Genomic DNA, 57,671 nt, shown 5'->3' on the forward strand with positions numbered 1-57,671 from the left:
AAAATATCCAAAAGAAGTTGGCGATATTGAAAAGACAGTTACAAGAACAATCAAATATAAATATGGTAAAGACACAGTCAAAGCTGATCAACAAGCAGCTGACCCAGTGACACAACCAGTTAAATTTGACAGAACAGTAACAGTTGATAAAGTAACCGGCAAAGTTACGGAAACAACACCATGGAAAATCGCTAAAGGATCAATGGATAAAGTAACTTCACCAGCGATCGCTGGTTACACACCAGATCAAGCTGAAGTTGCCAAAGAAACACCAAAAGAAACAGATAAAGATCAAACAATTGAAGTTATCTACCATGCCGATGATCAAAAAGCGACAGTCACATATGTTGATGACACAACTGGTGAAACAATTAGTGTTGAAAACTTAACTGGTAAAACAGGTACAACAAGTGATTACCGGACAAAAGCAACTATTGAAGCGCTTGAAAAGAAAGGTTATAAATTAATTTCTGATGATTATCCAGCAAATGGTGTAGTCTTTGATAGTGATACAAACAAAGATCAACAATTTACTGTTCATTTGGAACACTTAACTAAAGTGGTCACACCAGATGATCCAGGTAACCCAGATGAACCAATTAATCCTGAAGATCCAAATGGTCCAAAATATCCAAAAGAAACAACTAAGGATCATTTAGTCCAAGAAATTAAACGGACAATTCGTTACCAATACGAAGACGGATCACAAGCTCAACCAGATGTTGTTCAAACAGCCACATACCATCGAACAATGACAATTGATCGTGTAACAGGTAAAGTAATTGCAACATCAGCTTGGGTCTTAAAACAAGGTGATAATAATATCTTTAAAGCTGTTATCACACCTGAAATTGCAGGATACACACCAGATCGTAAACAAGTCGAACTTCTAGAAATTTCAGCAACAACAAAATCACAAGTTATTGTTGTCACATATAAGAAGAATGCAGCACCTAAGAAAGTCTTACCAAAAACAGGTGATGCAGCTCATATGCAAGCTAAAGCCTTAGGTGGGATTTTAGTAGGTATGAGTTCATTAATGGGCTTAATGGGATTCTTAGAAAAACGACGTAAAACAGAATAATCAATTCTAAAATAAGATGTAATTGATAATTGCCAGAGAGCTGACTGATAAAGCCAACTCTCTGGTTTTTTATTAATGTAAAAAGTTTTTAAATTGGCGTAAGAATGATATAATAAAGTGATTTTCTTTATTTTATAAAAAGTGTTAAAATGATAACTAAAAGATTAAATTAAAGAATTTAATAGATAAGTAATAGGAAGGAATTTATGATATGGCAAATTTCCTTAAACAATGGGTAGAGAGTGATAAACGTGAATTAAAACGTTTAGGACATATTGCAGATCGTGTTGAAGCACGTGCCGATGAAATGGCAGCTTTAACAGATGATGAATTAAAAGCTAAAACAACAGAATTTAAAGAACGTTACAAACAAGGTGAAACATTAGATCAATTATTACCAGAAGCTTTTGCGGTTTCGCGTGAAGCAGCTAAACGGATTTTAGGTTTATATCCATACCGTGTGCAAATTATCGGTGGGATTGTATTACATGAAGGTAACATCGCAGAAATGAGAACTGGTGAAGGTAAAACTTTAACAGCTACAATGCCTGTATATTTGAATGCTATTTCAGGTGAAGGGGTACACGTTGTTACAGTTAATGAATATCTTTCTGAACGTGATGCAACTGAAATGGGTGAACTTTATAATTGGTTAGGCTTAACAGTTGGGTTGAACGTTTCTAACAAAACACCAGAAGAAAAGCGTGAAGCTTATAACTCTGATATTACGTATTCCACTAATAGTGAGTTAGGGTTTGATTATTTACGTGATAATATGGTTGTGTACCGTGAAGATATGGTACAAAGACCATTGAATTTTGTTATTGTCGATGAAGTTGACTCCATCTTAATTGATGAAGCGCGGACACCGTTGATTATTTCTGGTCAAGCAACAGGAACAACAACTTTATATACAAGAACAGACCGATTTGCGAAAACTTTAGTTGAAGAAGATGATTATAAAGTTGATCTTGAATCAAAAACTATTTCTTTAACAGAAGAAGGTATTCGTAAAGGTGAAAAATATTTTGGATTAACAAACTTATATGATCCAGATAATATGGCATTAAACCACCACTTAGACAATGCTTTACGTGCTAACTATATTATGTTGCGTGATAAAGACTATGTGGTTAAAGAAGGCGAAGTATTAATCGTTGACCAATTTACTGGTCGTATTATGGATGGTCGTCGTTATTCCGATGGTTTACACCAAGCAATCGAAGCCAAAGAACATGTTGATATTGAAGAAGAAACAAAAACAATGGCCAATATCACATACCAAAACTTCTTCCGGATGTATAAGAAATTATCAGGTATGACAGGTACAGCCAAAACAGAAAAAGAAGAATTCCGTGAAATTTATAATATGGAAGTTATTTCCATTCCAACTAACCGTCCAATTTTACGTGATGATCGCTCTGATGTTTTATATCCTACATTAGCAAGTAAATTTAATGCGGTTGTTGCTGATATTAAGCAACGTCATGAAAATGGACAACCAGTCTTAGTCGGTACAGTAGCGGTTGAAACTTCTGAATTATTATCAGAATTATTAGATCAAGCTGGCGTACCACATGCTGTTTTAAATGCGAAAAACCATGCTCTTGAAGCTGAAATTATTATGAATGCTGGTCAACGTGGTGCTGTAACTATCGCAACAAATATGGCTGGTCGTGGTACTGATATTAAATTAGGACCTGGTGTGAAAGATTTAGGCGGTTTAGCTGTTATTGGTACAGAACGTCATGAATCTCGTCGTATTGATAATCAGTTACGTGGACGTGCTGGTCGTCAAGGTGATCCAGGTTTAACACAATTTTATCTTTCTTTAGAAGATGATTTGATGTTACGTTTTGGTTCCGAACGAATTAAAGACTTCTTAGAAAAAATGAAAGTAGCTGCTGATGATGCAGTTATTCAATCTAACTTGATTACAAAACAAGTTGAATCAGCACAAAAACGTGTTGAAGGTAATAACTACGATACTCGTAAACAAGTTTTACAATATGATGATGTTATGCGTGAACAACGTGAAATTATTTATGCACAACGTCAACAAGTTATTATGGAAGAAAACTCCTTGAAGCCAGTTATTATGCCGATTATTGAACGTACAGTAGGTTATGTTGTGAAAACACATACTCAAGGCGAACAAGCCAACTGGGATTTACAAGGTATCTTAGATTATGCGATTGCTAATATGGTGAATGAAGATAGTATTTCTTTAAGTGATTTAACTGGTAAATCAGCATCTGAAATTACTGATTACTTAATGGAACGTGCGCAAGCTAACTATGCCATGAAAGAAAAACAACTCTATGATGCAAGTCAAATGTTAGAATTTGAAAAAGTAGTTATCTTACGTGTTGTTGATAATCTTTGGACAGAACATATCGATGAAATGGATCAATTACGTCAATCGATTGGTTTACGTGGATATGGTCAGTTGAATCCACTCGTTGAATATCAAGCAGATGGTTTTAGAATGTTTAAACAAATGGTCGGAACAATCGAATCTGACATTACACGTTTATTCTTAAAAGCTGAAATTAGACAAAATATTAAACGCTAATAAAATTGATAAGAGCTGCGGCATAAAGATGCTCCAGCTCTTATTTTTTGGAGGAATATAAATGGAAATTAGTGATTATCGCCGCGAATTAGCGGAAATGGAAACAAAAATAAATGATTTTAGGGGGTCTCTTTGACTTAGATCAACTTCAAGAACAAATTGCTGAATATGAAGAAATGATGGCTGAACCTGAATTTTGGAATAATCAAGAAAAAGCAAAAAGTATTATTGCTGATAATAATTTGTTAAAAGAAAAATACGATACATTTCATGAATTAGATGAAGCTGTAGCTGAACTAGAAATGTTATTAGAGTTGTTAAGTGAGGATCCTGAAGATTTAGAAACTCAAAGTGAAATTGCCGATAAATATTTGGCTACCAAAGAACAACTGCAAGAATATCAATTGAATTTATTGTTAAATGGTGAATATGACCATAATAACGCCTTAATTGAAATTCATCCTGGTGCAGGTGGGACAGAATCCCAAGATTGGGGAGCAATGCTGTTTCGGATGTACACGCGGTGGGCAGAGCAACATAATTTCACGGTGGAAATTCTTGATTATCAAGCTGGTGATGAAGCTGGAGTTAAAAGTGTTTATTTCTTAGTCAAAGGACACAATGCTTTTGGGTATTTACAAGGCGAAAAAGGCGTGCATCGTTTAGTTCGGATTTCACCTTTTGATTCAGCAGGACGAAGACATACGTCATTTACATCTATTAATGTAATGCCAGAATTAGACGATTCAGTTGAGATTGAATTGAATCAAGATGATATTCAAATGGAAGTCTTCCGTGCTAGTGGTGCTGGTGGACAACATATTAATAAAACATCATCAGCTGTTCGCTTAACACACGTTCCGACCGGGATTGTGGTGTCTAGTCAGTCACAACGATCACAATTCCAAAATAGAGCAACTGCTGAAAGTATGTTACGTTCTAAATTGTATCAATTGGAAATGGAAGCTCAACAAAAAGAAAAAGAAAAAATTCAAGGTGAGCAATTAGATATTGGTTGGGGTTCACAAATTCGTTCATATGTTTTCCATCCTTATTCATTAGTGAAAGATCATCGGACTAATTGGGAAACCGGAAACGCTCAAGCTGTGATGGACGGTGCTTTGGATGATTTTATTAATGCTTACTTACAATGGAATTTACAAAATAAGTCATAAAAGCTTGAATTGCAATTAAAATGTAATATTTAACACGAAAAACGAACATAAAATGATGATATAATTAGAAATAGTCATAAAAAACTAAAAGGAGGCACCGAATCTTGATTGAATTTAAAAATGTTGTCAAACGTTATTCAGATGATGTTTGTGGTGCAAACCAATTAACCGTCAAAATTGAACAAGGTGAATTTGTATATATCGTTGGCCAAAGTGGTGCAGGTAAATCAACTTTTATCGAGTTGATGTATCGTGAAGAAAAAGCAACTTCAGGTCATATTAAAATTAATAACTATGTTTTAGAAAATATTGCTGATAAAGATGTTCCTTATCTACGTCGTGAATTAGGAATTATTTTCCAAGATTATAAATTATTACCACGTTTAACTGTTTTTGAAAATATTGCCTATGCAATGTATGTTATTGAAACAGAACCAGAAGAAGTTGAAAAACGTGTGACCGAACTCTTGGATATGGTTGGTTTAGCAGATAAACGTGATAACTTCCCAGATGAATTATCAGGTGGGGAACAACAACGTGTGTCAATTGCGCGTGCGATTGCTAACAAACCTAAAATTGTTATTGCCGATGAACCGACAGGTAACTTGGATCCAGCAACTTCTGATGATATTATGAATATTTTAGAAGAAATTAATGCTGAAGGAACAACAATTGTGATGGCAACACATAATAATCAAATTGTTGATGAATATAAGCATCGTGTTTTAGAAATTGCGGGCGGTAAAATAGTTCGTGATGAAGAAGGAGGAATCTATACTAATGAACAAGCAGACCTTTAAACGTCATCTTGTAGATAGTTTAACAAGTTTAAGACGTAATACATGGATGTCGGTTGCTGCGGTTGGTGCGGTTACGGTTACTTTGTTATTAGTTGGATTTTTACTATCTGTTTTAATGAATGTTAACAAAGTTGCTAGTGATATTGAAAATAATGTCCAAGTTCGCGTTATTATTGATCGTGGAACAAAAGAAAAAGGCATCAAACAAATTAAAAAATCACTGGAAAAAATTGATGGTGTTGAAAGTATCAAGTTTTCTAGTCGTAAACAAGAATTACACAATGTTGTAGGTGTTTACGGAAGTGAGTTCAAATTAATTAGTGGTGATCAAAACCCACTTTACGATGTGTATGTTGTGGATGCAAAAAATCCTGATAAAACCATCGAAGTGGCTAAGAAAGCTAAGAAAATCAAAAACGTTTATGATGCTAAATATGGTGGAACTTCAGCTAAGAAGCTCTTTAAGTTAGCTTCAAGTATTCAACATTGGGGAATCTTTATTAGTGTCTTACTCTTGTTCGTGGCAGTCTTCTTAATTGAAAATACGATTAAGATTACGATTATGTCACGGCAAAATGAAATTGAAATTATGCGTCTGGTAGGGGCAACAAATAGTTATATTCGTTGGCCATTTATCTTGGAAGGTGCTTGGACAGGTTTATTAGGAACAATTATTCCAATTTTCTTAACTGATTTTGGTTATAATATTGTTTACCGCGTAATGTCTAATTCCTTAAAAGGATCCGGTTATCAATTAGTTGCACCACATGTTCTTTTATTCCAAATTGATTTATTATTAATCGTAATTGGAATCGGGATTGGTGCTTTAGGTGCTGGTGTTTCCATGCGTCGTTTCTTAAAAATTTAAATTTCAAGCTAGTATTAAACAAGTGAGTTTAATGCTAGCTTTTTTGTTTGCTTTAAAAGATTTAAGGAAAGCTTTTTTTATGCGAATATTTTTGTAAAGGTTTCTATAAATTGATATACTGAAAATAAGACTTAAGGGAAGGGTTTTTAGATGATGATAGGGCTTACGATATTAGAATTTGGATTAGGTTTAATCATGCTTTTTGGCGTTTATCAGCGTCGTTTAAAAGCAGAACGGAAATTTTTTAAATTTGCAGTGAATAATGATTTTTATGAAAGTCGTTATTTTATAAAAATTGCATTATTAGGCTGTTTAATTGGATCAGTGATTACGGGATTGCTCGGCTTAGGAGTTTATCCAGAGTGGATATTTTTATATGAAGTTTTAAGTATAGTGGCATTACTATTTATTTCAGTCAGTGAGTGGAGCTTGTGGGCATTAGTATTGGCTAGTTTATTAACATTAATCACACATTGGTTTGATTTAAGTTGGTTACCATATAGTTATCAATATTTAGTGCCAATCTTTAGCGGTCATTTTGTGACGGGGCTATTAGGGTTAACATTTTTGTATTATGTAGTGAAAAGTTTACTTTTGAAAAAAACTAACTTATTGAATTTAAGTCCACGCATTACTAAAGGGAAACGTGGTCGCCGTGTTGCATATTATCGTTGGCAAGAATTTACGGTAGTTCCGTTGTTAGTATTTGTACCTGGAGATTTAATTAATCACTTTACAAATTGGTGGCCTATCTTGAAATTACCCGGGACTGATTTAGGGATTTTTATTTTGCCTTTATTTGTAGGTGGGTTATTAAAAATCAAAAAAGAATTTCCACAAGTGTTGTTGCATAAATATTATCAACATCAAACCAGAATGGCTTTACTAATGTTGATCGCAACTATTGTGAGTTATTTTATTCCACAAAAAATGCTGTTTGCTAGTTGTGTCTTTGGTGGTGTATTATTGTTAGAAATTTATGCATATATCAAGAATCAACGTCAAGATCAAAAAGCAGCACGCTGGTTTGTAGAAACAAAACAAGGTGTACGTGTGATTGCGGTTAAGGCCGAGACACCAGCTGCGAAAATGGGCTTACAACCCGGTGATACAATTATGACATGTAATAAAATTCCGGTTAATTCGGAAAATGAATTGTATGCAGCTTTACAAACTGATCCAGTGTATTGTCATTTAAAAGTCAGAACATATGCCGGTGATGATAAGATTACGGAGAGTGCTATTTTTGCCGATTCACCGCATGAAATTGGTTTATTATTATTCCGTGATGAAATGTAAAATATTAAATTAGAGGTGATTAAATGGCTCAGAAGAAAAAACTTATTCGACCTATTAAAGGAAGAATGTTATTAGGTGTCTGTGCTGGATTAGGACGTTATTTTAAAATAGATCCTAAAATCATTCGGGTTGCTTGGTTAGTGTTATTATTACTTGGTTTCATTAGTCGACGCTTTTTCTTAATTCCAGTTTTGGCATATTGTGTATTATTTGTGTTAATGCCAGCTGAAAAAATTAATTTACAAGATTATATGAAGTCATCATTTAGTGATTATCAAGAACAAGCAACACCAGAACATGATGAGAGAACACGGAAAACATTAACCGATGTTCAAGAACGAGATTTAAAATAAAAAGGAGTTTGATTTTAATGGGATTTTTACAACGTGTAGTTTTAAATAGTATTGTTTTTCTTGCGATGTCAGGATTTTTCCCGAATACATTATATGTAAATAGTTTCGCACTTGCTGTTTTGGCAGCTTTTGTTTTAGGGCTTTTGAATATGTTTGTGAAGCCGATTTTAGTAATTTTATCATTACCAATTACAATATTAACTTTGGGTGTGTTTTATCTCTTTATTAATGCCTTTATGTTGGAATTAACAGCGAAATTGATGGGCAATGCCTTTCAATTGAATGGATTTAGTTCTGCATTGCTAGTGGCAGTTATCTTAAGTATCGTCAATACAATCATTACAAGTTATGTTGAAAAATAATTAAAAACAGTCATTTGAGAGGGAGATTGTCATGAATCAAGTAAGTGTCGCAAAGTTAATTCAAGAGAATAATTTAACTGTTTACACGGGCGAAGAATATATTAAAGAACGCTATATTACTACAAGTGATATTTCACGGCCAGGGTTAGAATTAACTGGTTATTTTGACTATTATCCAGCTGAACGTGTTCAATTGTTAGGTATGACAGAAATTAGTTATATGGAGCAAATGGATCAAGCTAAGTTAACCGAATATGCAGATGTTTTATGTGGAACGATCACACCTTGTTTTGTGGTGGCGCGTGCTTTAGAAATTCCCGAACAATTAAAAGATGCGGCTATGCGCCATCATATTCCGATTTTACGTTCGAAATTACCAACAACACGACTATTGGCTAAGATGACTGATTTTTTAGAATCGAGTTTAGCAGAACGAAAATCGATGCATGGTGTTTTAGTTGATATTTATGGTTTAGGTGTATTAATTACTGGTAATTCAGGAATTGGTAAATCTGAAATTGGTTTAGATTTGATTAAACGGGGACACCGCTTAATCGCAGATGATCGTGTAGAAGTTTATCAACAAGATGAACAAACAATTATGGGTGAAGCGCCTGCTATTTTACGTCACTTATTAGAAATTCGTGGTATTGGGATTATTAATGTGATGGATTTATTTGGTGTTAGTGCTGTTTTACAAAATACAACAATTGATTTAATTGTTAATTTAGAAGCTTGGGATAAGGATAAACAGTTTGATCGTTTAGGTACCGGAGAACAACTTGTCCAAATCTTTGATGTTGATTTACCAAAAATTGATATCCCAGTTAAAATTGGTCGGAATTTATCAATTATTATTGAAGTTGCTGCGATGAATTATCGGGCAAAAACAATGGGCTATGATGCAACAAAAGCCTTTGAACAAAATCTTTACAAGTTAATCGAACAAAATTCGAAACATTAAAAAATAGAGGAGCGGTTTTTAAATGGAAGGAATTATCGCCAAAATTAATCCGATTGCCTTTGTTTTAGGACCTTTTGAAGTCCATTGGTACGGAATTATTATTGCTTGCGGAATGTTATTAGCGGTGATTTTGTCCGTTCGTGAAGGTAATCGACACGGAATCGCTGAAGATGATATTTATGATTTGTTATTATGGGGTCTCCCAGTCGCTTTGATCTGCGCACGCGCTTATTATGTGATTTTTCAGTGGTCGTATTATAGTCAACATTTGAATCAAGTTTATCGTATCTGGGATGGTGGGATTGCGATTTATGGTGGTTTAATTGGTGCGGCAATTGTTTTATTAGTGTTATGTTACCGCAAAATACAATCACCTTGGTTAATGTTAGATGTGATTGCACCAAATGTGATTTTAGCACAAGGGATTGGCCGTTGGGGTAATTTTGTGAATCAAGAAGCCCACGGGAAAGCAACAACATTATCATTTTTACAAGATTTACACTTACCACAATTTATTATTAATCAAATGCAAATTAATGGTATTTATTACCAACCAACATTCTTGTATGAGTCTGTATGGGATATCTTAGGTTTTCTTGTTCTCATTAGTTTGCGTCGTTGTAATCATTGTTTGAAACAAGGAGAAGTCTTTTTAGGCTATTTAATCTGGTATTCATTTGGACGCTTTTTCATTGAAGGAATGCGGACAGATAGTTTAATGTTAGGTCAATTACGTGTTTCACAATGGTTATCATTAATTTTATTCTTTGGTGCATTAATTGTTATTATCATTCGCCGTAAAAAAGATCCGCAAAATCCCTGGTACACACAAGCTCATTATTAATGAAATTTTAAAACATAAAGCTAGCTTACTTACTAAAAGTGAGTTATAATCTTGTTATAAATAAAATATGAAAAACGATCGAGGAAGTGGATTAAAAATGACAAAACAATATGATGTAATCGTAATTGGTGCCGGTCCTGGTGGGATGACAGCAGCGTTATATGCTTCTCGTGCTAACTTATCTGTTTTGATGTTAGAACGTGGTAGCTACGGTGGCCAAATGAACAACACAGCTGAAGTAGAAAATTATACAGGATTTAAAACAATTTTAGGACCAGAATTATCTGAAGAAATGTATCAAAGTGCTACACAATTTGGTGCAGAATACGCTTATGGTATGGTTGAAAGTGTAACAGTTCAAGAAGATGGTACAAAAATCGTTAAAACAGATTCTGCAGAATTCGAAACAAAAGCATTAGTTATTGCGACAGGTTCTGAATATCGTAAATTAGGTATTCCAGGTGAAGCAGAATATAGTGGACGTGGTGTTTCTTATTGCGCAATCTGTGATGGTGCCTTCTTTAGAAATAAAAAACTTGCAGTCATTGGTGGTGGAGATTCCGCTGTTGAAGAAGGTGCTTACCTTACACAATTAGCTGAAAGTGTTACAATTATTCACCGTCGTGATGAATTACGTGCCCAAAAGATTTTACAAGATCGTGCATTTGCTAATGATAAGATTGAGTTTATGTGGGATACAGTTGCAACTGAAATTGTTGGCGATGGTCAAAAAGTTATTGGTTTGAAACTATATAACAAGAAAACAGAAGTTACAACTGAATTACCATTTGATGGTGTCTTCATCTATGTTGGTTCTGTTCCATTGTCAAAACCATTCCTTGATTTAGGAATTACTGATGAAAATGGTTGGGTGCTTACAAACGATAAGATGGAAACAAACATTCCAGGTGTTTATGCAATTGGTGATGTTCGTTTGAAAGACTTACGTCAAATTACGACAGCTGTTGGTGATGGTGCCATTGCTGGACAAGAAGCATACAAGTATTTAGAAAGCTTAAAATAATTTCATTGAGCTATCAACAGGAAACTGTTGATAGCTTTTTTTAATACTTTGAACGGAATAGAAAATATTTTATGAAAGCGTTTCAGTGTAGTATAATTAATTTGAGTAAGAAGAAAAAGGAGTGTTAGGTATGGAATGGAAACAAACGTATGAAATTTGGAAAAACAATCCAACATTAGCTGAAAATTTAAAAATTGAATTAGATCAATTAATCGATGATGAAAACGCCTTAGAAGATGCTTTTTATGCTCCCTTAGAATTTGGGACAGCCGGAATGCGTGGCTTGTTAGGTGCGGGGATTAACCGGATGAACATCTATACAGTACGTCAAGCTACAGAAGGTGTGGCATTATGGATGGATACTTTAACACCAGAACAAAAAGAACGTGGTGTGGCAATCAGTTATGATTCCCGTCATTTTTCACAAGAGTTTGCTTTTGAAGCCGGACGTGTTTTAGGGGCTCATGGGATTCCAGCGTATGTTTTTGAAAGTTTACGACCAACACCAGAATTATCCTATGCTGTACGTCACTTGCATACTTATGCCGGTATTATGATTACAGCTAGTCATAACCCAAGCGCTTATAATGGTTATAAAATTTACGGTGAAGATGGCGCACAAATGCCACCAAAAGAATCTGATTTGATTACTAAATATATTCGTGAAGTCAAAGATGTTTTTGCGATTGAAGTGGCTGATCAAGCAGAATTAATTGAGCAAGGAACATTAAAGATTATTGGTGATGATGTTGATCAAGCTTATTTAGCAGAAGTTAAGAAAGTGACAATTGATCATGAATTAGTGGCAACTGAAGGAAAAACACTTAAAATGATCTATACTCCATTGCACGGAACAGGCGCAATGTTAGGTGAACGTGCTTTATTACAAGCCGGATTTGAAAACTTTACAATGGTTAAAGAACAAGCTATCCCAGATGGTGATTTTCCAACTGTAGCCAAACCTAACCCTGAAGATGAAGCAGCCTTTGATATGGCGATTCAATTAGGTAAAGAACAAGCAGCTGATTTATTAGTAGCTGTGGATCCAGATGCTGATCGATTAGGTGCAGCAGTCCGCCAACCTGATGGAGAATATCAATTATTAACTGGGAATCAAATTGCTGCTTTGATGTTAGACTATATTTTAACAGCTCATCAAAAATTAGGTACCTTACCTGAAAATGGAGCAGTTGTAAAATCAATCGTGTCTAGTGAATTTGCGACAGCCATTGCGAAAAGTTATAACGTGGAAATGGTTAATGTTTTAACTGGGTTTAAATTTATTGCGGAACAAATTAAAAATTACGAAACAACTCATGAACATACATTCTTATTAGGTTTTGAAGAAAGTTTCGGATATTTAATTCGACCTTTTGTTCGGGATAAAGATGCTATTCAATCGTTGGTAATGTTAGCTGAAGTGGCAGCTTACTATAAACAAGCTGGTAAAAATTTATATGATGGTTTACAAGAATTGTTTGAAAAATATGGCTACTTTGCAGAAAAGACAATTTCATTAACTTTTGATGGGATTGAAGGTGCGCAAAAAATTAAAGATTTAATGATTAAATTTAGAGCAACAACACCAACTGCTTTTGGTTCTGAAAAAGTAGTTGTTGTGGAAGATTTTGCCACATCTATTCGCAAAGTAGATTTAGCTGAAACAACAATTGAATTACCAAAAGCCAATGTTTTAAAATATATTTTAAGTGATGGTAGTTGGATTGCAATTCGTCCATCAGGAACAGAACCTAAAATTAAATTCTATATTGGTGCTATGGCTGATAGTGAAGCAGCTGTGTTGGCGAAACGGGCTGAATTTGAAGCAAGTATTATGGCTTTGATTGACTAAAATTAATTCATAAATAAAACGTTTATTTGATTTTTGGGATCAAATAAACGTTTTTTTGTTTGGAGTCATAGTCTAATTTAAATACGCAAAATTATGCTAAAATAGTAAGTAGAATTTAAACGGAATAGAGAGGTTGTGAATGGCAGTGATACCGACAAAAACAGTTAACAAATTTGATTTACAAGCTAAATATCAACCAACTGGAGATCAACCAAAAGCAATTGCTGAATTAACTGCCGGTTTGCAAGCAGGTGAAAAATCGCAAATTTTATTAGGTGCGACCGGTACTGGGAAAACTTTTACGATTGCTAATGTGATTAAGAATGCTGGCAAACCAACTTTAGTTTTAGCACATAATAAAACTTTAGCAGGACAGTTGTATAGTGAATTAAAAGAATTTTTCCCTAATAATGCAGTTGAATATTTTGTGAGTTACTATGATTATTATCAACCAGAAGCATATGTACCTTCGAGTGATACTTATATTGAAAAAGATGCGAGTGTTAATGATGAAATTGATCAATTACGCCACTCAGCCACAAGTTCACTCTTAGAAAGAAATGATGTAATTGTTGTTGCGTCAGTATCTTCAATTTTTGGTTTAGGTGATCCACGTGAATATTCAGAACATGCTTTTACATTGCAAGTTGGACAAGAAATTAGTCGTGAAGCAGTATTAGAACAGTTAGTTGATATGCAATTTGATCGTAATGATCTTGATTTTCAACGGGGACGCTTTCGTGTACGAGGCGATATTATTGAAATTTTCCCCGCTTCACATGATGAACGCGCTTTGCGGGTAGAATTTTTTGGCGATGAAATTGATCGGATTCGTGAAATTGATCCGTTGACTGGGAATAGTTTAGTTGAACGTGATAATATTTTGATTTTTCCAGCAACTCACTTTATTGCGAGTGATGCTACGATGGAAAGTGCAATTGCCGGGATTGAAGCTGAGTTAAAAGAACATTTAGTAACTTTAGAACAACAAGGCAAGTTGCTCGAAGCACAACGGATTAAACAAAGAACGGAATATGATATCGAGATGTTGCGTGAGATGGGATATTGTAATGGGATTGAAAATTATTCACGACAAATGGAAGGCCGTAATGAAGGCGAGCCACCATACACGTTATTGGATTTCTTTCCGAAAGATTTTTTAATCGTGGTGGATGAAGCGCATGTGACAATGCCACAAGTTCGTGGCATGTATAAAGGTGATGCAGCGCGTAAAAATATGTTAATTGATTATGGTTTTCGTTTGCCAAGTGCTTTAGATAATCGTCCGTTACGCTTAGAAGAATTTGAAGAACATGTGAATCAAATTATATACATGTCAGCTACACCGGGTGAATATGAAAAAGGCCAAACTGACCATGTGGTCCAACAAATTATTCGGCCGACAGGATTACTTGATCCAACAATTGATGTTCGAGAAAGTATGGGCCAAATGGATGATTTATTGGCTGAAATTCAAACACGTGTCGAACGCCAAGAACGAGTTTTTGTGACAACATTAACTAAAAAAATGGCGGAAGATTTGACGGATTATTTTAAAGAAATGGGCATTAAAGTTAAATATTTACACTCGGATATTAAAACGCTTGAACGTACAGAAATTGTCCGTGATTTACGTTTAGGTAAATTTGATGTGTTAGTAGGGATTAATTTGTTGCGGGAAGGAATCGATGTCCCAGAAGTTTCATTAGTAGCTATTTTAGATGCAGATAAAGAAGGGTTTTTAAGAAATGAACGATCTTTAATTCAAACAATTGGTCGAGCTGCCCGGAATGAGCACGGTCATGTAATTATGTATGCAGATAAAATAACGGCCTCAATGCAAGCTGCCATTGAAGAAACAAAAAGACGGCGGAGTATGCAAGAACAATATAATCAAGAACATGGAATTACGCCAACAACAATTAAAAAACCAGTGCGTGATAAAATCTCTTTAGCGACCGCTAAAAATCAAGCAAAACCAGCTAATGAAATTGATTTTACGAAATTAAGTAAAGCTGAACAACAAGAATTGTTGCATAATTTAGAAGTGCAAATGAAACAAGCTGCGAAAGATTTAGATTTCGAAGGTGCAACTGAATTACGTGATACAATTATTGAATTAAAGAGTCAAGCTAAGTAAAAGGAGCGAAAGTTATGGCACAAAATGAAATTGAAATTCGGGGTGCACGCGCTCATAATTTAAAAAATATTAATGTTAAAATTCCTAAAAATGAAATTGTAGTTATTACTGGTTTGTCAGGATCGGGTAAAAGTTCTTTAGCATTTGATACATTATATGCTGAAGGACAAAGACGCTATGTTGAAAGTTTATCAGCTTATGCGCGACAATTTTTAGGGCAAATGGATAAACCTGATGTTGATGCGATTGATGGTTTGTCACCAGCTATTTCCATAGATCAAAAAACGACTTCCAAAAATCCACGGTCGACAGTGGGAACAGTGACGGAAATTAGTGATTATTTACGCTTGTTATGGGCGCGTGTGGGAACACCGGTTTGTCCGAATGATCATCAAGTGATTGCACGTCATTCACCAGAACAAATGGTTGAACAAATTTTAAAATATCCAGCAAGAACTAGAATTCAAATTTTAGCTCCAATAGCACGACAAGAAACAGGAACATTAGAACATTTATTGGCGAAAGTGAAACAAGAAGGTTTTGTTCGTATTGTTTTAGATGGGACATTATATGATATTGAAGATGAAATCGAAATTGATGAAAAGCAAGCACACGATTTAGCTGTTATTGTCGATCGCATTGTTTTAAAAGAAGGTATCAGAAGTCGGTTGTTTGAATCTTTAGAAGCAGCTCTTCAAATTGGTAAAGGTTATGTTAATGTTGATTTGAATCAAGGTGAAGAGGTTTTACAATTTTCAGAACATTTTGCATGTCCTTATTGTGGATTTACTTTATCTGAGTTAGAACCTCGATTATTTTCTTTTAATGCACCATATGGAGCTTGTCCAGAATGTGATGGTTTAGGCGAGAAAATTGAAGTCGATTTAGATTTAGTTGTACCAGATCCCAGCAAAACTATTCAAGAAGGTGTTTTTGCACCATGGGAACCAGTTCGTTCACAATATTATCCGGTGTTATTAGAACAAGCTTGTGAATTTTTTAAGATACCAACTGATAAACCATTTAATAAGTTAACTCCTAAACAACAAAAGTTATTATTATATGGTAACCAAGAAAAGAAATTCCATTTTGTTTTTAATTCGGATAAAGGTCCTTCTCGTGATAGTGAAATGTATTTTGAAGGTGTCATTCCGAATGTCGATCGCCGTTATCATAATTCTCCAAGTAATTATACGCGTGAACAAATGGGCCGTTATATGCAACGGTTAACTTGCCAGGCTTGTCATGGTTATCGTTTAAACGAAGAAGCTTTGTCGGTGCAAGTGGATGGGAAAAATATTGGTCAAGTTAGTGAATTAGCCATTCAAGATGCGTTAACATTTTTTAGTAATTTGGAATTTTCTGAAGAAAAAACAATGATTGCAGAACCGATTTTAAAAGAAATTCAAGCTAGATTAACCTTTTTACAAAATGTTGGTTTAGATTATTTAACATTAAGTCGTTCGGCGCGGACTTTATCTGGTGGTGAAGCCCAACGGATTCGTTTAGCAACGCAAATTGGCTCGAATTTATCTGGGGTGATGTATGTTTTAGATGAACCATCAATTGGATTACATCAACGAGATAACGATCGTTTGTTAGCTTCATTACAAAAGATGCGCGATTTAGGTAATACATTAATTGTAGTTGAACACGATGAAGATACCATGTTGGCGGCTGATTATTTGATTGATATGGGTCCAGGAGCTGGTCAAGATGGGGGACAAATTGTTGCTCAAGGAACACCACAAGCAGTTATGAAGAATCAAGCTTCGTTAACTGGGCAATATTTATCTGGTAAAAAGAAAATTCCGGTTCCTAAAACACGGCGTTTAGGTAACGGAAAGAAAATTACTGTTGTGGGTGCCGCTGAAAATAATTTACAAGATTTGACAGTTGATTTCCCGTTAGGAACTTTAACGGCTGTTACGGGAGTATCAGGATCAGGAAAATCCACTTTGATTAATCAAATTTTAAAACGAGCAATTGCGCAAAAACTGTATCACAATTTACAAAAACCGGGGAAATATAAACAAATTCAAGGGTTAGATCATATTGAAAAAATGATTAATATTGATCAAAGTCCAATTGGTCGCACCCCACGAAGTAATCCGGCGACATATACAGGCGTATTTGACGATATTAGAACATTATTTGCTGAAACAAATCAAGCTAAATTGCGTGGATATAGTAAAGGGAGATTTAGTTTTAATGTGAAAGGCGGCCGTTGTGAAGTTTGTCGTGGTGATGGTATTAAGAAAATTGAAATGAATTTCTTGCCAGATGTTTATGTACCATGTGAAGTTTGTCATGGCACGCGATATAATTCTGAAACTTTAGAAGTTGAGTATAAAGGGAAAAATATTGCGGATGTTTTAAATATGACTGTGGCACAAGCTTTAGAGTTTTTTGCGCCTATTCCTAAAATTAAACGTAAGTTAACAACTTTAGCTGATGTGGGTTTGAGTTATGTGAGTTTAGGTCAATCAGCAACGACTTTATCTGGTGGGGAAGCTCAACGGATGAAATTAGCTGCAGAATTATATAAGAAATCTACGGGTGATACATTATATATTTTGGATGAGCCGACAACAGGATTACATGTAGCTGATATTAGTCGCTTATTAAAAGTGTTAGAACGTTTAGTTGAAAAAGGTAATACTGTGATTGTGATTGAACATAATTTGGATGTTATTAAAACTGCAGATTATGTCATTGATTTAGGTCCAGAAGGTGGAGCGAATGGTGGCCAGGTGGTCGCTACCGGAACTCCCGAAGAAATTATTCAAGTACCAAAGAGTTATACAGGGCAATATTTACGTAAATATTTAGAATAACTAAAATTTGTCGTTAACCATTGCAAACAGATATGAAAATGATAAAGTAAAAGAGTAAATATTATAGAGTAGGAAGTGCTAAAAATGGCAGAAGTTGAAAGTTTTACATTAGATCATACAGCAGTCAAGGCACCATATGTGCGTTTAATTTCCGTAGAAGAAGGACCAAAAGGCGATAAAATTTCTAATTTTGATCTTCGTTTAGTTCAACCAAATGAAAATGCAATTCCAACAGCAGGTTTGCATACGATTGAACATATGTTAGCTGGATATTTACGTGACCATTTAGAAGGAGTTATTGATTGTTCTCCATTTGGTTGTCGGACAGGTTTTCATTTAATCGTTTGGGGTGAACCAACAGCGAAAGAAGTAGCCTTAGCATTGAAAGCTTCTTTAGAATCAATCGTTAAAGCAACTTGGGAAGATGTTCAAGGAACTGATATTAAGAGTTGTGGTAATTATCGTGATCATTCTTTATTCTCAGCGCAAGAATGGTGTGAAAAAATCTTAGCTGAAGGTATTTCAAGTGAACCATTTGAAAGAAATGTTATTTAAAATAAAAGCGTCCATGAAGATCGTCAGATAAATTAATCTGACGATCTTTTTTCCTATAATATTTGATTGAACTCCGTCTCAGATACAGTTAAAATAAAGCTAGCAGTTTAAATTGAAAAAGGTAGGTAAAACAAGCAACCATGGGTGGAAAATATAGAAGTGTTTTTGATATTATCGGACCTGCGATGATCGGACCATCTAGTTCACATACAGCTGGAGCCGTAGCGATTGGACGGAAAGCACGACAAATTTTTGCGGATGAGATTAAATCAGTACGAGTAGATCATTATGAATCATTTGCGATGACACATAAGGGTCATGGTACTGATTATGCTTTAGCAGCTGGTGTATTAGGCATGGAACCAGATGATTCACGGGTACCACAAGCAGTTGAAGTTGCCCGAGACCAAGGTATTCAGATTGATTTTATTGAACATACAGAACCAAGTCCAATTCATCATCCGAATACAGCAATTTTAACAATTAAAAATGAACACAAAGAAGTAGTGGTTGCTGGTTGTTCAGTTGGTGGAGGCACAATTGAATTACGGGAAATCCAAATCGATGGTGTTACTATTCGACCAACAGGTCCTTTACCAATGTTGTTAACATGGATTCAAGTAGAACAGATGTTTACGATTGAAAACATGATTACCGCAGGTGGTTCGAGTGTTTTAAAAATAATAACCCAGGAAATAAATCAAGAAACAGTATTAGTGATTTATGAATTAGATAAAAGACCAAACGTAAAAGTTTTAGCTGACTTACAAGACGCCTGTCAGCAAGTCGTTTGTTTATAGGAGGAAGAGTTAATGTATAAAACTGTTGCTGAAATTGTAACAGCAGCCGAAGAACGAGAACTTCCAATTTGGCGCTTAATCTTAGAACAAGAAATGGATTATACGCAAGAATCACAAACGGTTGTTTGGCGAAAAATGCGTAATCAGTTAAATGTTATGAAAGAAGCAGTTGAACGCGGTACAAAAGGAGAAGGTGTTTTTTCTCCGACTGGTTTAACAGGTGGCGAAGCAGTTAAAATGAAAAAATATCGAGAAGCTGGTAAAGGATTATCAGGTGATTTGATGTTATGGGCAATGGAAAATGCGATTGCGACTAATGAAGTCAATGCTTCGATGGGGGTAATTTGTGCCACACCAACAGCGGGGTCTTCTGGTACGTTACCGGGTGTCTTATTTGCGATTGATAAAAAATTGAATTTAACTGAAGAACAAATGATTGAATTTTTATTTACAGCGAGTGCCTTTGGGATGGTTACAGCGAATAATGCAATGATTGCTGGGGCGACTGGCGGGTGTCAAGCTGAAGTCGGGAGTGCTTCTGCTATGGCGGCTGCGGCTGCGGTTGAATTGAATGGCGGAACACCAACGCAAGCAGCGGAAGCTTTTGCGATGGCCATGAGTAATTTATTAGGTTTAGTTTGTGATCCGGTTGCCGGTTTAGTTGAGTTACCATGTGTTAAAAGAAATGTTGTTGGTGCAGTTAATGCGTTAGCTGCAGCGGATATGGCTTTAGCTGGTTTAGAAAATAAAATTCCGGCAGATGAAGTTATTCAAGCAATGAAAGAAATTGGACAAGGTATGCCAGCATCACTCAGAGAAACAGGTCAAGGTGGTTTGGCCGCAACACCAACCGGGATTCGCATGCGGATGAAAATTTTTGGAGAGTCAATTAATTTAAATCAAAATGAAGATTAAAGAAAAGCGTTGTTGGTGATAACAACGCTTTTTGCATGAAAGACAAAGCAAGCGTGTGCTATAATTTTCAAAGGACTGAAATAAGGAGGAGCTTAAAATGTTAGACAAGCTAGAATTAGTTATTATTACTGGGATGAGTGGAGCTGGTAAAACAGTTGCGATTCAGAGTTTTGAAGACTTAGGCTATTTTTGTGTGGATAATATGCCTCCGACTTTATTACCGAAATTTTGGGAGTTAATTACCGAATCTGATAAATTAAATAAAGTAGCTTTAGTTATTGATTTGCGTTCCAAGGCTTTTTATGAAGAAACATTAGCGATTTTAAAGAAATTGTCAGAAGAGCAAGCTGAAAATATTCGGGTCTTATTTTTAGATGCGTCCAATGAAGAGTTAGTAATTCGTTATAAAGAAACACGAAGAAAGCATCCTTTAAATGTTGATGGTGGTGTCTTACAAGGGATTGAATTAGAACGTGAAATGTTAGAACCGATTAAAGTTCAATCTCAATTAGTGATTGATACAAGTGATAAAACACCACGGAAATTACGAGAAGAAATTTTTAAACGGTTTAGTCAGCAAGAAAAAAAGGCCTTTCATATTGAAGTGATGTCATTTGGCTTTAAATATGGGATTCCTATTGATGCTGATATTGTTATGGATGTCCGTTTCTTACCAAATCCATATTATATTCCGGAATTGCGTAATCAAACAGGTTGTCAAAAAGATGTTGCGGATTATGTGATGAAATTTGCGGAAACAAAAGAATTTATTACTAAATTTGAAGAATTGTTACAAGTAGCTTTAGCTGGCTATCAAAAAGAAGGTCGAGCTGGAGTAACGATTGCTATCGGCTGTACTGGTGGACAACATCGGTCGGTTGCGATTACAAATCAAATTGGTGAATATTTAAAAGAAAAATACCAAGTTAATATTGCGCATCGTGATATTAACAAGAGAAAGGAAACGGTTAATCGTTCATGAAAAAAGTAAGTACGTATCGTAAAAAACCAAAGATTGTTGTCATGGGCGGAGGAACCGGTCTTCCTGTTATATTAAAAAGTTTAAGAAAACAAAATGCTGATATTACCGCAATTGTGACTGTAGCTGACAATGGTGGATCATCGGGGATTATCCGAGATTATATTAATGTGGTGCCACCAGGCGATATTCGGAATGTTTTGATTGCTTTATCAGATTTACCAGAGTTAGTTAAAGATATTTTTCAATATCGATTCTCTTCTAAAGATCAGTTTTTCTCTGGACACGCGATTGGGAATTTAGTGATTGCAGCTTTGTCAGAAATGAATGATGATAATATTTTCCAAGCTATTCAAGAATTAGCAGCTTTAATGAACGTTGAAGGACATGTCTATCCTGCTGCTAATATGCCATTAACGTTGAATGCTGAATTTATGGATGGAGAAATCTTGGCGGGGGAAACAGAGATTGCTGGTGCCGGGAAAACTATTAAAAAAGTTTGGTTAACAACTAATGATGAGCAAGTACCAGCTGCTATGCCAGAAGTTATTGAAGCAATTCAAAACGCTGATCAAATTGTTTTAGGCCCCGGGAGTTTGTTTACAAGTATTTTACCGAATTTAATGATTGAAAATGTTGGCGAAGCTTTACGTACCACCCAAGCTGAAGTTATTTATATTTGTAATATTATGACTCAAAAGGGTGAAACGGAACATTTTACCGATGCAGAACATGTCCGGATTTTAAATCAACATGTGGGGCAAAAGTTTATTGATACAGTTTTGGTTAATACGCAAGCTATTCCAAAAATTCAAGAAAAACAACCGAAAAGTGATGAGTATTTAACACAAGTTACACATGATTTTGCGGGCTTACGTGAACAAGAATGTCGCGTTATTTCAGATAATTTCTTAACTTTAAAAGAAGGCGGAGTTTACCATAATGGCGATCGTGTTGTGCAAGAATTAATGCAATTAACGGGACGACCATTATCATGGAAACAAAATGAAAGTAATTAAACGAGAGGAGGGCTGACCTTGTCATATGCGAGTGATGTCAAAAAAGAATTAACGACTTTAGAAGTGAATTATGCCGGTAATGCGAAGGCTGAGCTAATGGCATTGATTCGTATGAATGGTTCGTTAAGTATTGTCGATCATCAATTTGTGTTGAATGTTCAGACGGAAAATCCTGCAATTGCACGTCGGATTTATAAGTTATTGAAACAGTTTTATGATGTTGAAAGTGAACTACTTGTTCGCCGTAAAATGAAATTAAAAAAGAATAATTTATATATTGTACGTTTGAAAACCGGAAGCGATTATGTTTTAAAAGATTTAGATATTTTAGATGGGTTTCAAATTAAAGCAACCGTTCCGCTTGATTTTTTAGATGATGATGGCAAAGTTCGCTCATATTTACGTGGAGCATTTTTAGCTTCAGGATCAGTCAATAATCCCGAAACAAGTCGCTACCATTTAGAAATCTATTCTTTGTATGAAGAACACAATGCGACAATTTGTCAGATGATTAATCGTTATAACTTACATGCACGTCAAACAGAGCGCCGGAGTGGTTATATTACGTATTTAAAAGAAGGCGAAAAGATTGCTGATTTCTTATCTTTAATTGGTGCGACAAGTTCAATGTTACAGTTTGAAGATATTCGGATTGTACGTGATATGCGTAATTCCGTGAATCGGATCGTCAATTGTGAAACAGCTAATATGAATAAGATTGCTGATGCAGCTAATCGACAAATTGAAAATATCAAATATATTGATGAAGAAGTTGGAATTCAAACTTTACCAGTTAAGTTGCAAGAAGTGGCAACGATTCGTTTGGAATATCCAGAAGTTAGTTTAAAAGAATTAGCAACATTAGTTCCGAGTGGACCGATTTCTAAATCAGGGATTAATCATAGGTTACGTAAAATTAACCAATACGCTGATCAATTACGTGGCGAATATCATTAAAAAAACGTCTTGATGACGATTAACAATTAAGTTAATTATCATCAAGACGTTTTTTGTGTGCTAAGAGAGAGTAAGTGTTTAATCTAATTGAACAACTGTAATACCTAGATCTTCAATTTCTTTAATTAAAGTTGGATCTGAAAAATTATCAGTAATAATAATATCAATTTGAGATAAGTTTGCTATTTTAAAGTTAGAAGACTTACCTAATTTGGAATAATCAGTTACCAAAATAACTTGATTAGCATTTTCGATAATTTTTTGGTTAATTCGCGCTTCATAAATTTTTGAAGTTGATAACCCTTTGTCTAAGCTAATACCTGAACAACCGATAATAGCTATGTCGGCTTGAATGTTGTTAAAGGAATCATAAGCCAAATCACCAGTCATAATATTACGTTCAAAACTGATTTCACCACCACTTAAAAGATAAGTAGATTTTGGATTGCGTTTGAAATCAATGGCTGAAATATTATTCGTTAGTAAAGTGAATTGTTTATCCGATAAATAATTCAAGCTATGAATCGCCACAGAACTAGAATTGATAAACAACATTTGTTCATCTTTTACGTAATTAGCAGCTGTACGGGAAATCTTGTTATTCATGATGTTTTGTTGATGGTGGTCAGTATCATTACTTTTATCAATGTAATAAAGCTTGTTTTGATGTTGAGTAATGATGTTCATGTTCTTTAGAATCTGACAATCGCGCCGAATTGTCATTTCTGAAACGTTAAACCTCTCACTTAATTCGCTAATTGTTGAGTATTCTTGAGTAGACAAAAATACAATTAGCTCATCTCTTCTTTTTTTGATATTCTCTTTTGAATTTTTCATAAAATGAGCTCCTTTAAACAAAAAAACAAGTTTGTACATTCAATTTAACATAAAACGTGTGAAATTAACATAAAAAGTTATTGAAAACGGTTTTTTGGTGGTATATACTTAGCTTGTAACATAAATAGCAACAAAAAGCTTAAGAGTAATGGAGGAGTTTTTTATGGTAAAGAAACCAACAACACTTAATGAAGTCTCACGGGAAAAATGGATTTTATCTACATTCCCAGAATGGGGAACATATCTTAACGAAGAAATCGCTGCTGAAAAAGTAGCTAAAGGCACATTCGCAATGTGGTGGTTAGGATGTACAGGTATTTGGTTGAAGACACATGAAGATACAAATATTTTATGTGACTTATGGTCAGGTACAGGTAAACAAAGCCATGGTGATGGTACAATGCGTCAAGGTCACCAAATGATGCGTATGTCTGGTGTTGAAGCAATGCAACCAAACTTACGTAACAAACCATTCGTTATCGATCCATTCGCAATTAAAGATGTCGACGCTTTATGTGTAACACACATTCACTCAGATCACTTAGATATTGTTACAGCTGCAGCAGTTAACAACAACTGTCCAAAAGCTAAATTTATTGGTCCTAAAGAAGTTGTGGAAACATGGAGAAAATGGGGCGTTCCTGAAGAAAAACTTATTACAGTTAAACCTGGCGATGAAGTTCAAGTTGGTGCTGTAACAGTTAAGGCAATGCAAGCATTTGACCGTACAGCTTTAGTTACAGAAGATGATTTAGATACAACATTGAAAGGCAAAATGCCTAAAGATATGGACGTTATGGCTGTTAACTACTTATTCGAAACAAGTGGTGGTAACCTTTACCATGCAGCTGATTCACATTACTCAAACTTGTTTGCTAAACAAGGTAACGAAAACCAAATCGACGTTGCTTTAGGAGCATACGGCGAAAACCCTCGTGGTATTACAGATAAGGTAACATCTGTTGATATTTTACGTATGGCTGAATCATTAAATACAAAAGTTATTATCCCAGTTCACTATGATATTTGGACAAACTTTATGGCTGATCCAAAAGAAATCACAGAACTTTGGAAGATGAAAAAAGATCGTCTTCAATATGAATTTAAACCATTTATTTGGGAAGTTGGGGGCAAATTCACATATCCAAACGATAAAGATCGTATGGAATTCATGTTTGACCGCGGTTTCCATGATGCATTTAAGAATGACAACGACACACCGTTTCCATCATTCTTATAAAATTTAGGGGGAATTAACAAATGTTACGTTATTTTCATGACAATGGACTTGTAAAAATCGAAGAACGTGTCCCAGAAAACTGGGAAGAAGCAATTCGTTTTAGTGCAGAAGTGCTAAAAGACAAATCATTGATTACTGATGAATATGTAAATCAAGTAGTCAACGATGTTAAAGAATACGGACCATATATTGTAATTATTCCAGGTGTCGCAATGCCTCACTCAAGTGCTGAAAACCAAGGTGTTTTAGGTACAGGGATTGGCTTTACAATTATGCCAGAAACAGTTTCTTTTGAAGAAAACAATCCTGAAAAAGATGCTAAATTATTCTTTATGTTAGCGGCTAAAGATTCAGAACAACATATGCAAAATATTGCAAACTTATCAGAATTGTTAATGCAAGATGGTATGGTTGAAGATTTAATGCAGATCAAAACTTTAGAAGATTTTGAATCTGTAATGAACAAACACAATATGTAAAAAGGAGCGACAAAACAAATGGTTGTATTTGACGTATTAATGACAGTTTGGGATTATTTCGTAGCGAATATCCTAACTAAACCTGCATTCTTAATCGGGTTTATTGTTCTCTTAGGTTATATCCTATTGAAAAAACCTTGGTACGAATGTATTTCAGGTTTCTTAAAAGCTACAGTAGGTTACTTCATCTTAACAGTAGGTTCTGGTGGATTAGTTAAAAGTTTCCGACCAATTATCGTTGGTTTGAAAGAACGTTTCAATTTAAGCGCGGTAGTTATTGATCCTTATTTCGGACAAGAAGCTATCAACCACGGTATTAAAGAAGTCTTTGGACGTTCTTTTGCTGACACAATGTTATTATTATTAATTGCTTTTGTCTTTAATATCGTAGCTGTACGTTTGAAAAAATATACAAAAATGCGTGCTGTTTTCACAACAGGTAACGTTCAAGTTCAACAAGCTGCAACAGCTTTCTGGTTATTATTATTCTGCTTCCCTGAAATGGGTCGTATCCCAGTGTTAATCACAATGGGTGTTATGTTAGGTCTTTACTGGGCAGTTGGTTCCAACTTAACAGTAGGTATTACACAAGATTTAACAGAAGGTGCTAGCTTCTCTATCGCTCACCAACAAATGTTTGGTATTTATATCTTTGCTCGTTTAGCTGAAAAATTCCGTAAAAAAGGCGAAAATGCTTCAAAACGTTTAGAAGATATCGAATTACCAGGTTTCTTATCAATGTTTAACGATAACATGGTAGCAACATCTATCTTGATGTTATTCTTCTTCGGAATTATCTTAATCGTTTTAGGACCAACATACTTAATTAAAGGTGGCTTCATGCAACCTGGACAAAGTTTCGTGTTCTATATCTTACAAACAGCTTTAATGTTTGCGGTTTACTTAGCTATCTTGCAATTAGGGGTACGTACCTTCGTTGCTGAATTAACAGAATCATTCCAAGGTATTTCTAACAAATTATTACCTGGTGCTGTACCAGGGATCGACGTTGCTGCAACATTCGCATTCGGTTCACCAAATGCTGTTACAGTAGGTTTCATGTTCGGTGCTTTAGGACAATTCTTAATGATCTTATTATTATTAGTCTTCAAATCACCAACAATTATCGTAGCTGGATTTATCCCATTGTTCTTTGATAATGCTGCAATCGCTGTATTCGCAAATAACCGTGGTGGTTTGAAAGCTGCTATGATCTTCCCATTCATCTCAGGTATCCTTCAAGTTGCTGGTTCAGCTCTTATCGCTACATGGGTTGGCCTTGCACCATACGGTGGTTACTTAGGTATGTTTGACTGGGCAACAATTTGGCCAGGATTCACAGTTCTTATGAAATTCTTAGGATACTTCGGTATCGCAATTGTCGTAATTATCTTAATTGCAATTCCACAATTCCAATACAGAGCTGATAAAGAAGGTTACTTCTTAAAAGCAGAAGATTACGATGCATGGTTAGAATTACAAGAAAAATAAAATTAGGTTATTAAATTTTAAAAACAAAAAATAAAAATAAGAGGTGCTTATAATGCGAGTTTTAGTTTCATGTGCAAATGGTTCAGGTACAAGTTTAATGATGATGAGAACAGCTGAAAAAGCTTTAAAAGAGTTAGGATTCAAGATTACAAATATTAATCACTGCTCAATTTCAGAAGGTAAAAACTCAGCTAAAAACTATGATGTTGTATTCACACCAACAACATTCGTAAATATGTTTGAAAATGCTGCTAAAAAAGGCGTTCGTGTTATCGGTATTAAGAACCCTATGTCAGTTAAAGAAATTCAAGAAAAAGTTGAAGAATCAGATTTAGCTGAAGTATTTAAAAAATAAGACTGAAATAACGAGAAGGATGATGAATTGATATGAGACCAAAATTACAAATTGCTTGTGATCATAATGATTTAGCAGCAGCTTTAGAAGATATTAAAAACGTGGGGGACGTAGTTGATATTATCGAAGCCGGAACAATTTTAATGTTGCAAGAAGGACGTCAAGTTGTGGAATGTTTCCGCGCTTTATATCCAGAAAAAATTATTGTAGCTGATACAAAATGTGCTGATGCTGGGACAACAGTTGCTCGCAACTGTGCCACAGCAGGTGCTGACTACATGACATGTATTTGTTCAGCAACAATTCCAACAATGAAAGCAGCTAATGCTGAAATTGATGAAATTCAAGTTGAATTATACGGTGATTGGACATATGAACAAGCACAACAATGGTTAGATGCTGGTATTTCTCAAGCCATTTATCATCAAAGTCGTGATGCTTTATTAGCAGGCGAAACTTGGGGCGAAAAAGACTTAACAAAAGTTAAAAAGTTAGTGGAAATGGGCTTTAGAGTATCTGTTACAGGTGGATTAAATACAGAAACATTAGCACTTTTTGAAGGTGTTGACGTTTATACATTTATCGCTGGACGTGCAATTACTAAAGCTGAAAATCCTAAACAAGCTGCAATGGATTTCCAAGCAGAAATCAAACGTATTTGGGGATAATAAACTATAGAAAAGTGGTAAGTGATCGATGGTTTCATTAGGTATTTATGAAAAAGCATTACCTAGAGATATCAGTTGGAAAGAACGCTTAGAACTTACTAAAGAATTGGGATTCGATTTTTTAGAGTTTTCTATTGATGAAAGCGACGAAAGATTAGCGCGCCTTGAATGGACGGATGAACAAATTGCTGAACTTCGTGATGCGATTTGGGAAACTAATGTGCCAATCTATACAATGATGCTAAGTGGTCATAGACGATATCCATTAGGATCTAAAGATGCAAAAATCAGAGAAAAATCGCTTGAAATGTTTGAAAAAGCAGTCAACTTAGCTAGCAAATTAGGTATTCGTAATATCCAAATGGCAGGCTACGATGTTTTCTATGAAGAAAAAGATGTTTTGACAAGAGAATTGTATAAAGAAAATCTTCGCAAATGTGTCGAATTAGCTGCAAGTAAGCAAGTTACTTTAGCAATCGAAACAATGGACGATCCATTTATTAATTCTTTAGCCAAAGTGCAAAGATACAAAGACGAAATAAAAAGTCCTTGGCTTCAAGCCTATCCAGATTTGGGCAATATGTCCGCTTGGTTAGGTGATGGAATTATTGATGATATTGAACAACACGTTGATATCATTGCAGCCATTCATTTGAAAGATACTTTACCTGTTACAGCTACAAGTAAAGGTAAGTTTAAAAACGTACCTTTCGGCGAAGGTTGTGTCGATTTCAAAGGCTTATTATACATGTTGAAAAAATTAAATTATCAAGGTACATTTACTGTTGAAATTTGGTCACAAGAAAACTTTGATGATCCAATTCCTGATGTAAAAGCAGCGAAAGCTTTCTTTGATGAAATTTTTCAAGAAGTATATTAATAATTAGTTGAGGCGATAAGGAGATTTAAGGTATGTTAGAAAGTTTAAAACAAGAAGTATATGAAGCAAATATGCAATTACCTGAATTAGACTTAGTTTCCTTTACATGGGGAAATGTTTCAGGAATCGATCGGGAGAAAGGTCTCTTTGTTATCAAACCTTCCGGTGTACCATATGCTGACTTACATGTTGAAGATATGGTCGTTGTCGATTTAGATGGTAATGTTGTTGAAGGTGATTTAAATCCTTCCAGCGATACACCAACGCATGCTTATTTATATAAGAAATTTGAAAAAATTGGTGGGATTGTGCATACACACTCACCATGGGCTGTTAGTTTTGCATCTGCAAACATGGATATCCCAGCTTTCAATACAACTCATGCAGATACATTCTATACCGACATTCCAGCAGCACGTGCATTAACTGAAGAAGAAATTAATTCAGCTTATGAACTAAACACAGGTAAAGTTATTGTGGAAGAATTTGAACGTCGTGGTTTAGATTATGAAGCAACACCAGGTACTTTGGTTAGCCAACACGGTCCATTTACATGGGGTGCTACACCTGAAAAAGCTGTGTATAATGCGAAAGTCTTAGAAGTAGTTGCAGAAGTAGATTACCATGCTTTACAATTAACAAAGCAAAATCTAGACTTGCCTAAGTATTTATTAGATAAACATTATTACCGTAAACACGGTGCCAATGCTTACTATGGTCAAAAGAAATAGTTAAATTTTAAAAGAGCTACCTTGATTAATTCAAGGTAGCTCTTTTTTGGTAAATTAAAAAGCAGTTAAGCCAAATACTTAACTACTTTTTATAAAGCTTATTTTTTGTTTTTCATTACATCATCAATTAAACCATATTCAACAGCTTGTTGTGCTGTCATAAAGTTATCACGTTCGGTATCTTTGTCAATTGTTTCAATTGATTGACCAGTGTGATCAGCTAAAATTTGGTTGATTAATTTACGTGTTTTTAAGATGTGTTCAGCTGCAATTTGAATTTCAGTTGATTGACCTTGTGCACCACCTAATGGTTGATGAATCATGATTTCTGAGTTAGGTAATGCGAAGCGTTTACCTTTAGCACCAGCTGTTGCTAAAACAGAAGCCATTGATGCAGCCATTCCCATTACGATTGTTTGAACATCAGAACTAACGAAGTTCATTGTATCGTAAATAGCTAAACCAGCTGAGACGGATCCACCTGGTGAATTGATATACATGTAGATATCTTTTTCAGGGTCTTGAGCATCTAAAAAGAGTAATTGTGCGATAATTGCGTTTGCCATATCGTCATTAACTTCACCAGAAACCATGATAATTCGATCTTTTAAAAGACGGGAGTAAATATCATAAGCGCGTTCACCTTGAGATGATTGTTCGATGACTGTTGGTATTAAATTCATTAAGAAAACCTCCATAAGAACTCATTTTAAACTAAAAAATGAGTTAAAAATTAACGTTAATGTTAGTTTATACTAAGTAAGCAACAAGGTCAATCTTCTCAAAAGGTTGTTAAATTAATAATGTATCGAAACAAAAGAGTGGTTAAAGTGTGTTAGAATAGTAAAGAGATGATTGAGAGGAGATTGGAAAATGATTAAGTTAGGTATTATTGGAACTAATTGGATTACAACTGCTTTTGTACAAGCTGCACAGCATACGAAAGAATATCAATTAACAGCGGTTTATTCACGGACTTTAGCTAAAGCAACGGAATTTAGTCAAGAATATACACCACAACCAAGCTTATATACTGATTTAACAACATTTTTTGCTAGTGAAGACTTTGATACAGTCTACATTGCATCTCCTAATAGTTTACATTTTTCCCAAATTAAACAAGCTTTATTAGCTGGTAAGAATGTAATTGTTGAAAAACCAGCTTGTGTGAATCCGAGCGAATTTGCAGAAATTCGTCAGATTTTACAAGAACATTCAGAATTACATTTTTTTGAAGCAGCACGACACTTACATGAAGAAAATTTTAAAATTGTACAAGAAGAAGTCCAAAACATTGGTCAAATCCAAGGAGCAACGTTAACCTATGCCCAATTCTCATCACGGTATTTAGATTATCTAGCTGGTAAAGAACCTAATATTTTTACTTTGAAATATGCTGGTGGAGCTTTACAAGATTTAGGCGTGTATTTAGTATATGAAGCATTAAGTTGGTTTGGAATGCCGGAAGAAGTAAGTTATATCCCTTTAAAATTAGCGAATGGAATTGATGGACAAGGACTAGCTATTTTAAAATATAAAGACTATAATGTTACTTTAAATTGTAGTAAGATTTATCAATCCAATCAGGATAGTGAGATTTATGGTAGTGATAAAACCATCTTGATTGAACATGCTGGTGAATTAAAAGCAATTAAATTAATTAGTAATCAGCAACCGAATATTGAAATTATTAGTCAAACAACTGCAGATCATGATTTAATGGCAGCTGAAGCAAGTGCTTTTAGCCGAATTATTAATCATCCTCAAAATAAAAACTATCAAAAATTAGAAGAAGAATGGTTAAATTTAGCACAAAATGTTAATCAAGTTTTATATGATTTACGCCAAAGTGCTGATATTAACTTTCCGAGTGAAAAATAAAAAAAGCGAGGTTCACAATGAATCCACAGATTAAAGAAGAATTTTTAAAGCAAGGTTTTACAGAATTAACACCAATCCAAGAAGCAGTTTATCCTGATTTGAATGCAGGTAAATCCGTTTTAGGTTTGGCACCAACAGGTTCTGGAAAAACATTAGCTTATACATTACCAATTATTGAACAATTAACACCAAAAGCAGGAACACAACTTATTATTATTGCGCCTTCTCAAGAATTAGCTATGCAAATTACGAATGTAGTTCGTGATTGGGTAAAGGTCTTAGATTTAACAATTACACCAATTATTGGTGGTGCTAACGTTAAACGCCAAGTTGAAAAATTAAAAAAACGTCCTGAAATTATCGTAGGAACACCAGGACGCTTATTGAATTTAATTCAAGAAAAAAGACTTAAAATGCATAAAGTTAAAAGTATTATTATCGATGAAGCTGATGATTTATTACAAGATGAAACTTTAGCTGATTGTCGGACTTTAGTTGGAAGTGCACCAACTGATGTTCAATTAGCTTTCTTTTCTGCTACACAAACAGATATTTTACATCAATTGCATAAATGGTTTGGTTGTGATGTAGTAACACATGATGTAAGAGCGATTGATAATACACAAGGTGAAGTGACTCATTATTTAGTTGAAACACCAACACGTAAAAGAACAGATGCTTTACGTCGATTAGCTAATATGAATGAATTTTATGGCTTAGTTTTCTTCAAGAAAAACTCTAGTCTAAATGATGTTTATGATAAATTAAAACACCATCATGTTAAAGTCGCTAAATTAAGTGGTGAAGAAAGAAAACAAGAACGTGAACAAGCGTTAAAAGCTTTGCGGAAACGTGAAATTAATTTGTTATTAACAACTGATGTAGCAGCACGTGGATTGGATATTCCGAATTTACCAGCTGTAGTTAATTATGATTTACCAAAAGATGCGAACACTTATATTCACCGTGTTGGTCGGACTGGCCGGATGGGTGCTCCAGGTGTTGTAATTAATATCGGTAATGAACATGATTTACGTCACTTTAAACAATTAGTTAGTTCTGAAAACTTTATGATGATTCCAGGTTATATTTATCATGGACAATTAGTTAGCGATAAAGATGAAGTAGAAATTCCAGAAGAAACACTTGATGCTAAACCAAAAACACCTAAGAAGAAAAAAGTTAAGGTGAAAAAGGCTGCTGCGGAAACTGTTACTAAACCGAAAAAGAAACGTAAAAAACGCCAACGTGATCAAAAGAATAAAGGCAAACGTAAATAATAACGTAATTTGACAAGTATTGAAAAGATTTCTATACTTGAAAGAGTTATGTTGTGTGCTTGTAGCTCAGTAGGATAGAGCAATCGCCTCCTAAGCGATAGGCCATCGGTTCGATTCCGATCAAGCACATAATAAAAAGCGATGAGAATTTTTTCTCATCGCTTTTTTGTTTTTAGAAAATATGATAACTATGGTGACGAACTTTTGTTGCACCGTTTGGATCAGCAGTTTGTGAAGATTGTGCTGTTCTTTTTGGTGCTGTGCCAGCTTGTTCAGCTGCAACAAATCTTTTTTTACCATCAAATAAATATAATGCAGCTGTAAGGAGAGCAACGAAACCTCCAACAGTGATCGTTTTCCAAGTGAAATTAAAAACTAAATATCCAGAAGCAAGTAAAGCTAATATAGGTATTAAATAACCACCCGGTAAACTAAAACCATGGTTTGGAAATTGTCCGTTATGTTTGAATTTGATAACAGCTAAAATAGATGGAACATATTGAACAAAGGAGGCTAAAACAATACATGAAACTAAAAAGATATATGATTGAGTAATCAATATACAAGTAACAATCATAGTCATAATAATGCCTACCCAAGGAGCATCATATTTATTAGTTTTGCCGACCCATTTTGGTAATAAGGCATGTTCATTGGATAACGAAGCAAGTAATGTTGGTGTATTAAAAGAGCAAGCAAATGCTACACCGAAAATACTCATTAACATGCCGATAATAATGATAATATAACCCCATTGGCCAATTGCAGATTTGAAAGCTGTGGCAATTGGAGTTGTAGAAGTACCCATTTTTGTACCAATAATCCCAATAGCAATTAAAATCATGAGTGAATATAAAATTGTTACGCTAATCATAACTGCTATTAGCACACGAGGAATATTTTTTTCTGGATTATTCATTTGCCGAGCTGCAATCGGAATAAATGAGAATCCAGTAAAGAGATAGAAAACAACACTAAATGCAGCACCAAAATGATGGAAAAATGCTCCAGTATTAGCGGCTGCAGCTACTGGCATAATAGGTGTGAAGTCAGCTTGTTTTAAGAAAAACGCCCCAACTAAAATAAATAAAACTATAGTTGATAATTTAGCTGCTGATGAAATATTATCAATGATCTTCATTAAACTTTGACCAAAGAGATTGATAATTGAAAAAATAACAATTAAACCGATAGCAGTAGAGAAATAAATAACTTGATTATTATATGCTGGTAAAAAACTTTTTAAGGTGGTTAATAATGCAACTACTTCCGCTGCATAAGTACAACAACCTAAAAACCAGATGAATACACCCAGTTCATAACCAGCAAAACGACCAAAAGCATTATAGGAATAAACCCAAGCAGCACCAGATTCAGTAAATCTGCTAGATAAGTCTGCGTAACATAAAGCTATAAAGCTAACGGTTAAGGCTGCAGCTAATAAAACGACAACACTTAATAAATTCATATCTTTGTAGATTTCTTGTGGTAGCAAAAATGCACCTGAACCAATTACACCGTTAATTCCTAAAAAATAGATAGAAATAAATGATAATTTTTTAGTGGAACTATTTTTTAGCGTCATATCAATCCCTCCTAGATTATAAAGTAAAAATCTAGGTTATTTATCGATAATTTTTACACAATATATTGTGGGGTTATCAATGTAAAAATATCATTGGAATATTATATTGCAAATTCAATATAGTCCTTGTTTTTTCAAAAAGCAATTCAAACGTATTGTTAGGTGATGTGATTTTAAAGTTTACAAGATAATATTTTTGATTAAAAAATAATAAAAATATAAAAAGTCATAATATTTGCAAAAAAAATTAAATGAGTATATAACGAAATTGTAAGAAGGATTTTGCTTACTATAAGGTTATTTATCGGGATATTACGTGGGGTTGTTAAGTTTGTAAGTCGAGATGATTAGGGATTGTTTTAAGGAGATGGTCGAATTGGCAGATGTACAAACAAATCATAAAATTAAACAAAAAACGTATATTTCTGTCTTAGCATTAACAATGATGAATGTTTCGATGGTTGCTAGTCTTTCTAATGATGTCCAACAAGCTTTTTATGGATTATCATCGGTAACTTATTTTGCTTTGGGTGCGATTTTTTTCTTTATTCCCACGGGCTTAGTTGCTGCAGAATTAGCATCCGGTTGGAGTAATCGTGGTGGTATTTTCCGCTGGGTTGGTGAAGGAATTGGTAAAGGATGGGGATTAGCGTGTCTTTTAATATTATGGTTCCAAACTATGATCTTATTCGGGATGACAATGCCTAGTTTTACTGCAACGATTATGTTTTATACTCCACATTATGATAGTGCGGTTCAATTTGCGCAAAATCCACAACATGAAATTTTAATTATGACAGGCTGGATTATCCTATATTGGTTATTAGCTTTTATGGCGACTAGAGGTGTTAAGGCGTTTTCAAAAATGGCTAAGTATGGTGTTATTATCGGGAGTTTGATTCCTTTAGTAATCATGATTATTTTAGCTGGCGTTTGGTTAGCGCAAGGTCATACCCCAGAAATTTCGATGGCACCAAAAAATTTAATACCAAAATGGAATGGATTTAGTACATTAGCTTTGGCGGCTGGTGTCTTTTTTTCATATACAGGAATTGATATGAATGCTGCTCATATTAAACAACTCAAGAATCCCGGAAAAGATTTTACGAAAGCTTTGTTTATTTCAATTGGGATAGCTTTTATGATTTTTGTAGTGGGAACGGTAATTGTTGCCATGGTTATACCTAATAATGAATTAAATATTGTTTACTCGCTCTTTTCAGTATTTAAAGTTTTAGGAGCTACAATCGGGATGCCATGGTTATATATGGTATTAGCGTGGGCTTTGCTATGTAATACATTTGCGATGGTAGTTACTAATATGGCCGGTCCATCATTTATGTTGGGACAAGTTGGTGCTAGTGGTTTCTTACCAAAATGGTTCCAACATAAAAATAAATTTAATATGCCATCACGGTTAATGTATACACAAATGATCGGGATGACTTTGATAGCTTATTTGGTGAAATTAGTTCCAAACGTTGAAGGATTTGTGATTTTACTTACTCAAACTGTAACTGTATTATATTTATTCTACTATGTCTTAATGTTTACTACATTTTTGAAATTAAGATATAACCAACCTAATCGACCAAGATCTTTTAAAGTGCCTGGCGGGAAATTCGGTGCTTGGGTAGTAGCTTTAGTAGGGTTAGGTTCATGTATATTTGGGATAGTTTTAGCGTTATATCCTCCAGCACAAATTGCAGCTGAAGTTGGATCACCAGTAGTTTATGTATCTACTATTTTAATTTTAGTGACGGTGATTTTGGGGATTTGTTTTATCGTTTATCAAGCTTCGAAACGTCATCCAGAATGGGTCGATGTTAATAATAATTTCGATCCTTTTACATGGCAAATTGAAGGTTTGAAAAAACCAGGTAAAGTGTTATCAAATGTTCCCACAGCTGTGATGTCAGCTGATCAAAATCCTATGGGGATGAGTATTAAGAGACCTTATAAACCAAATGAACAAGTAAGCACAGCTGAAACGAAAGTAAATCCACAACATGATGATAGTAAAAATGAATCAAAGTAAATAAAACTCAATAGATTTGTTAGAAAGGGAAGAATAATTATGGAAAAGAATTTAAATCTTACAAACCTCGAAGCAATGCGGAAAGCTTTTTTAGCAGATAAAGTTTTACAAACAACTCAAAATGCAGTAATGGAAAATGGTATTAAAAAATCAATTACTAATCGTAGTGTGATTGAGCAACATCCTTTTGCTTTCTCAGTAGATGTTGATTCTGATAAACCCTTAAATCAAAATAAATCTGGTCGGTGTTGGATGTTTTCGGCTTTGAATTTTATTAGATTTCAAATTGAAAAGAAACATAATTTGAAAGATTTTGAATTATCACCAAATTTTACATTCTTTTACGATAAGTTAGAAAAAGCAAATTATTTCTATCACAATATTGTTGAAACGGCAAACAAACCATTATCTGATGATTTAGTGCGTTGGTTATTAAAAACACCGCAACAAGATGGTGGCGATTGGAGTTTAATTGTTAGTTTAATTGAAAAGTATGGTTTGGTACCAAAATCTATTATGGATGAAACAGCTGTGAGTCAAAATACGCAAGAATTAGACTTTATGTTTAATCGAAAATTGCAAAAAGATGCGATGATTTTGCGTGACATGGTTGCAGCTGATAGTAGTACAGAAGAAATTGATAAACAAATCCAAAAATTTAATGAAGAAAATTATAAAGTGATTGCGATTGCTTTAGGAACACCACCGGAAAAATTTGTTTACGAATATCGTGATGCTGATAATCAATATCATACAACAGGTGAAATTACACCATTAGAATTTTTTGAAAAATTTGTTGATATTGATTTAACGGAATATGTTGAAATTATGAATTTACCAGGTGAAGGTTATGCATATAATCAAACATACGGTATTGAATTATCCAAGAATATGGTTAACGGACGCGATAATAAATATCTTAACTTACCTATGGATGAAATGAAGCAGTTAGTAATTGATCAATTGAAAGACGGACTTCCAGTTTGGTATGGTTGTGATGTTTTACAAGAATGGAATAATCCGGCTGGCGTTTTAGAATTAGGAGTCTATGATTGGGAACGATCTTTTGGAATTGAATTAGGAATTGATAAAACAAAAAGATTTGAATATGGGGAAAGTTTACCAACACATGCAATGACGATTTGTGGTGTTGATTTAGAAAATGGTCATCCAACTAAGTGGAAAATCCAAAATTCATGGGGAGATAAATTAGGCCATAAGGGATATTTCATTATGGGAGATGCATGGATGGATCAATACACATATGAAGTTGTTGTTAATAAAAAATATCTAACGAAAGAACAATTAACTGCATATGAAAAAGAACCTATCATATTGCCATATTGGAATGCAATGAATCCAATTTAGTCAAACTTTAAATAGAAAGAAGATGCTGTTTATGGGATGCACAACTGTTATTGCAGGTAAAAAAGCTACAATTAATGGATCTACTATGATTGCTAGAAATTGTGATGCAGAGCAAGTGGATGTACCTATTAAATTTGTGGTACAACCAGCACAACCACAAGAACAAATATTTCATTCTTATGTTACAGGATTAGACATACCGCTTCCTAAAAATGCTTTACGCTATCAAATGGCACCATTTGTGGAATATCAAAAACATGGCCAATTTGGTGAATGTGGAATTAATAGTGATAATGTTGCAATGAGTTCTACAGAAAGTTTATATGGTAATCCTCAAGTTTTAGCTTTGGATCCACTAGTGGACAAAGGGATTGGTGAAGATGCGTTATTAAGTATTGTTTTACCTTTTATTCATTCTGCACGAGAAGGTGTTGAATATCTGGGTAAATTAATCGCAAAATATGGCTCACATGAAGGTAATGGAATTATTTTTAGTGATCAATCGGAAGTTTGGTATATGGAAATACCGACTGGACATCATTGGGTAGCTAGTCGCTTACCAGATAATCAAGTTGCCGTGATTGCAAATCAAGTTTCACAACAAGAAATTGATTTTGATAATCCAAATGATTTTATGTGGTCAGAAGGTATTCGTGAATTTGTATCTAAAAATTCTTTAAATCCAGATCAAAAAGGTTTTAATTTTCGGCATATTTTCGGGACATCTACAGCACGTGATCGGGTATATAATACACCACGTGTTTGGTTTGGCCAACGTTATTTAGGTTATAATGCGATAGCGCCAGATAGTAATGAGCTTGCGTTCCATTTTACACCTGGTTATAAAGTAAAACATGAAGATTTAGGATATATTTTAAGTTCTCATTATAATGAAACAGAATATGATCCATTGGATATGACTAATAGTGAAGCGTTGAGACTTAAATTTAGAGCAATTTCTTTAGCGCGTTGTGCAGAATCACATATTTTAGAATTACGAAATAATGTACCTGATGAGATTGCGGGAATTACTTGGTTTAATTATGCACCAACAGCTTTTAATCCGTATGTACCTTTTTATTCCAATGCTAATGATACAGCTACAGCATATAATCAAACAGATTTAGAATATAATGCACAACAAGCATACTGGATGGCACGAAATTTAGCTAGTTTAATTGAACCAAATTATACTGAAATGAAAGATTTATTAATTGGTTTAAATGGCTTTTTACCAACAGTCGATCAATTAACTAATAAAATGGTTCATGATACAGATCAAGTAGTTTTAAATCATAAAATTGAGACAGATGTTACAGCATATTTAACTCAAGTAAATGAAGAAAATGCTAAACAAATTGTACAAGTAACTAATAAAACAATTGGTAGTTTAGTTGATCGGGCGATGCAGTTATCTCGATTAAAATTTTCAATTAATACAGATGTGTTACATTAAATAAAAAAAGACATCGCACTTAATTTCAGTGTGATGTCTTTTTTTGTTGTTTAATTAAGCCCAATCACCATTGCGGAAAATTGGAACAATTGTACCATCTTCTTTAATACCATCGATATTCATATCAGCAGAACCGACCATAAAATCAACGTGTGTTTGACTGACGTTCATACCAGCTTCAGCTAATTCTTCATCAGACATGTTTGTACCATTTTGAAGACTGAAGGGATAGGATGCGCCAATTGCTAAGTGGTTTGAGGCATTTTCATCAAATAATGTTTCAAAGAATGTAATTCCTGATTGAGAAATAGGTGATGGATCAGGCACTAAAGCTGCTTCACCTAAAGATAATGAACCTTCATCAGTAGCGATTAAGTGTTCTAAAATATCTTGACCTTTTTCAGCTGTGGCTTTGATAATTTTACCGTCTTTGAAAGTGAATTCCATACCTTCTAAAACACTACCTGCATAACTTAAAGGTTTTGTGGAACGAATATGACCATTAATACGACGACAATCAGGAGCTGTGAAAACTTCTTCGGTCGGCATATTCGGCATAAAGGCAATATTCTCATCAGTAACGGCACTAGCACCAGTCCAAAGGTGGTTCTTAGGAAGTCCAATCGTCAAATCTGTAATTGGGGAAGTATAATGTAAAGCGCTGAATTGTTCTTTATTTAACCAATCTGCTTTTGCATGAATTGTGCGATCATGATCGTCCCAAGCTTGAATTGGATCAGCTTCATTCATTCGTGTTGTTTTGAAGATTTCTTCCCATAAACGATCAATAGCTTCTTGACCTTTTAATTCAGGGAAGACTTTTTCAGCCCAAGCTTGATCTGCTGCACCAGCAAAAGTCCAAGCTAATTCATTGTTAGCTGTGGCGCGCATTAATGGACGTAAGGCTTTTCCGTGAGCAGCTTGATAAGTTGCAATCCGGTTTTGATCAAGACCAACGAAAGCATCAGGATCAGAAGAAACAATCGTAATTCGTGCTGCTTTTTTGTCCACAAGGTAGTTACCTTCAGCTACGATATAATCAGGGATATTTTCTAGACGTTCTTGTGAAGCATGTGCTAAAAATTGACGATTTACAAAATCATCATTCCATTTGACGATAACATCACTAGCACCTAATTTATATGCTTCTTCAACAATTAAATGAGCTAATTCTTGTTGAGTTACAGAAACATAAATAATAACTGTTTGATCTTTTTGAACATTGGCACCAACTTTAACGATTAATTCAGCATATTTCTTTAATTTATCTTGAAAATTTGAGATAGACATAAAGAACCTCCTTTAATATTGTTGTTATTATTATAACATATTGTAAAAATTCTTTATTAGAAAAAACTAAACTTATTATTAAGAATGGTTTTATGTAATAAAAAACTCCACTGAGCTGAGATCAGTTCAGTGGAGTGTGAATTTAATTTGGAATAATTAAGCCCAATCACCATTACGGAAAACAGGAACAATTGTGCCGTCTTCTTTAATACCATCGATATTCATATCAGCAGAACCAATCATGAAATCAACGTGTGTTTGACTAACGTTCATACCTTCAGCAGCTAATTCTTCATCAGTCATCTTTGTACCATTTTCGATACTAAATGGATAAGACGCACCGATTGCTAAGTGATCAGATGCATTTTCATCAAATAATGTTTCAAAGAATGTAATTCCGGATTGTGAAATAGGTGATGGATCAGGAACTAAAGCAACTTCACCTAAAGATAAAGCACCTTCATCAGTTGCTAATAAGTGTTCTAAAACATCTTGGCCTTTTTCAGCGCTCGCTTTAATGATTTTACCATCTTTGAAAGTGAATTCCATACCTTCTAAAATATTACCAGAATAGCTTAATGGTTTTGTGGAACGCACATAACCATCGATGCGACGGCAATCAGGAGCTGTAAAGACTTCTTCAGTTGGCATATTAGCCATGAATTCAACATCATCAGAGTTGAAACTACCAGCACCTTCCCAAATATGGTTTTTAGGAAGACCGATTGTAATATCTGTAATTGGAGATGTATAGTGTAAAGCGCTAAATTGTTCTTCGTTTAACCAAGCTGCTTTAGAACGTAATTTTTCATCATGTTCTTTCCAGGCTTGAATTGGATCTGGTTGATCGATACGTGTTGTTTTGAAAATTTCTTCCCATAAACGATCGATAGCTTCTTGACCTTTTAATTCAGGGAAAACTTTTTCAGCCCAAGCTTTATCAGAAGCACCAACAACTGTCCAAGCTAATTCATTGTTAGATGTAGCACGCATAACAGGGCGTAAAGCTTTACCACGAGCTGATTGGTAAGTTGCAATGCGTTTTTGGTCAAGACCAGCAAATGCATCTGGATCAGAAGATACAACAGAAATACGTGCTGCTTTTTGGTCAACAATATAGTTACCTTCAGCCACGATATAATCAGGCATGTTTTCAAGACGTTCTTGGGAAGCATGTGCTAAGAATTGACGGTTTACAAAATCGTCACTCCATTTCACAATAACATCACTAGCACCTAATTTATAAGCTTCTTCAACAATTAAGTGAGCCAATTCTTGTTGTTGAACTGAAATATATAAAACAACAGTTTGATTTTTTTGTACGTTAACGCCGACTTTAACGATTAATTCAGCGTATTTCTTTAATTTATCCGAAAAATTTGAGATAGACATAAAGAACCTCCTTTAATAGTGTTATGATTATTATACCATATAGAAATGTACTTTATGAGAAAAAGATTAGTTTTTAATGTTATTGAGGTGGGGATAAAATGAAAAAAATAAAAGTAATGACAGTTTTTGGGACACGTCCCGAAGCGATTAAAATGGTGCCACTTGTTTTGGCTTTGCAAAATGATGATCGTTTTCAAGCTATTACAGTAGTTACAGGGCAACATCGTGAAATGTTAGATCAAGTTTTAGAGATTTTTGATGTGAAACCAGATCATGATTTGGATATTATGCATCAAAATCAAACTTTAACTGATATTACAGCGTTAATTTTAGAAAAGTTAGATCAAGTTTTAAAAGAAGAACAACCAGATATTGTGTTAGTTCATGGGGATACAACAACGACATTTGCGACGAGTTTAAGTGCGTTTTATAATCAAATTCCGATTGGGCATGTGGAAGCTGGGTTACGAACTTGGAATCGTTATTCGCCATTCCCAGAAGAAATGAATCGTCAAATGACAGATGTTTTAAGTACTTTATATTTTGCACCAACTCCGCAAAGTAAAGCGAATCTTTTAAAAGAAAATCGACCAGAAAAAGATATTTTTATTACAGGAAATACAGCGATCGATACTTTAATGGATACTATTAAGAAACCATATCAATTGGATTGCTTAGCTAATGTAAAACCAGAACATAAAATGATTTTAGTCACTATGCATCGACGTGAAAATTTAGGCGCCGCAATGGAAGAAGTCTTTCAAGCTTTATTAGAAGTTGTGCAAGAAAAAGATGATGTTGAAATCGTTTATCCAATGCACTTGAATCCTAAAGTCAGAGAAGTTGCCCGGAAAATTTTAGGTAATCATCCGCGCGTTCATTTGATTGAACCATTAGATGTCACAGGTTTTCATCATTTGTTGAATGAAAGTTATTTTATTATGACTGATTCTGGTGGTATTCAAGAAGAAGCACCATCTTTAGGAAAACCTGTGTTAGTTTTACGTGATACTACGGAACGTCCTGAAGGAATTGCAGCACAAACATTAAAATTAGTTGGGACACAGTCAGCTAATGTTAAAAAGACAATGTTAACCTTGTTAGAAGATCAAGAATTATATCAAACAATGTCACAAGCAAGTAATCCATATGGTGATGGTCATGCATCACAAAGGATCTTAGATGATATTGCATATTATTTTGATCAAACATTATCACGACCAGCCGATTTTGAAATTTAACTAAAAAAAGTATTTCAGAGCAACTTTTTAGCTGCTACTGAAATACTTTTTTGTTTATTTTTTGCGTTTTAAAATTAATTCAATTCCAAACCAAAGTAAAGCGATAATTAAAGTTAGTCCTGAAATGATTAAACCTTTGTGTAAACCTGGAATTTGATAAGAGAAACTTATTTTGTGTTTCCCAGGGGTTAATTTTAAACCAACAAAAGCTAAATTCGTTTTTAAAACAGGGACTTGATGACCATCTACGCGTGCACTCCAACCACTAGAATAAGGAATCGATGATGTTAAAATTCCCTGTTTGTTAGTAGTGATTGAACCCGAGACACCATTATTAGAGAATTTAATATTTTGTAAAGCATGTTGTTGAATCTTTTTAACCGCTTGATAATATGGTTTGCCCAAAGGTTCAGCGATTAATTTAACATTGAAATGATAAGTTCCCAATTTAGATAAATCAAGTTTGAGTTTTTTGGGTAATTTATGATAATAACCAAGATTCATCGTACCTTGATCAACCACACTATAAAATGAGGTGCTACTTGGGTGGCGTTGAACAATTTGTTCTTGAGCCTTACTTGATTTCACGGTAATTTTATAACTTTGATCAGTTAATTCTTTAAAAATATTCGAACGTAAATAATACATATCATAATAACGATGATTAAAATCTAAATTTGTTTCTGGTTGACGAATTTGAGAATTTAATTTTGCTGCTTTTTGAATTTCAATTAATTTTGACATTGTAAAAGGAGCATAATTAATTTTATTGAATTGCAGATGTAATTCACTGTCTAGATATTTTTGTGGTTTTTGCAGCTGCAATGTATATTCTTCATCCGGATCTTGCTTGATAATTTTTTGAGTGTTCAGTTCAATTGGTTGCTCATCTTTTAAATGATTGGAATAAATTTTAAAAGGAACGTTCTGACTTAAAGTTTTGTAATCTTTAAATAGTGATAAATCTTTCGCTGAAGTATCTTGAGAAATTAAGACGGCTTGTGCTAACAGACGTTCTTTTTGTGTTGCATTTAAACGTTTATAATCTTTAGGTTTAATCACAGTATCTTGCCAATAAATTAATGGAAAGGCATATTTAGTTTTGTAGCGAATAGTTTGTTGATCGTTTTTTTGGTTACCATAAGGATCAGGAATTAGGGTGGAAGCTTGATCTTGGTGATAACCAGCTGGAATTTTTTTAGCATTTGGCTGATTAATCATCATGAATAAGTAACGTACTCCAAGGAAGTTATTTAAAACAGTGCGATCATCAACCTGACCTAATGGAATATTAGCTAAATATTGAATGTTTTGCATGTCTTGGCTAAATGTTCCAATGTTTTTATTTTGTAAAGAATAAAATGAATTAATGGAATTTAAAGGTGAATTGATAGAATTTGATAAAGCGAGATAATTTAAACTACCACCTAAATCATAATTTTTGCTGATGGTGGAAACTCGGAATTCATTAGATGGTTTGATATTTTGATCTAAATTATAATATCGGTTCTTTTGTAAATTTGCATATTCACCTTGCATTAACATTTTGTTCGCAAAACTATTGTTGAACGGTGCTGCAAAATAAACGCCATTTAAAATAACATTTAATAATAAAGTCCCTAACATTAATTGGCGAGCTTTTTGAGTTGTTTGTGATTTTGTATTAATTAAATAAATAACACTTAAAGAAATCAACAAGAAAATAATTGGTATAAAGAGCTTTTCGTTATTTTTAATAAAATAAATTAAAGTTACTAAACTACCATATACTACAGTAGAATAGGCAAAAATTTTCAGTGTTGTTTTTGATAAATGATTAATATTTTCAAACAGAATCGCAGTAGCAAATGCCAAGGCGAAACAAAGCATAAAAGTCCAACGATTGGATGGCGACATCATCCCGTTTAAGAAAGCACCGCCTGCTGGAATTAATAGGATAATAAAACTTAAACCGAAAATGGTAGCTAATAAAGGATAGTCTTTTGCTTTAATGAAAATATAAATAATCGCAAAAAAGACGACACTCGCAAAGCCTAAAGCGCTCCAAAATAGTAAATTATTACTACCACCATTGATTAATTGACTGGGAAGTAATAAATAATATGATAGTGGATATAATTTCAAACCATTCGCAAAGGCGGAATGACTGCGTGTTGAATTTAATGTGAAAATAATTTCTGGAATTAAAACAAAGGCTGATAATGCTAAACTACCAATAGTCGCCCAAGCTAAAGTGAAGAGTGTTTTCAATAATTTGAATTGTGGATCTTTACGATAATAAAAAAGATAACGTAAAACTACATAAACCATTGCACCGATGCCGAGCATATAAGCAAAATAAAAATTGCTAATTAACATCCAAGTGAAAACAGCTAATAAAGGCCATTTGGAACCATTTTGAAAAACTTTCTCTAACGCAATAATAATTAATGGGAAGAGAATAAAAGCTGTTGTAAAAAATGGTTGTGCTAAGTGCGCATATTCTAAAAATGTATTAAAAAGATAAACTAAAGATCCGGCAACAATTGATAAAGTCGATAATGAAAAATGATTTCCAAAATAACAAAAAGCTAAACCGGCACAATATAATCTTAAAATAACAATTAATTGATAAGCGATGACAATCTTACTTGCTGGAAATAACAAACTTAGATAAGAAAAAATATCACCAATATTATAGTAAGAATAGATGGACAGTGTATCGGCACCCAATCCGAATTTCCAAGACCAATGATTTAATGGTTGGAATGGATGTTGTAAAAATTCAAGAACTTGACTACGAAATGATGTTAATAAGGGCAAGTGCTGAACAGTAGCGTCAGCAGACCAAATTAAAGTATGACCTGTAATAAAATAAGTGCTGTAAATAAAAAAAGTGACACACAAAAAAGCGAGTGTGTATGTTAGATATAAATGTTTGTGTTTTTTTGAATGTATCGAAAACTGCACGAAAAAATCCTCCCCTTAATGTTACTTAGCAAATATACCATAAATCAGAAACTTACGGTTGCTAAAAGGGCAGGATTTAATGTCTTTTAAGAAAGTTTAATTAACGCTCGTTAAATGTTTTGATTAAACTTTCAGTGAATTGTTGTAAAGCTTGTAAATCATCAGGCTCATCAGGTGCTAAATTAATTTTAACGGGTGTGGCACCACGTGTTGCACCGGCTTTTTCGAAAGCTGCATCAAATTTAAGAACAGCAGCACAGAAATCATCACCATAAAATGTGTCGCCAGATCCAGCTACACCGAAAATTTTTCCGCTTAAATCAGCATCTTCTAAATCTTCGTATAAGTCTAAACCTTCATCTGGTAAAGAACCACCACTATAAGTATATGGACACATTACGCAAAAATCAGCATCTTCTAAATCACTTAATTCAATCATAGCTGCATCTTCAATTTCTGTTGTAATATCATTTTCTTCAAATGTTTCAGCAATTAAATCAGCAATATCTTCATTGTTCCCTGTAATGGAAGCATATAATACTTTAGCAACAGGCATGGATAAAAAACCTTCTTTCTTTAATAAATTGACAATATAAATTATAACAAACGCTAGATAGAATACATAATAGATATTTTTTAATCGAACTATTTTCTCTGAAATGCGTTATAATAAACAAGAATGAGTTTTATCAGGAGGATTAATAGAAATGATTACATTAAAATCACAAAGAGAAATTGAAGAAATGGCAAAGTCAGGTGCGATTTTAGCCGGAATGCATAAAGGGTTACGAGAAATTATTAAACCAGGAATTTCCAGTTGGGAAATTGAAAAATTTGCGCGTAAATATTATAAAGAACAAAATGCGATTGCAGAACAAATTGGTTTTGAAGGTTATGAGTATGCAACATGTGTCAGTGTAAATGATGAAATTTGTCATGGTTTTCCACGTAAAAAATTAATTTTAAAAGACGGTGACTTAATTAAAGTCGATACAGTTGTTAATTACAACGGTGCCATGAGTGATTCTTGCTGGAGTTATGTAGTTGGTGAATCAACACCAGAAATTGATCGTTTAATGGAAGTTACAAAAAATGCTTTGTATTTAGGGATTGAACAAGCTCAAGTAGGTAACCGCATTGGTGATATTGGAGCTGCAATTGAAAAATACGTTGAAGAAGAAAATGGATATGGTGATGTTCGTGAATTTATCGGTCACGGAATTGGACCAACAATGCATGAAAGTCCAAATGTTCCCCATTATGGTGAAGCTGGTAAAGGCCTTCGTTTACGTGAAGGAATGACAATTACTATCGAACCTATGGTTAATATGGGTAAACGTGATGTTATGATGGATGATCCAAATGGTTGGACAGCCCGGACAGCTGACGGTAGCTTATCGTGCCAATATGAACATACAATTGCTATTACAAAAGATGGTCCTAAGATTTTAACATCTCAAGATCCAGAACGAGATAAAGATTATTTATTAAAATAAAATGTTATGTAGCTGAAATGAGGTCAAAAGACTTTGTTTCAGCTTTTTTGTTAAATTATGTTAAGATGGAATTTGAAGAATTACCAAAAGGGGGGAGAAGAGTGCGCAACAATCAAACAATTCAAAAAATTAGTTCGTTTTGTAAGTTAATTATTTCACGAACTACCGAAGCGAATATCAATGGTTCGGCAATTGTGATTGCTTACTATATGTTGTTAGCGATTTTCCCAGCGGTGATTTTAATTGGGAATATTGGCCCTTTGCTGCATGTAGATCCGATTAATATTTTGAATTATTTAAGTCAGGCCGTTCCACCATCTATATATAAAACTGTTGAACCGATTATTACGAGCTTTTTGAAAAATGGTTCTGGTAGTACAGCTTCGATTAGTGGGTTGATTATTTTGTGGGCTGCTAGTAAGGGGTTAAATGCTTTAAAACGAGCTTTAAATTATACGTTTGGAGTTGGAAAAAGCCAAGGGTATTTAGCAATTCGTTTCTTATCGATTATTATTACGATTATTTTTGAAATATTAATTATTGTCTTATTTATTGTTTTTAGTTTTGGACAAATAGTTTTAGATTACATAGTGCCCATTTTACATTTGTCTGATCAAGTGTTAGCGATTTTTAATCAAATTAAGTTACCAACGACATTTATTGGAATCTTTATTGCGATTAGTGTGATGTATTATTTATTACCAAATGCTAAAATTCATTGGCGAAGCATCTTTCCTGGGGCTTTGTTAGCTACAGTGGGTTGGGTGCTGCTCTCCACTGGGTTTTCATTGTATATTAAATATTTTGTGCGTTCTTTAGCTTTATATGGAACGTTAGGAACTTTGATTGCTATTTTATTTTGGTTAAATTATACAAGCTGGATTATTTTATTTGGAGCTGCTGTTAGTGCAGCTATTGAAACAAAACAGTATGGTGAGATTAAACCGAAACGTAAAGAATTAGCTGAATTTTTACAAAATGTACAACATAAAAAAGAAAAATAACCTTAAATCAATTTTATTTGATTTAAGGTTATTTATTTAGAATTGTTCATCTAGATGTTCATCTAAATAAGTTTGAATTTGCGAAAGTGAGAAACCTTTTTTATAGAGAGCTTGTTTGAGTTTGTTAGCGACTTGATCAGGATGTGTGCGGTTGTAACGGCGTAATAATTTATCTGCTTGAAAAGTTAATGCGGCTTGTTCAGCATCTTCATCAGGTTGTAAATCTAAATGCGCTATAATTTCATTAATTAAATCACCGGAATAACCTTTTTTTAAGAGGTTAACTTTAATTTTATTTTGGCGAATAAAAAAGGCATCTTTTTGATATTTACGAGCACTTTTTTCAGCGAGATGACAGCCGTTTTCTAATTGGAGTTCATACGGATATTCAAGGAGCGCTTCCGTAATTAACTCCGGATCGATTTGTTGGAGTTTTAATTTTTGACTGATTTGTTGTGGTCCGAGTTTATTAATTCTCATTTGTGTTCGGACGTAGCTTTTAGCATAATTTAAATCATCGATTAAATTTAATTCACAGAGTTTATCAATAATTTCTTCACGATCTGATTTTGATAATTCAAAATCGTTGAGAAATTGGTTAATTTCTTTTTGGGTACGTAATTTATATGAAAGGTAATTTAATGTTTTTTGGTAAGCTTTGGCAACTTCATCAGCTTGAGTAATTTGTTCGATTTCAGCAGGAGATAGTTCTTGTCCTTTAGCTAAAGTGAAACGAATTAAAGTTGATTCACTAACTGCAAAAGCGTATTGATTATTGATAAAAATATTAAAACGACCTTTGCGTTTTTGGGTAGTAATTTTGGTAATAATCTGTGCCATAGTTAAGATCCTTTCTACATCATGCTTATTTTAAGCATAGCATGATTAAGAATAGAAAAAAAGTTTTACTAAAAGTGTCTTGAGATGAGACGTGTTATAATAAATAAAATACGAAAAGAGCGGAGTACAAACGTGAAAGAAAAACAAAAAACACCATATAAGAAGAAAAATTTTAAAAAGAAACCTTATCAAAAACAACAAGTTAAATTTAAAGACAAGCAAAAATGTGTTGTAACAATTAAACGCTTAGGAATTAATGGGGAAGGAATTGGATATTATAAACGGAAAATTATTTTTATTCCGAATGCTTTACCCGGTGAAGAAGTTTTAGTAGAAATTGTTAAAGAAGAAAAAACATATGCGATTGGTCAAATTGTAAAAATTAGAAAGAAAAGTAAAGATCGTGTGCAACCACGGGATAATTATGATGTTGGTGGGATTGAACTTGCGCACTTAGCATATCCGGCACAATTAGCTTTCAAAAAAGATGTAGTCAGTCAATCGTTAGCTAAATATCAACCAGCTGGTTATCAAAATTATGAATTACGAGATACTTTGGGAATGGATGATCCTTATCAATATCGGAATAAAGCTCAGTTCCAAGTTCGTAAAAATCCGCAAGGTGAAATCATGGCTGGATTATATAAACAAAACAGTCATTATTTAGTTGATTTACCAACATTTAGTACGCAACGCCCCTTAACTATGAAAGTTATGCGGACGGTTGTTCGTTTGTTGAAGAAGTGGAATGTTTCGATTTATGATGAAAAACGAAATCGTGGCACATTAAAAACAATCGTTGTACGTGAATCATTTGCGACAAAACAAGCACAGTTAGTTTTTGTTACAAGTACACCAAGATTAGAACATGCTAATGAGTTAATGCGGGATATTATTTTGCAATTACCGGAAGTTATTTCAATTATGCAAAATATCAATCCAGGTCGAACATCTTTAGTATGGGGTGATAAAACCCAACATTTGTATGGTAAAGAGTTTATTCAAGAAAAATTAGGTTCCGTAACATTTAATTTATCAGCACGGGCCTTTTTCCAAATGAATCCTGTTCAAACTAAAGTTTTATATGATGAAGTGAAAAAAGCGTTAGATTTACAACCTGATGAAACTTTGGTTGATGCTTATTGTGGTGTCGGAACAATCGGGTTATATGTGTCGGATGATGCTAAAGAAGTTCGTGGAATGGATATTATTCCAGAAGCGATTGAAGATGCTTGTGAGAATGCTAAACTTTCACAACGTAAAAATGTTAAATATGAAACTGGTAAAGCAGAAGATCTGTTCCCAAAATGGGTGAAAGAGGGGTTTGTTCCAGATGCTTTAGTTGTTGATCCACCAAGAACAGGTTTAGACGAACGTTTAATTCAAACAATTTTAAAATATCGTCCGAAAAAATTTGTGTATGTTTCATGTAACCCATCGACCTTAGCTAAAGATTTAGTTAAATTAACCCAAGCTTACCATGTTGATTATATTCAATCGGTTGATATGTTCCCACAAACAGCACGGTGTGAGGCTGTTGTGAAGTTTACTTTGAAAGATAAAAAAGATTAAACAAATAAAATCTTAGTGATTTAGCGTGATGTTTGGTATAATAATTTTGATATCGGTGTAATCCACAACCTTGTTTATAGAAAGCTGGGGTTATATGCGTCATACAAGAGGGCCTCGCGAAGGCGAATTTATTACCATTAAAAGTTATAAACATGATGGTAGCTTACATCGAACGTGGCGAGATACAATGGTGCTTAAAACTAGTGAAAATGCATTAATTGGTTGTAATGATCATACATTAGTTACGGAGTCTGATGGAAGAAGATGGGTTACAAGAGAACCAGCATTAGTTTATTTTCATAAACATTATTGGTTTAATATTGTAACGATGATTCGGGAGACAGGTGTTTCCTATTATTGTAATCTAGCATCTCCTGCAATTTTAGATAAAGAAGCTTTAAAGTATATTGATTATGATTTAGATGTTAAAGTCTTTCCAAGTGGAGAGAAAAGACTGTTGGATGTTGATGAGTATGAAGCTCACAGTGCTAAATGGCATTATTCAGCAGAAACCGATCGCATCTTAAAACAAAATGTACGAACACTGGTGGAATGGATCGAAGAAGAAAAAGGTCCTTTTTCCAAGCAATATGTTGATATTTGGTACAATCGCTATTTAGAATTGTCGCGTCGACAGTAATTTACCCGTTTATACTTAAACAATTCCTGTGAAATCATACGATTTATGATTCACAGGTTTTTTATTCAAGAAAGAAGAGGTGATAATTTTGTTAAAAAAGATTTATAAAAAAGAAATAATGTATTGGACATTGGAAGTTTTATTAGTTACATTAATTATTTTTGTGTGTACGCAAATTGATTTTATTTTTAAACCAATTGGAATTTTTATCTCGACATTATTTACACCAGTTTTAATTTCTGGTTTTTTATTTTATTTGTTGAATCCGTTAGTGAATTTATTAGCTAAAATTCAAATATTCAAAAAACATCGAGGTTTAGCAGCTTTATTAGTAATTAGTTTGTTAGTTTTATTATTAATTGGAGCTTTATGCTATCTCATTCCACAAATTGTTACACAGATCGAACAATTAATGGGTAATTTACCAGGTTATTTAAGTGATTTACAACATTATTTAAAAGATTTAAGTCATAAAAAAGCTGGTCCAAGCTGGTTAAAGAATATTGATTTTCAAAGTGTCTTCACAACAATTCGGACTTATATTGAACAAAAATTCAATACGATTTTAGCAACATTAAGTTCAAGTATTGGAGCGATTTTTGGAGCAATCACAAGTGTTACAATTACATTGGTAACAGTTCCGTTTATGTTATTCTATATGTTAAAAGATGGACAAAAATTATTACCAGCTATTAAAAATAAAGTGCCAATGAATCAAGCTGATAAAGTTGGAGAAATTTTAAGTAAAATGAGTGGAACCATTTCAAAATATATTTCCGGACAAGTCATTGAGTGTTTGTTTGTTGGGACATTTTTAGCGATTGGTTATCATTTTGTTGGGATTAAATATGCTTTATTAGTCGGCGTATTTGCGGGATTGATGATTGTTTTACCTTATGTTGGACCATATATTGGTTTAGTGCCAGCGTTATTATTGGCTTTACCAATGGGAATGAAGACCGTAATTTTAACAATTATTGTATGTATTGTTGTACAACAAATCGATGGTAACTTAGTTTATCCAAATGTAATTGGTAAAACTTTAGATATTCATCCCTTAACAATTATTGTATTATTACTGGTAGCTGGAAATTTAGCAGGTTTAATCGGAATGATCATTACGGTTCCGTTATATGCTGTTGTAAAAACCTTAGTCCAATATTTATATGATATTCATAAATTAAATAAAGAAACTAAACAGAAGGAAGCTTGATATAGCATGATATTTATGCTAATTTTGAGTTAAAGAATTCTGATAATAAATCAAAGAAATAAGGATGAAATTATGACAAAAAAAATAGCAGTTTTAGGTGCCGGTTCTTGGGGTAGTATTTTAGCGAGTGTCCTCATTGAAAATGGCCATCAAGTCGCTTTATATTCTAATTCACCAGAACAAGTTGCAGAATTAAATAATAAACATACAAACTCACATTATATTCAAGATTATACTTACTCACCAAAATTATACGCAACAGTTGATTTAAAAGAAGCTGTGACAGATGCAGATGTTGTTTTATTTGTTGTTCCAACAAATGTAACACGGATTGTAGCTAAACAATTAACACCAATCTTAGCTGAGTTAGGGACAAAACCATTAATTGTCCACGCAAGTAAAGGTTTAGAATTAGGTTCTCATAAACGTCTTTCTGAAGTCTTAGCTGAAGAAATTCCAAGTGAAAACCGTAGTGGAATTGTTGTGCTATCAGGTCCAAGTCATGCTGAAGAAGTAGCTCGTCAAGATATTACTTTAGTAACAGCAGCGAGTGATGATTTGGCTAATGCAACTCTTGTGCAAGATATTTTTATGAATGATTATTTCCGCATTTATACCAACACTGATGTAGTCGGAGTTGAAATGGGTGCTGCTTTTAAAAATATTATTGCCATTGGTGCCGGTGCTTTACACGGTTTAGGTTATGGTGATGATGCTAAAGCCGCTTTAATGACACGTGGTTTGGCGGAAATTAGTCGGTTGGGAATTGCCTTTGGCGCAGATCCATTAACATTTATCGGTTTATCCGGTGTTGGTGATTTGATCGTAACATGTACAAGTGTTCACTCACGTAACTGGCGTGCTGGTAATCAACTAGGTCAAGGTAAAGATTTAGCGACTGTTAAAGAAGAAATGGGTATGGTTATTGAAGGTGTTAATACATGTCAAGCCGCCTATGAATTAGCAGCGCAAAAGAATATTGAAATGCCGATTACAGAAGCAATCTACAATGTTTTATATCGTGATCAAGATGTTAAAAATGAAATTGCGAAATTAATGCAACGTGAAGGTCGTTCTGAATCTGATAATAAATAACAAAAAGCTTTACAACTTATTTTTAATAATGAGTTGTAAAGCTTTTTTATTGTTGTTTTTTTAATGTTTTTTGTTTTAATTCGCGCCAAGAAATTTTTTCTGTTGTATGGAAAATAAACCATTTGCTGAAATAATAGTTTAAAATACCGACTAAAATTAAATCGATTACTTTAATTAAATTAGGGTAATCAACAATAAAGTGAACTCCGACAAACATAATGACAGTATCTAAAATAAAAGAAAATAAGCGGATATTTACAAAAGATAAAAATTCTTGCCATGTATCAGACCAGGAACGAAATTGGGAATGAAAGACATATTTTTTGTTAGTTATAAATGTGAAAATCATCGCAATGACGTAAGCAATTACATTTGATACTAAATAAAACATATTTAAATTTTCGGTTAAAATATGGAAAACAAGTAAGTTAATTAAACTTGCGAGCGTTCCATACAATGTATATGAGAGAAAATTATGGTATTTTTTTAAAAGTTTATTCATAAGAAAACTGAATGCTCAATGAGCGATACGAGTTTAGTCACTCCTTTCGTAGAGAGTGTAAAATTAAAGATTGATAAAGATATTTTACAAAAGTAATATCAATCTGTATTCCGGACGTAATATGTTATATTTGAATTATACTAAAAATATTCGAATTAGACTACTATACAATAGGCTAGTGAATTGCGTATAATAAAAGTTACGGATTAAATTTTAATAGGTGAAGATAATGGGAAAGTTAAAAACTAAATATATTACAAAAAGTAGTGAAAACCGTGAGCAAAAAAAATGGTGGGCGCTCCGCGGAATTAACTTTGAAGTTAATGAAGGCGAAGCTGTTGGCCTAGTAGGATTTAATGGTTCAGGTAAAGCAACATTATTAAAAATTTTAGCTGGACAAAGTGAACAAACAACAGGGTTTATTACATGTGATGATCCAATTAATTTTGCTAGCTTGTCCAATTTACAAGACGAAAAACTAACTGGTTTAGAACATATTAAAAAAATAATTCATCAAACTAAAATGGATGAATTTAAAGCAGATCATTTAACAAATGCAATTGTTAATTTTATGGATTTAGGATATTGGGTTTACCAACCGATTGAAACTTATTCTTTAGAAATTAAAGCACGTTTAGTTTTAGGGATAGCATTATTTGTTGAACCAAAATTAGTTTTAATTGATGAAGTTTTGATGTTGTTAGATATGCCTTTTTATCAGACTGTTATTCATAAGATTCAAACGTTAAAAGATACCGGCGTGTCTTTTGTTATTGCTGATTCACGTAGTTTGGTTGTTGAAACATTATGTGAAAGAACATTATGGTTACAGTTTGGTCAAGCGCAAGATTTTGGACCAACATTAGATGTAGTGCAACAATATGAATATGTTAATAATTGGTTTAATGGTTTAACATTACCTGAAAAAAATGAATTTTTAGCAGTAAAAGAAAAAGAACAAGTTGATTTTGACATCGATGATTTATATGAAGAATTTAAAGTTGAACAATTTAATAATGGATTTACACGTAAAGATGAACCGCATATGCGCCGACAATTTTATTTTGAACGTGGGGCTGATCCAATTGAACAAGCTAAAAAAATTCAAAAAACAAATGAACAAAAAACGAAACAAAAACCTGCCAAAAAAGGATTTAAACGATTTGTTTATACAGTGTTAACATTAGTTGTATTAGCTGCGGGAGGATTCGCAGGCTATGAAGCATATTTGAATTATTTTACAAAACCTGAGTTAACACATGAAGAAATCCAAAAGAAAAATGAATCTCAAGTCCAATCTTCCTTGAAAAAAGCTGATCATAAGTCAGCTACATCAAAAGAAGAAAGTAAAAAAGAAAAAGTGTCAACTAGTACAAAAGAGTCACAGAAAAAAGATTCTGCTAAAGAAGAGTCAAAAGTTGAGCCTGAAGCAACGAAAGAAAAAGAAACGACAGCTTCAACAGATGAAAATGTTCAAAAAATTAATGTGAACTCTGGAGACACTTTAGGTGGCTTAGCTGACAAATATGAAACAACGATTCAAAAAATTCAAGAGTTAAATCAAATGGGAGAGTCAGAGCAGTTGATTGCTGGTCAAACATTAAAAGTTCCCAAATAAAAAATTAAAAGAATATTTAAGTAGGAGTGAAAAATAATGCCTGATCCTGATAGTCAGTGGTTAATAATATTGATTTTAAAAGTTAGTGTGATCATTCTAAGTTTATGTTTAGGATTATTTGCGAGTTTGAGTTATGCAGTTATTACGAAGATCGGTGAACAAGAATTAAATCACTGGAAAAGTGATAGCGTAAAAATTCGTGCTAAAATTAATTTTTTAGGCAAAAATTATATTAAGAAAATAACATCTTTAAAAGTAGCCCAAGGATTTTTTACAATGATGGCCATTGTTATTTTAAATCAAACGTTGGAAGAACATATTTTAATGAGTCATCCAATTATTGTGTTTGTGATTGATGTTATTTTGTATCTGTTGATTATTCGTTTGTTTACTCGACTAACCCAAAATAATCATAAAGTTAAATTGAACAAAATTGTTACTATGAGTAATGTTTTAGTCCGATTATTTTATCCAGTAGTTTCTGTAATGTTGAAAAATGAAGAAAATAAAACTGCTGATAAAAATGATGAAGTTCAAACACCAACGAACTGGACTGATATTGTTGATTTAATTAAAGAAGGGCGTGCAACTGGCGAGTTAGATCATGATGAATTTGAAATGATTAATGGTGTGTTAACTTTACACGAAAAGATGGCGCGTGAAGTGATGGTGCCCAGAATCGATGCTGAAATGATTGATATTCAAAATGATAATCAACGTAATATTGATGATATTTTAGAATCACGTTATTCTCGTTTTCCAGTTTATAGTGAAGATAAAGACAATGTTTTAGGTGTTGTTCACGTTAAGAATTTAGCTAAGCAAGCATATGCTTCTGGTTTTGATCGTTTAACGATTCGGAAATTATTACAACCAGCACTTTTTGTTCAAGAAACCATTACATTAGATGAGTTAATGTATAAAATGAAAGAAACACAAAATCAAATGGCAATCTTGTTAGATGAATATGGTGGTGTTGTTGGATTAGTGACATTGGAAGATTTATTAGAAGAAATTGTTGGTGAAATTGAAGATGAATCCGATATTCCTTTTGAATCATATTACCGGTTAGCTGATAATAAATTTTTAGTTCGGGGACGGATGTTGCTAGTCGATTTTAATACCGAG

General features: G+C 33.8%; 50 protein-coding genes and 1 tRNA gene (1 of these 51 running past the window's edge). 42 read left to right on the forward strand and 9 right to left on the reverse strand.

Annotated elements, in window-relative coordinates; translation table 11 throughout:
- From G540_RS07445 to whiA, 20 genes are all read left to right on the forward strand, one after another.
- Positions 1–1,084: mucin-binding protein (locus G540_RS07445; protein WP_035463476.1), on the forward strand; the 1,084-nt coding region annotated here is incomplete at its 5' end.
- Positions 1,085–1,295: 211 nt separating this feature from the next.
- Positions 1,296–3,659, forward strand: coding sequence for a preprotein translocase subunit SecA (gene secA, locus G540_RS0101170; RefSeq protein WP_027106507.1), 2,364 nt, complete (start codon positions 1,296–1,298; stop codon positions 3,657–3,659).
- Between the two features lie 61 nt (positions 3,660–3,720).
- Positions 3,721–4,834, forward strand: a protein-coding gene (prfB, locus tag G540_RS0101175; RefSeq protein WP_152973819.1) for a peptide chain release factor 2 whose coding sequence is annotated in 2 segments (ribosomal slippage) — positions 3,721–3,792 and positions 3,794–4,834 — 1,113 coding nt in all. Because the reading frame shifts where the segments join, the coding sequence is not laid out codon by codon here.
- A gap of 104 nt (positions 4,835–4,938) precedes the next feature.
- Positions 4,939–5,634 (forward strand): cell division ATP-binding protein FtsE, encoded by a 696-nt coding sequence (gene ftsE / locus G540_RS0101180; protein WP_027106509.1) that lies wholly within the window; start codon positions 4,939–4,941, stop codon positions 5,632–5,634.
- Positions 5,615–6,502, forward strand: coding sequence for a permease-like cell division protein FtsX (ftsX, locus tag G540_RS0101185; protein WP_027106510.1), 888 nt, complete (start codon positions 5,615–5,617; stop codon positions 6,500–6,502). The genes ftsE and ftsX overlap by 20 nt, the downstream gene beginning before the upstream one ends.
- A gap of 150 nt (positions 6,503–6,652) precedes the next feature.
- Positions 6,653–7,801 carry a PDZ domain-containing protein gene (locus G540_RS0101190; protein ID WP_027106511.1) on the forward strand — a complete coding sequence of 383 codons (1,149 nt, stop codon included), beginning with the start codon at positions 6,653–6,655 and terminating at the stop codon, positions 7,799–7,801.
- Positions 7,802–7,824: 23 nt separating this feature from the next.
- Positions 7,825–8,154, forward strand: coding sequence for a PspC domain-containing protein (locus tag G540_RS07205; RefSeq protein ID WP_051188910.1), 330 nt, complete (start codon positions 7,825–7,827; stop codon positions 8,152–8,154).
- 17 nt (positions 8,155–8,171) lie between these two features.
- Positions 8,172–8,516 carry a phage holin family protein gene (locus G540_RS0101200; protein WP_027106512.1) on the forward strand — a complete coding sequence of 115 codons (345 nt, stop codon included), beginning with the start codon at positions 8,172–8,174 and terminating at the stop codon, positions 8,514–8,516.
- A 31-nt stretch (positions 8,517–8,547) separates the two neighbouring features.
- Complete coding sequence (hprK, locus tag G540_RS0101205) at positions 8,548–9,480, forward strand: HPr(Ser) kinase/phosphatase (protein WP_027106513.1); 933 nt, start codon at positions 8,548–8,550, stop codon at positions 9,478–9,480.
- A gap of 22 nt (positions 9,481–9,502) precedes the next feature.
- Positions 9,503–10,324 (forward strand): prolipoprotein diacylglyceryl transferase, encoded by an 822-nt coding sequence (gene lgt, locus G540_RS0101210; protein WP_027106514.1) that lies wholly within the window; start codon positions 9,503–9,505, stop codon positions 10,322–10,324.
- A 97-nt stretch (positions 10,325–10,421) separates the two neighbouring features.
- Complete coding sequence (trxB, locus tag G540_RS0101215; protein ID WP_027106515.1) at positions 10,422–11,348, forward strand: thioredoxin-disulfide reductase; 927 nt, start codon at positions 10,422–10,424, stop codon at positions 11,346–11,348.
- 130 nt (positions 11,349–11,478) lie between these two features.
- On the forward strand, positions 11,479–13,200 hold the full coding sequence (locus G540_RS0101220; protein ID WP_027106516.1) for a phospho-sugar mutase: 1,722 nt from the start codon (positions 11,479–11,481) through the stop codon (positions 13,198–13,200).
- Between the two features lie 139 nt (positions 13,201–13,339).
- Entirely contained in the window at positions 13,340–15,340 is a 2,001-nt protein-coding gene (gene uvrB, locus G540_RS0101225; protein ID WP_152973820.1) for an excinuclease ABC subunit UvrB, read from the forward strand.
- A 14-nt stretch (positions 15,341–15,354) separates the two neighbouring features.
- A complete protein-coding gene (uvrA, locus tag G540_RS0101230; RefSeq protein WP_027106518.1) occupies positions 15,355–18,177 on the forward strand; it encodes an excinuclease ABC subunit UvrA in 2,823 nt (940 codons plus the stop codon).
- Between the two features lie 84 nt (positions 18,178–18,261).
- Complete coding sequence (locus G540_RS0101235) at positions 18,262–18,732, forward strand: S-ribosylhomocysteine lyase (protein ID WP_027106519.1); 471 nt, start codon at positions 18,262–18,264, stop codon at positions 18,730–18,732.
- Positions 18,733–18,872: 140 nt separating this feature from the next.
- Positions 18,873–19,532, forward strand: coding sequence for a serine dehydratase beta chain (locus tag G540_RS0101240; RefSeq protein WP_027106520.1), 660 nt, complete (start codon positions 18,873–18,875; stop codon positions 19,530–19,532).
- A 12-nt stretch (positions 19,533–19,544) separates the two neighbouring features.
- Positions 19,545–20,447, forward strand: a complete 903-nt coding sequence (gene sdaAA, locus G540_RS0101245) for an L-serine ammonia-lyase, iron-sulfur-dependent, subunit alpha (protein ID WP_027106521.1) — start codon at positions 19,545–19,547, stop codon at positions 20,445–20,447.
- Between the two features lie 97 nt (positions 20,448–20,544).
- The gene (rapZ, locus tag G540_RS0101250; RefSeq protein ID WP_027106522.1) at positions 20,545–21,429 is read left to right on the forward strand and encodes an RNase adapter RapZ; all 885 of its coding nucleotides are present in this window, start codon (positions 20,545–20,547) and stop codon (positions 21,427–21,429) included.
- Entirely contained in the window at positions 21,426–22,445 is a 1,020-nt protein-coding gene (locus G540_RS0101255; protein ID WP_027106523.1) for a gluconeogenesis factor YvcK family protein, read from the forward strand. The genes rapZ and G540_RS0101255 overlap by 4 nt, the downstream gene beginning before the upstream one ends.
- An 18-nt stretch (positions 22,446–22,463) precedes the next feature.
- Positions 22,464–23,402: a DNA-binding protein WhiA gene (gene whiA, locus G540_RS0101260; RefSeq protein WP_027106524.1), complete on the forward strand. Its 939-nt coding sequence runs from the start codon at positions 22,464–22,466 to the stop codon at positions 23,400–23,402.
- A gap of 78 nt (positions 23,403–23,480) precedes the next feature.
- On the opposite strand, the gene G540_RS0101265 is transcribed toward whiA, so the two are convergent.
- Positions 23,481–24,239, reverse strand: a complete 759-nt coding sequence (locus G540_RS0101265) for a DeoR/GlpR family DNA-binding transcription regulator (RefSeq protein WP_027106525.1) — start codon at positions 24,237–24,239, stop codon at positions 23,481–23,483.
- A 163-nt stretch (positions 24,240–24,402) separates the two neighbouring features.
- On the opposite strand from G540_RS0101265, the gene ulaG reads away from it, so the two are divergent.
- Genes ulaG through G540_RS0101300 form a run of 7 tightly spaced genes read left to right on the forward strand, consistent with a single transcriptional unit; the run spans position 24,403 to position 30,083 of the window.
- Positions 24,403–25,479 (forward strand): L-ascorbate 6-phosphate lactonase, encoded by a 1,077-nt coding sequence (ulaG, locus tag G540_RS0101270; RefSeq protein WP_027106526.1) that lies wholly within the window; start codon positions 24,403–24,405, stop codon positions 25,477–25,479.
- 20 nt (positions 25,480–25,499) lie between these two features.
- A complete protein-coding gene (locus G540_RS0101275; protein ID WP_027106527.1) occupies positions 25,500–25,958 on the forward strand; it encodes a PTS sugar transporter subunit IIA in 459 nt (152 codons plus the stop codon).
- 18 nt (positions 25,959–25,976) lie between these two features.
- On the forward strand, positions 25,977–27,449 hold the full coding sequence (locus tag G540_RS0101280) for a PTS ascorbate transporter subunit IIC (RefSeq protein ID WP_027106528.1): 1,473 nt from the start codon (positions 25,977–25,979) through the stop codon (positions 27,447–27,449).
- Positions 27,450–27,501: 52 nt separating this feature from the next.
- Positions 27,502–27,804 carry a PTS sugar transporter subunit IIB gene (locus tag G540_RS0101285; RefSeq protein WP_027106529.1) on the forward strand — a complete coding sequence of 101 codons (303 nt, stop codon included), beginning with the start codon at positions 27,502–27,504 and terminating at the stop codon, positions 27,802–27,804.
- Between the two features lie 32 nt (positions 27,805–27,836).
- Entirely contained in the window at positions 27,837–28,472 is a 636-nt protein-coding gene (locus G540_RS0101290; RefSeq protein WP_027106530.1) for a 3-keto-L-gulonate-6-phosphate decarboxylase UlaD, read from the forward strand.
- Between the two features lie 28 nt (positions 28,473–28,500).
- On the forward strand, positions 28,501–29,352 hold the full coding sequence (locus tag G540_RS0101295; protein ID WP_027106531.1) for an L-ribulose-5-phosphate 3-epimerase: 852 nt from the start codon (positions 28,501–28,503) through the stop codon (positions 29,350–29,352).
- Positions 29,353–29,384: 32 nt separating this feature from the next.
- Positions 29,385–30,083, forward strand: coding sequence for an L-ribulose-5-phosphate 4-epimerase (locus G540_RS0101300; protein ID WP_027106532.1), 699 nt, complete (start codon positions 29,385–29,387; stop codon positions 30,081–30,083).
- 98 nt (positions 30,084–30,181) lie between these two features.
- Here the strand turns inward: G540_RS0101300 and clpP are convergent, their stop codons facing one another.
- Entirely contained in the window at positions 30,182–30,766 is a 585-nt protein-coding gene (gene clpP, locus G540_RS0101305; RefSeq protein WP_027106533.1) for an ATP-dependent Clp endopeptidase proteolytic subunit ClpP, read from the reverse strand.
- A gap of 190 nt (positions 30,767–30,956) precedes the next feature.
- Between clpP and G540_RS0101310 the strand changes: the two genes are divergently transcribed.
- The 3 genes from G540_RS0101310 to G540_RS0101320 all read left to right on the forward strand — a co-directional run bounded on the left by G540_RS0101310 (position 30,957) and on the right by G540_RS0101320 (position 33,373).
- Positions 30,957–31,964 (forward strand): Gfo/Idh/MocA family protein, encoded by a 1,008-nt coding sequence (locus G540_RS0101310; protein ID WP_027106534.1) that lies wholly within the window; start codon positions 30,957–30,959, stop codon positions 31,962–31,964.
- A gap of 17 nt (positions 31,965–31,981) precedes the next feature.
- Complete coding sequence (locus G540_RS0101315) at positions 31,982–33,244, forward strand: DEAD/DEAH box helicase (protein WP_027106535.1); 1,263 nt, start codon at positions 31,982–31,984, stop codon at positions 33,242–33,244.
- Between the two features lie 55 nt (positions 33,245–33,299).
- A tRNA-Arg gene (locus G540_RS0101320) sits at positions 33,300–33,373 on the forward strand.
- Between the two features lie 43 nt (positions 33,374–33,416).
- Here G540_RS0101320 and G540_RS06830 read toward each other — a convergent pair.
- Positions 33,417–34,829, reverse strand: a complete 1,413-nt coding sequence (locus G540_RS06830) for an APC family permease (protein WP_081653516.1) — start codon at positions 34,827–34,829, stop codon at positions 33,417–33,419.
- 376 nt (positions 34,830–35,205) lie between these two features.
- On the opposite strand from G540_RS06830, the gene G540_RS0101330 reads away from it, so the two are divergent.
- From G540_RS0101330 to G540_RS0101340, 3 genes are read left to right on the forward strand one after another with little or no spacing between them, the layout of a single operon-like run.
- Positions 35,206–36,867, forward strand: coding sequence for an APC family permease (locus G540_RS0101330; protein ID WP_268888531.1), 1,662 nt, complete (start codon positions 35,206–35,208; stop codon positions 36,865–36,867).
- Between the two features lie 39 nt (positions 36,868–36,906).
- Positions 36,907–38,235 (forward strand): C1 family peptidase, encoded by a 1,329-nt coding sequence (locus G540_RS0101335; RefSeq protein WP_027106537.1) that lies wholly within the window; start codon positions 36,907–36,909, stop codon positions 38,233–38,235.
- A gap of 31 nt (positions 38,236–38,266) precedes the next feature.
- On the forward strand, positions 38,267–39,691 hold the full coding sequence (locus G540_RS0101340; RefSeq protein ID WP_027106538.1) for a C69 family dipeptidase: 1,425 nt from the start codon (positions 38,267–38,269) through the stop codon (positions 39,689–39,691).
- A gap of 54 nt (positions 39,692–39,745) precedes the next feature.
- Here G540_RS0101340 and G540_RS0101345 read toward each other — a convergent pair whose 3' ends face one another.
- Both G540_RS0101345 and G540_RS0101350 read right to left on the reverse strand, forming a co-directional pair.
- On the reverse strand, positions 39,746–40,981 hold the full coding sequence (locus tag G540_RS0101345) for an aminopeptidase (protein WP_027106539.1): 1,236 nt from the start codon (positions 40,979–40,981) through the stop codon (positions 39,746–39,748).
- A 156-nt stretch (positions 40,982–41,137) separates the two neighbouring features.
- A complete protein-coding gene (locus G540_RS0101350) occupies positions 41,138–42,373 on the reverse strand; it encodes an aminopeptidase (RefSeq protein ID WP_027106540.1) in 1,236 nt (411 codons plus the stop codon).
- Positions 42,374–42,471: 98 nt separating this feature from the next.
- Between G540_RS0101350 and wecB the strand changes: the two genes are divergently transcribed.
- Positions 42,472–43,614 carry a non-hydrolyzing UDP-N-acetylglucosamine 2-epimerase gene (gene wecB / locus G540_RS0101355; protein WP_027106541.1) on the forward strand — a complete coding sequence of 381 codons (1,143 nt, stop codon included), beginning with the start codon at positions 42,472–42,474 and terminating at the stop codon, positions 43,612–43,614.
- A gap of 54 nt (positions 43,615–43,668) precedes the next feature.
- On the opposite strand, the gene G540_RS0101360 is transcribed toward wecB, so the two are convergent.
- Positions 43,669–46,563, reverse strand: coding sequence for a YfhO family protein (locus G540_RS0101360; RefSeq protein WP_027106542.1), 2,895 nt, complete (start codon positions 46,561–46,563; stop codon positions 43,669–43,671).
- A 100-nt stretch (positions 46,564–46,663) separates the two neighbouring features.
- Complete coding sequence (locus tag G540_RS0101365) at positions 46,664–47,119, reverse strand: flavodoxin (RefSeq protein ID WP_027106543.1); 456 nt, start codon at positions 47,117–47,119, stop codon at positions 46,664–46,666.
- Positions 47,120–47,270: 151 nt separating this feature from the next.
- Between G540_RS0101365 and map the strand changes: the two genes are divergently transcribed.
- On the forward strand, positions 47,271–48,059 hold the full coding sequence (gene map / locus G540_RS0101370) for a type I methionyl aminopeptidase (protein ID WP_027106544.1): 789 nt from the start codon (positions 47,271–47,273) through the stop codon (positions 48,057–48,059).
- Between the two features lie 101 nt (positions 48,060–48,160).
- Positions 48,161–49,063 (forward strand): YihY/virulence factor BrkB family protein, encoded by a 903-nt coding sequence (locus G540_RS0101375; RefSeq protein ID WP_051188911.1) that lies wholly within the window; start codon positions 48,161–48,163, stop codon positions 49,061–49,063.
- A 36-nt stretch (positions 49,064–49,099) separates the two neighbouring features.
- On the opposite strand, the gene recX is transcribed toward G540_RS0101375, so the two are convergent.
- A complete protein-coding gene (gene recX, locus G540_RS0101380) occupies positions 49,100–49,903 on the reverse strand; it encodes a recombination regulator RecX (RefSeq protein ID WP_027106546.1) in 804 nt (267 codons plus the stop codon).
- An 84-nt stretch (positions 49,904–49,987) separates the two neighbouring features.
- On the opposite strand from recX, the gene rlmD reads away from it, so the two are divergent.
- The 4 genes from rlmD (at position 49,988) to G540_RS0101400 (ending at position 54,423) form a co-directional block, all read left to right on the forward strand.
- On the forward strand, positions 49,988–51,475 hold the full coding sequence (rlmD, locus tag G540_RS0101385; RefSeq protein ID WP_081653517.1) for a 23S rRNA (uracil(1939)-C(5))-methyltransferase RlmD: 1,488 nt from the start codon (positions 49,988–49,990) through the stop codon (positions 51,473–51,475).
- A gap of 94 nt (positions 51,476–51,569) precedes the next feature.
- Complete coding sequence (gene ntdP / locus G540_RS0101390; protein ID WP_027106548.1) at positions 51,570–52,115, forward strand: nucleoside tri-diphosphate phosphatase; 546 nt, start codon at positions 51,570–51,572, stop codon at positions 52,113–52,115.
- An 88-nt stretch (positions 52,116–52,203) separates the two neighbouring features.
- Positions 52,204–53,328, forward strand: coding sequence for an AI-2E family transporter (locus G540_RS0101395; RefSeq protein WP_027106549.1), 1,125 nt, complete (start codon positions 52,204–52,206; stop codon positions 53,326–53,328).
- Positions 53,329–53,400: 72 nt separating this feature from the next.
- Entirely contained in the window at positions 53,401–54,423 is a 1,023-nt protein-coding gene (locus G540_RS0101400; RefSeq protein ID WP_027106550.1) for an NAD(P)H-dependent glycerol-3-phosphate dehydrogenase, read from the forward strand.
- Between the two features lie 46 nt (positions 54,424–54,469).
- Here G540_RS0101400 and G540_RS0101405 read toward each other — a convergent pair whose 3' ends face one another.
- Positions 54,470–54,925 (reverse strand): GtrA family protein, encoded by a 456-nt coding sequence (locus G540_RS0101405; RefSeq protein ID WP_027106551.1) that lies wholly within the window; start codon positions 54,923–54,925, stop codon positions 54,470–54,472.
- A 229-nt stretch (positions 54,926–55,154) separates the two neighbouring features.
- Between G540_RS0101405 and G540_RS0101410 the strand changes: the two genes are divergently transcribed.
- Together G540_RS0101410 and G540_RS0101415 are read left to right on the forward strand one after the other, a co-directional pair.
- The gene (locus G540_RS0101410; RefSeq protein WP_027106552.1) at positions 55,155–56,543 is read left to right on the forward strand and encodes an ATP-binding cassette domain-containing protein; all 1,389 of its coding nucleotides are present in this window, start codon (positions 55,155–55,157) and stop codon (positions 56,541–56,543) included.
- Between the two features lie 36 nt (positions 56,544–56,579).
- A protein-coding gene (locus tag G540_RS0101415) for a hemolysin family protein (RefSeq protein ID WP_035463482.1) crosses the window boundary here: on the forward strand, positions 56,580–57,671 show its 5' portion. 261 nt of this gene lie beyond the right edge of the window; only the first 1,092 of its 1,353 coding nucleotides appear in the window; its start codon is at positions 56,580–56,582; its stop codon lies off the right edge, out of view.

It is taken from the genome of Ligilactobacillus ceti DSM 22408, assembly GCF_000423245.1.
GTDB classification, from domain to species: Bacteria; Bacillota; Bacilli; order Lactobacillales; family Lactobacillaceae; genus Ligilactobacillus; species Ligilactobacillus ceti.

Excerpts from the sequence above, each read along its gene's own strand:
- secA (WP_027106507.1), top strand. The coding sequence starts at position 1,296 with ATGGCAAATTTCCTTAAACAATGGGTAGAGAGTGATAAACGTGAATTA.
- ftsX (WP_027106510.1), top strand. The coding sequence starts at position 5,615 with ATGAACAAGCAGACCTTTAAACGTCATCTTGTAGATAGTTTAACAAGT.
- G540_RS0101190 (WP_027106511.1), top strand. The coding sequence starts at position 6,653 with ATGATGATAGGGCTTACGATATTAGAATTTGGATTAGGTTTAATCATG.
- G540_RS07205 (WP_051188910.1), top strand. The coding sequence starts at position 7,825 with ATGGCTCAGAAGAAAAAACTTATTCGACCTATTAAAGGAAGAATGTTA.
- G540_RS0101200 (WP_027106512.1), top strand. The coding sequence starts at position 8,172 with ATGGGATTTTTACAACGTGTAGTTTTAAATAGTATTGTTTTTCTTGCG.
- hprK (WP_027106513.1), top strand. The coding sequence starts at position 8,548 with ATGAATCAAGTAAGTGTCGCAAAGTTAATTCAAGAGAATAATTTAACT.
- lgt (WP_027106514.1), top strand. The coding sequence starts at position 9,503 with ATGGAAGGAATTATCGCCAAAATTAATCCGATTGCCTTTGTTTTAGGA.
- trxB (WP_027106515.1), top strand. The coding sequence starts at position 10,422 with ATGACAAAACAATATGATGTAATCGTAATTGGTGCCGGTCCTGGTGGG.
- G540_RS0101220 (WP_027106516.1), top strand. The coding sequence starts at position 11,479 with ATGGAATGGAAACAAACGTATGAAATTTGGAAAAACAATCCAACATTA.
- uvrB (WP_152973820.1), top strand. The coding sequence starts at position 13,340 with ATGGCAGTGATACCGACAAAAACAGTTAACAAATTTGATTTACAAGCT.
- uvrA (WP_027106518.1), top strand. The coding sequence starts at position 15,355 with ATGGCACAAAATGAAATTGAAATTCGGGGTGCACGCGCTCATAATTTA.
- G540_RS0101235 (WP_027106519.1), top strand. The coding sequence starts at position 18,262 with ATGGCAGAAGTTGAAAGTTTTACATTAGATCATACAGCAGTCAAGGCA.
- G540_RS0101240 (WP_027106520.1), top strand. The coding sequence starts at position 18,873 with ATGGGTGGAAAATATAGAAGTGTTTTTGATATTATCGGACCTGCGATG.
- sdaAA (WP_027106521.1), top strand. The coding sequence starts at position 19,545 with ATGTATAAAACTGTTGCTGAAATTGTAACAGCAGCCGAAGAACGAGAA.
- rapZ (WP_027106522.1), top strand. The coding sequence starts at position 20,545 with ATGTTAGACAAGCTAGAATTAGTTATTATTACTGGGATGAGTGGAGCT.
- G540_RS0101255 (WP_027106523.1), top strand. The coding sequence starts at position 21,426 with ATGAAAAAAGTAAGTACGTATCGTAAAAAACCAAAGATTGTTGTCATG.
- G540_RS0101265 (WP_027106525.1), bottom strand. The coding sequence starts at position 24,239 with ATGAAAAATTCAAAAGAGAATATCAAAAAAAGAAGAGATGAGCTAATT.
- ulaG (WP_027106526.1), top strand. The coding sequence starts at position 24,403 with ATGGTAAAGAAACCAACAACACTTAATGAAGTCTCACGGGAAAAATGG.
- G540_RS0101275 (WP_027106527.1), top strand. The coding sequence starts at position 25,500 with ATGTTACGTTATTTTCATGACAATGGACTTGTAAAAATCGAAGAACGT.
- G540_RS0101280 (WP_027106528.1), top strand. The coding sequence starts at position 25,977 with ATGGTTGTATTTGACGTATTAATGACAGTTTGGGATTATTTCGTAGCG.
- G540_RS0101285 (WP_027106529.1), top strand. The coding sequence starts at position 27,502 with ATGCGAGTTTTAGTTTCATGTGCAAATGGTTCAGGTACAAGTTTAATG.
- G540_RS0101290 (WP_027106530.1), top strand. The coding sequence starts at position 27,837 with ATGAGACCAAAATTACAAATTGCTTGTGATCATAATGATTTAGCAGCA.
- G540_RS0101295 (WP_027106531.1), top strand. The coding sequence starts at position 28,501 with ATGGTTTCATTAGGTATTTATGAAAAAGCATTACCTAGAGATATCAGT.
- G540_RS0101300 (WP_027106532.1), top strand. The coding sequence starts at position 29,385 with ATGTTAGAAAGTTTAAAACAAGAAGTATATGAAGCAAATATGCAATTA.
- clpP (WP_027106533.1), bottom strand. The coding sequence starts at position 30,766 with ATGAATTTAATACCAACAGTCATCGAACAATCATCTCAAGGTGAACGC.
- G540_RS0101310 (WP_027106534.1), top strand. The coding sequence starts at position 30,957 with ATGATTAAGTTAGGTATTATTGGAACTAATTGGATTACAACTGCTTTT.
- G540_RS0101315 (WP_027106535.1), top strand. The coding sequence starts at position 31,982 with ATGAATCCACAGATTAAAGAAGAATTTTTAAAGCAAGGTTTTACAGAA.
- G540_RS06830 (WP_081653516.1), bottom strand. The coding sequence starts at position 34,829 with ATGACGCTAAAAAATAGTTCCACTAAAAAATTATCATTTATTTCTATC.
- G540_RS0101335 (WP_027106537.1), top strand. The coding sequence starts at position 36,907 with ATGGAAAAGAATTTAAATCTTACAAACCTCGAAGCAATGCGGAAAGCT.
- G540_RS0101340 (WP_027106538.1), top strand. The coding sequence starts at position 38,267 with ATGGGATGCACAACTGTTATTGCAGGTAAAAAAGCTACAATTAATGGA.
- G540_RS0101345 (WP_027106539.1), bottom strand. The coding sequence starts at position 40,981 with ATGTCTATCTCAAATTTTCAAGATAAATTAAAGAAATATGCTGAATTA.
- G540_RS0101350 (WP_027106540.1), bottom strand. The coding sequence starts at position 42,373 with ATGTCTATCTCAAATTTTTCGGATAAATTAAAGAAATACGCTGAATTA.
- wecB (WP_027106541.1), top strand. The coding sequence starts at position 42,472 with ATGAAAAAAATAAAAGTAATGACAGTTTTTGGGACACGTCCCGAAGCG.
- G540_RS0101365 (WP_027106543.1), bottom strand. The coding sequence starts at position 47,119 with ATGCCTGTTGCTAAAGTATTATATGCTTCCATTACAGGGAACAATGAA.
- map (WP_027106544.1), top strand. The coding sequence starts at position 47,271 with ATGATTACATTAAAATCACAAAGAGAAATTGAAGAAATGGCAAAGTCA.
- recX (WP_027106546.1), bottom strand. The coding sequence starts at position 49,903 with ATGGCACAGATTATTACCAAAATTACTACCCAAAAACGCAAAGGTCGT.
- rlmD (WP_081653517.1), top strand. The coding sequence starts at position 49,988 with ATGAGACGTGTTATAATAAATAAAATACGAAAAGAGCGGAGTACAAAC.
- ntdP (WP_027106548.1), top strand. The coding sequence starts at position 51,570 with ATGCGTCATACAAGAGGGCCTCGCGAAGGCGAATTTATTACCATTAAA.
- G540_RS0101400 (WP_027106550.1), top strand. The coding sequence starts at position 53,401 with ATGACAAAAAAAATAGCAGTTTTAGGTGCCGGTTCTTGGGGTAGTATT.
- G540_RS0101405 (WP_027106551.1), bottom strand. The coding sequence starts at position 54,925 with ATGAATAAACTTTTAAAAAAATACCATAATTTTCTCTCATATACATTG.
- G540_RS0101410 (WP_027106552.1), top strand. The coding sequence starts at position 55,155 with ATGGGAAAGTTAAAAACTAAATATATTACAAAAAGTAGTGAAAACCGT.